Genomic DNA, 44,032 nt, shown 5'->3' with positions numbered 1-44,032 from the left:
AGTCATTAGTCATTAGTCATTAGTCATTAGTCATTAGTCATTAGTCATTAGTCATTAGTCATTAGTCATTAGTCATTGGTTCGGTACAAGTTCATGTAAAATATTAACAACTAAGTAATCTTCCTTCTTCCTTCTTCCTTCTTCCTTCTTACTGACATCCGTTACATCCGTTACACAATCCGTTGCAGAACTTCCTTCGTATTATGAAAATTTTAATTGTTGAAGATGACCCGATGATGCAACTGGGATTAGAGCAAGTTTTAGCCGATTCCCCAGAAATAGAAATAGTAGGACAAGCAGAAGATGGCTATTTAGGCGTAGCAGCCGCACTGAAACTCAAACCTGATATTATTGTAATGGATATCGGTTTGCCACGGCTCGACGGCATAGCAGCGACGCAGCAAATTAAAGCACAACTCCCAGAAGTTCGAGTAGTAATGTTAACTTCTCACACTGCAGAAACTGAAATTATTGCTGCCCTTTCTAGTGGGGCTGATGCTTATTGTATTAAAGGTGCTTCTGTAGACAGGCTGTTAGCAGCGATTGCAGCCGCCGCAGAGGGGGCTACATATCTTGACCCTCAAATTGCCCGGACTGTCATCGAACACCTGAAACCCCCCATACCTGCCTCTACAACTACTTTTGGTCAGTTGTCGCAGCGGGAATTGGAGGTGTTAAAATTAATGGTGGAAGGTAACAGCAATCCTGAGATAGCAGCGGCGCTTTACTTGAGCCCAAATACTATTAAAACTCACGTTCGCGGTATTATGAATAAGTTGGCAGTGGATGACCGCGTGCAAGCCGCAGTTGTAGCGCTGAGAACTGGATTGGTGTAAAGAAGTCAGTAGTCAGTAGTCAGTAGTCATTAGTCAGTAGTTATTTGTTGTTTGTTACCAAGGCTTTTCTGCTACCAATGCCCCATGCCCAATTCCCAATTCCCAATTCCCAATTCCCAATTCCCAATTCCCAAAAAGTTTATGTCTGAATGGATAGAAATCGGTAAAATTGTAGCAGCTCAAGGTTTGGACGGGGAAGTGCGAGTCTATCCCGATTCGGATTTCCCGGAAAGGTTTATCGAAGCGGGGAAGCGGTGGATTTTGCGCCCTAACAAAAGTGAACCGGAACCGATCGAGTTTTTGGGCGGTCGCTACATTCCGGGCAAAGGGCTGTATGCTGTAGAGGTAGAGGGTGTGGAAGACCGCGATAGTGCTGAGGCGCTGCGGGGCTGTAAGTTGTTTGTTGAAAAGACCGATCGACCTTACCTCGAATCTGATGAGTTTTACGTCCAAGATTTGATCGGTATGGAAGTTTTTAACCAGTTAACCGGGGAAATCCTAGGCAAGGTAAGTGATATTATTCCCGCAGGTAACGACCTTTTAGAAGTAGAAACGAATCTAACGGCGCCAGAAACTGTCGCCGCAGAATTGGAAAAGCCAAAACAGCCTGAAACTCCCCAAGCCAACGCTGACCCCAGAAATACCCGCAAACCACGGAAAATTCGCGTTAAAGAGCCTAAATCCACAAAAATATTGATTCCTTTTGTGGAAGAGATTGTGCCAGTTGTTGACTTAGAACAAGGCAGAATTGAAATTGTGCCTCCTCCTGGTTTGTTGGAATAATATCATGTCCGGTCGAGGGACCGGAGATGATATTAGTTATTAACAATTCCCAATCCCCAATGCCAAATTCCCAATATTAATCATTTCCTCTATTTGTGTACCGCACTATCAAGTAACTGATGGAAAGCGCGAAAATTGCAGTCGCCAAACCAATCAAGTCGGCTGCGGTTTTTTTTTCCAGGTCAAGAATGATGATTTTTCGAGATACTGCTATCAAAGAAGTGACAATAACTAGCTCAACTTGAATTACGTGCTTTTTCAGATAAGCTGTAATATTTTCCAAGATTTCCAATGCAATTAAAACATTTAAAAATAACCCAAATATCACAAACAACGTGTCTTTTAAGAAACTATCAGTGTGATTTACCAATTCTTGTGCTAAAAAAATCACCAAATCGGCAACGCTGACGATAATTACCAAAATCATCGCCAGTGATAAAACTTTCGATATTATTACTTCTACACTTTCTGTAAAATGCAGAAAATTTTCATCATTGCTTAACTTCGCAATTTGCCTAAATATTTTTTTCAGCATACCAGTGATTTAGTCATCATTCTTGATGATTCTGTCATTTTTCGGTACGCTTTGCAAGCGCAAAACTCTCTGATTGCCTGGTTTTACGGGGCCACCCGGGCACTGGGGAAAAGGCGGCTCTCTTTGCCTGTTATATCTCAATACGGTTCAGTTAAGCTCGATCACCCTGGCGCCCCCCTTAAAAAGGGGGGACAAGAAATTACTCTTGCGTCCCCCAACAATCAGGGGGATGCGAGGGGGATCTCGCCCGGAATAAATAGTTTTAACCCAAGCGTATTGTGTTATATCTTATAGTTTTTCGTGTCAGCTAGGAATCGATCGCACGCGATGAACTCCTGCTTAATAAATTTTTGCCATAAAAAAACCTCAAACTATTGTCTAGCAATATTTTGAGGCTTTTAAGGCGCGGTGCGACCACTGAACTAACTATCTATTCTCAACATAGAATGATTGTTGACTCCCAGCTTGCTCCGACGCAATATAGAAGATAGCTAAAAATTTAGCTCGGGTGGTTTAGTAGCGACGAGAATTGCCACCGCGATCGTTGTTACCCCAGTTACCACCACCAGAATTGGAACCACGTTCTTCACGGGGTTTTGCTTTGTTGACTTTGAGGTCGCGACCCATCCACTCAGCACCGTCAAGAGCCTCAATGGCTGCGGCTTCTTCGGCTTCAGTAGACATTTCTACAAAAGCGAAGCCCCGCATCCGACCTGTTTCCCGGTCAGCAGGCAACTGAACGCGCTTTACTGTACCGTACTCTCCAAAAGTTTGGTTGAGGTGCTCCTGCGTTACTTCGTAGGATAAATTGCCGACATAGATTGACATTGAACATTCTCCAGAATCAGAGTGTGTAGAGATTTAAATCCGGAGGAACGCCGATCGAACGAACTGTACTGCCGAAAATAAAGCCTTGTAAAACCATTATAGCACCTATAGGTGCAAACTGCAATTGTCTGACTCAATTAATTAAAAAGAAGGCAGAAGGCATTCGCCAGAAGACATTCTCCCGAAGGAAAAACCCCCCATCAAGAAGCAACAACTCAGAATGAATAAATTTAATTTTCCTTGTTTCCGGGCTCTGGCGGGGAAACGCAGTTTTTAGGCTGCGTAATGGCATAACGATTTTAGCTTTTAGATCTGGGATTTGGGATTTAAGATTTATGTGTAGGGTATGTCCGGGTTCAAAATTGCTCGATCGAGAGAGGTTGTTATCCTAAAAACGGATACAAGCCCCGGACTCCTGTCGCCAAGAGTGCAAAATTTTAGACTCTTGTTCAAAATCCCAGATTCATCTGTGGAGTAAATCTTCAATCGTTCGACAGAGCGCGATTGACGCTCGCACTCGCCAAACATCAACCCGGTTCCTCCCCATGTCTAAAGCCCGCGGCTTCCCGCTCGTTCGGCGGTGATGTGTAACATCCCGTAGTTCGAGGGCAGCTCAAGAAGTGACGGCGAGGGTGGATTTTTGCCAATTAAATTCCTCAACTTCTGCGACAGTTTCTGCCCCAACCAGCACCAACTGCACCGCACAAGCTTTTAACTCAGGCTGTTTGGAATCTGGACAGCTTGCAGCATGAGTCATGGCATTGGCTTCAGCCCCTTGGGCCCACAGAGAACCCCAGTGCATCGGTACAAATAGCGTACCGGGCGCGATCGCCTTTGTGACTTTGGCAGGAAACTGCGCCTTGCCGCGGCGCGATCGAACTTCCAGCAAATCACCCTCCTTAATCTGCAATTTGGCAGCATCGCGGGGGTGAATTTCCAAAAACGGGTCGGGGTGCAATTGATTAATTTTCTCTGTTCTACCCGTCCGCGTCATCGTGTGCCAGTGTCCGTAAAGTCTCCCTGTCGTCAACACAAACGGATAATTCGGATCGGGAGGTTCTGCCAGTCCCCGCGAGTGATAGGCCGAAAATCTCGCCCGCGCGTCAGGAGTGTGAAAACGCCTGTCTGTATACAGCCGTTTCGCTTCGTTCGCTGGATGCACAGGCTCGTTTTCCCGGCAAGGCCACTGCTGGGGGCCTTGTTGGCGGATGTATTCGTGGCTCAGACCGGTCATGTCGCAAGGCTGGCCCCGCGTCAACTGCGCGTACTCTTTAAAAACCTCCGCACTGTTCTCGAAAGCAAAGAGTTGGGCAAAACCCAACCGCCGTCCCACTTCAGCGAAAATGCTCCAGTCGTCGCGGGCTTCCCCGGAGGGAGTGTCGAAACCGGGACAAAAGGTAACGCGGCGTTCGGAATTCGTCATTACTCCGGTTTTTTCGCTCCACTGCGTTGCCGGCAGCAGGATGTGAGCGTAGGCCGAGGTTTCAGTGGGATAGTAAGCTTCTTGATAAATAGTAAAGGGCGATCGCAGCAAAGCGGCTTTAGTGCGTTCCAAATCCGGCATACTCACCACCGGATTAGTAGCTGCAATCCATAGCAACTCGACATCGCCAGTTTCCAAACCAGTGATCATATCCCAAGCTGTGCGGCCTGGATTCGGGGAAATACTTCCCGGTGCGATTCCCCAAAACTCCTCGACTTGGGTTCTGTGTTCAGCATTTTTCACAAATCGGTAGCCTGGGAGCAAGTGAGACAGTCCTCCGGCTTCCCGCCCTCCCATCGCGTTTGGCTGGCCGGTGAGGGAAAACGGGCCGCATCCCGGTTTGCCGATTTGACCTGTCATCAAGTGCAAATTAATCAGCGATCGCACCTTTGCCGTGCCTTCCGACGACTGATTCATTCCCATCGACCACAGAGACAAAACGCGCTGCGACTGTTCCCAGTAGTTTGCCGCCGTTTCTAACTCGCTGACAGTAATGCCGCAGCGCGAGGCTACAAAATCCGGCGTGTAGCTGCTAACAACCTCAGCAAAAGCTGAAAAATTCGCCGTGCATTCTTCAATAAACTCAGAATCTATTGCTTGCCTGCGTAACAGCAAATATGCAATTCCATTAAGCAAATCTATATCCGTACCCGGTTTAATTGCTAAGTGCAAATCCGCCGCTTCCGCAGTCGGAGTCCGCCTTGGATCTACCACAATCATCTTGACATTTGGATGCTTTTTGTGGTATTTTGCTAATCGATTGAATACGATCGGATGGCATTCTGCTGTATTGCTGCCAATAATAAAAGCGCAATCTGTTAATTCTAAATCGTCGTAACAGCAAGGCGGCCCATCCGAGCCAAAGCTTTGAACGTATCCAGAGACGGCTGAAGACATGCACAAGCGAGAATTAGCATCAAAATTATTAGTACCCAGACAACCTTTCATTAGTTTCTGGGCAATATAATAATCTTCTGTTGCGAATTGACCCGAACCGTAAACGCACAAAGCATCGGGGCCGCTGGTGCTGCGAATTGTTTGGATGCGATTAACAATTGCATCGAGAGCTTCGTCCCAGCTAGCGCGGCGGAACGGTTGGTCGAGAGTATCTCGCATCATCGGATACAGTAGCCGATCGCTCCGAATGGACTCTGCTACGGTTGCTCCCTTAATACAAACCATCCCCTGACTCGATGGGTGATTGCGATCGCCCCGCACTTTCCAACTTTGTTTTTTGTCGGGAACAACTTCTAGACCGCAACCTACACCGCAGTATGGGCAAAGAGTTTTTATAGTTTCCATCTGGTGATTTTAGATGCTAATTTTTGAAAGCTAATGCGTAATTGGTAATTCGTTATTATAGTCGGAACTGAGGGCTCCTGCAAATAACCTGTGAATAATTACTTAGTTTCCGCATATATGCTTCTCAGAAATCGACAATACCCTGATTTCAAATTACCCGCTATCTTACTAAAAATCGCCCTTGCTCTGGCTTGTAGCCAGCTTCTGGCTGCTACTAAATCTTCCTCAAACAGAGGAAATTCCAACCTAACTCTTGTCACCCCCAAGGATGGGGGCTAGGAGGAATTTTTGCATAGCTCAAACAGCGCGTCGGTACTACTTTTTGCCTAGTTGTTGATAGCAAGGTGAGATTTAGTGCGGGAGTATTATGTCGCCTACTTCTGTGTTTTAACCTCAAATACGCCACCGTTAGTGGGGCTAAAGGTTACTTGGAACTCAGCAGTTTTTTCAGCGCCTGCTGTGGCATCGGCAGGAGTTTGCAAAACCGGCAGAGGAGTTTCTTTGAGGAAATCTTTAGCTGCTTTATTTGTGGGATCGAACTGTAGGATATCGCCGTTTTGTTTTACTTTGACCCGATAAGTCAAGCTTTCGGTAAATGTCGGAGTTGTTCTCCATTTTTGGTCGATTTGTGCATACAACTTCTGTCCGATCGCATCGAGTTCGGCTTGGTCAGAAATCTCTGATGTGGCAGTGGTGGCTGCATTTGCCGCGCCCGCGCTGGTAGCCGCGGCAGCGATGGGTGCAGGGCTAGCAGCAGCGATGGGTGCAGGGCTGGCATTCGGTGCAGGGCTGGCAGCAGCGATGGGTGCAGGGCTAGCAGCAGCGATGGGTGTTGGACTGGCAGCAGAAGCGATGGGTGCAGGGCTGGCAGCAGCGATGGGTGCAGGGCTAGCAGCAGCGATGGGTGCTGGACTAGGATTCGGTGCGATCGAACTTGCTGCGATTTGCGGGCTGGGGGGAGAACTCACAATCGCCCCGGCAGTCGGCGCCGGAGGTGCAGTTTCTTCTAGTTTCGCTTGCTTTAGCTGGCTGGAAACAACCGACATATTGACGGCAGCTAAAGTAAACATTGCTACGAACCACGAGGCTGCCAGGATGCCGCGTTTGATCGACGAGGCTTCTGAGGGTTCGGCAGCGTGAGACACAAAAGGTGCAGGTGCAAGAGGCCTGTCAGCAACCGCAGGCTTTTTGCTAGCAGGTAATGGCATCGGTAGCGCGACGGCTTCTGTCTCCGAGTCCGTTTCTTCACCTTCTTCGTGGTGGGCGTAGCGAGAAAACAGGAACTCCAAAGCAAAGTTACGCAGTTCGTAGTATTTCGGGTCTTCCATAATCCGTGTCCGGTTGCGGGGACGGCTGAACGGAATGTGCATATCTTCGCCGATGGAAGCTGCTGGCCCGTTGGTCATCATCACGATGCGATCGGCCAAAAACAAAGCCTCATCAATATCGTGAGTAATCATAATGACGGTAATTTTTTCCTTCCGCCAAATTTTCAGCAATTCTTCCTGCAACTCTTCCCGGGTAATCGGGTCTAGAGCTCCGAAAGGTTCGTCCAAAATCAACAGTTTGGGGCGAGTTGCCAGAGCTCTGGCGATCGCCACCCGCTGTTTCATCCCCCCGGACAATTGGCCCGGTCTTTTGTGACAAGCTTCGGTCAGCCCCACTAATTCCAAGTGTTCCTTGACGATCGTATTGTGTTCGTCTGCGGACTTTTCCGGGTAAACATTTTCAACGCCGAGGTGAATATTTTCAGTAGCCGTCAGCCAGGGTAGCAGGGAGTAGTTTTGAAACACCACCATGCGATCGGGGCCTGGTTCAGTAATCTGCGAACCTTCCAGGGCTACTTCTCCGTTTGTCGGGCCGTTGAATCCCGCGATCATATTCAGCAAAGTAGATTTGCCGCAGCCAGAGTGACCGATCAAACAAATAAATTCGCCTTCATTAATAGTCAGGTTTACACCGTCGAGAACGACGTAAGGGCCTTTAGGAGTTTCGTAGACTTTCGATACGTCTTTAATAGTAAGAAAGTCTTGCTTTGGCGTTTGAATTTTGGTTTTTTGGGGGGTTTTTAGAGTTTGCATATTTTCAGGATTTGGATTTGGGGTCGGGGAATTAGACATGACAACTTTCGATTGATAATTTAAAATTATGGAGTTAGGAAGCGGAAAATGTGGAGTCTTGTTTCCTGATTTCTGGCTCCTCATTCCCTCTTCCTATTTGCTGGTTATGCTGGCAGTTTGATGGAACATTGACTGCCTATTTGTTCAATTAAAATTTCTTCGATGCGGACGGCGCGCTTAATTTTGACATTGTGAAGATACTGGATCGGGTCGTCGAGATTAAACACAGTGCCGTCAAATAGCTCGATCGTCCGGCGATCTCTGGCAATATCCGGCAAACCCAATTCGCGCACTGCTTGACCAAAAACATCGGGCCGCAAAACTCGATCGACCACTTCCACCCAGTTTTTCGGGAACGGGATCAGTCCCCAGCGAGCCATCTGCGCCATCACCCACACCATTTCTAGGCGGTCTGGAAAATTGGTTTTGTCAACAGAGAACTGATTGAAATTGTAGAGCATTTCTGGTTCTGCCTCCGTACCGGAGTTGTACGGATCGATGAACCCTGGACGGATGTCTTTCGGATCGGCACCGATGTATTGTTCTTGGCTAATCAATCCTAGGACTTCTTCGCGGTTGCGCCGGTCATCGCAGTATTCGCAGGCTTCCAAAAGCGCTTTGACGAGGGCGAGGTGGGTTTGAGGATATTTCTGAGCCCAATCTTCGCTAACACCGAGAACTTTTTCGATGTGTCCGGGCAGAATATCGAGGGAACGGGCCATAACAAAACCCGTGCCGCTGTTGACTGCGTGGGAGTTCCAGGGGTCGCCTGAACAGTAACCGTCAATGTTGCCCGCTTTTAAATTCGATACCATCTGCGGGGGCGGAATCACGGTCAAGCCCACGTCGATGTCCGGGTCGATGCCGCCGGCGGCCAGCCAGTAGCGGAACAGCAGATTGTGCATGGAAGCGGAGTGTACCATGCCCAAGGTGTGAACTTTATCGGGAGTCTTGGCGATCGCAGCTTTGAAATCCTCTAATGTCCGAATGCCTTGTTTGTAGAGGTCTTTGTTGAAAACAATCGAATTGCCGTTGCGAGAAAGCGTCATGGCGCTACAGATGGGTACAGGGGCTTCACCGTCGAGCCCCAACAACATCCCGATCGGCATTCCTGCAACCATTTGCGCCGCGTCCAGCCGTCCTTCGGTGACTCCTTTGGCGATCGCTTTCCAGCTAGGTTCGCGGCTGAGAGTAACTTCTTCCAAGCCGTGGGCTTTGAAGAATCCTTTTTCTTTGGCTACTACTAAGGGGGCGCAGTCGGTGAGGGGAATAAAGCCGATGTCGAGGTTGATTTTTTCCAGGCCGTTGCGGGCGATGACAGCGGGTTGTTGTTTGGCCCTGCGCTGTTTGACCCGCTTTTGCTGGTTGAGGAAGTAAACCATTTCGTTACGCAGCGCGTAGTAACTCGGATGGTTGACAACTTCCATGCGTTTGCGGGGGCGGGGAATGTTCACTTCGAGGATTTGCCCGATTTGCGCTTCCGGGCCGTTGGTGAGCATCACAATGCGATCGCTCAGTAATAAAGCCTCATCCACGTCGTGAGTTACCATCACGCTGGTGACTTTACTTTCCTCGCAAATTTTCATCAACTGGTCTTGCAAACCGCCGCGAGTTAAAGCATCGAGGGCGCCGAAGGGTTCGTCTAGCAGCAGCAATTTCGGGCGAATCGCTAGGGCGCGGGCGATCGCAACTCTTTGTTTCATCCCCCCAGAAATTTCGCCTGGGCGTTTGTCGGCGGCGTGCCCGAGTCCGACCAATTTAATGTGGTGTTCGATCACCAACTCGCGATCTTCTTGAGAGTTGCCGCTGTAAATTTCATTTACTGCTAGGGCGATATTTTCGCGCACCGTCAGCCAAGGTAGCAGCGAGTAATTTTGAAACACCACCATTCTATCGGGGCCTGGATCGCGGACTTCCCGCCCTTCTAAAGTAATCCCGCCCTGACTTGCTTTGTCGAGGCCGGCGATGATATTTAGCAGCGTAGATTTGCCGCAGCCAGAGTGCCCAATTAAGGTGATGAATTCTCCCTTTTTAATTTTAAGTTCGATATTTTTAAGAGCGATGTATTGCTCTCCATTGGGCAAGTTAAATACGCGGTCAACGTGGTCTACTTCAACAAATACTGACATGGCAATTTTAGGTTAGTTTGTAATTTTTAGATGCTGATTATTAATTTGCCAAACAGGCCAAACAGGCCAAACAGGGCATTGGGCATTGGGCCTATATAATTAGGGGCGCTTCCTAATAACTAATCACCAACCACTAATCGCCCATTCCCCATTCCCCATTTCCCATTCCCCATTCCCAAATCCTATTTTTGTTCTTCAGGAACAACTTTGGAAGCAATGAAACCAACGATTCTGTCTAAAATCAAACCGACGATTCCTACATAAAGCACTGCTAGAATCACTGCACTGAGTCGAGAACTGTTGTAAGCGTCCCAGATGAAGAAGCCGATGCCGACGCCGCCGACTAACATTTCCGCAGCTACGATCGCCAGCCAAGACAAACCGATGCCAATTCTCAAGCCAGTGAAGATGTAAGGAACAGAAGAGGGAAGCAGGATTTTCCAGAAGTATTTTTGGTTAGGGAGGCGCAAGACGCGGGCGACGTTTCTGTAGTCTTGGGGTATTTGTTGAACGCCTACTGTGGTGTTAATTAGAATCGGCCAAATTGCGGTAATTAAGATTACGAAGAGTGCTGAAACTTCGTTAGCTTTCATCCCCATGCCTTCAAAGGGATTGAACTGTTGAAATACAGCCAGGGCGATCGGCAGCCAAGCCAGGGGCGGGATAGTTCTGAATACTTGAAACAGAGGATCTAAAGCATCGAACATTAAGGAGTTTGTGCCGATGAGGATTCCTAAACTGATGCCTAGAACTGCTGCCAAAGTAAAGCCGATCGCCACCCGCTGCAAGCTAGCCAAAATTTGCCAGAACAAGCCTTTGTCTGTACCGCCGTTGTCGAAGAACGGATTGATAATCAGATTCCAGGTTTCTTGGACAGCTTTGATTGGTCCCGGCAAGCTGGACTCTGGACTGTGGCAGAGGATTTGCCAGATTATGAGCAAAACTGTAATTGCTACCAGCGGGCGGATGATTTTTCGGCGGTTTTTTTGAACGTGATCCAGAACGAAATTTACTGGATTTTTGCTTTTAGTAACAGCGAGGTTTGTTGCCATTTTTCTTTTTGCAGTATTGTGAATAATCGATTATTTGTAGATACTTTGAACAGAGTTCAGCAGGCTAGATCCGTCGAACGCACGCTCCGTTTCCCTCTGTCCAACACCATCACTTTTAGGGGTTTGTCAACTGTCAGCAGTCAACTGTTAACAGTCAACTGTCAACTGTTAACCAACTAATTATGCTTTTTTGATTGCCAGACCCTTCAGATATTCTTCTGGTTTTTCTGGGTCAAACTTCACGCCGTCAAAGAAGGTTTCGACACCGCGAGAAGTGGTAGTAGGAATTTGGGCGGCGGGAACGCCAAGTGCTGTCGCTGCTGCTTTCCAAATATCTTCGCGGTTAACTTTATCAACGGTTGCTTTGATGTCGGTAGTTGCCGGGATATAACCCCAGCGAATATTTTCAGCTAAGAACCAAGCATCGTGACTCTTGTAGGGATAAGAAGCATTATCAGCCCAGAATTTCATCGCCACTGGGCTGGCAGCTTCAATGCGGCCGGTACCGTAGTCAATTTGACCTTTAGAGCGACCGATAATATCTGCTACTGGCACTTTTAACCACTTATCTTGAGAGATAATTTGGCACATCTCATCCTGATTTTCTGCCTTATCGCACCACTGCTGGGCTTCCAGTACGGCCATTGTTATTGCTTTAGCAGCTTTGGGGTTTTTCTCAACCCAATCTCCTCTTAAAGCTAAAGCTTTTTCTGGGTGGTCTTTCCAAAGTTCTCCGGTTACTAAGGCGGTGTATCCTACCTTTTGAGTAACTAGCTGAGCATTCCAAGGTTCCCCGACGCAAAAGGCTTCCATGCTGCCAGATTTCATGTTCGCTACCATTTGCGGCGGCGGTATGGGAATCACGGAAACATCTGTATCTGGATTAATACCGCCGGCTGCTAGCCAGTAGCGCATCCACAAGTCGTGGGTACCGCCGGGAAAAGTTATAGCAACAGGAAGGTTTTGGCCAAAAGCTGCTTTCAGGGGTGCGCTGTCTGTACCTACTTTTAAATCTAGGTATTTTTTGCTGATCGAAATTGCCTGACCGTTAGTATTTAACCGCGCCAGAATGTTCATCGGCACTGGCTGATTGCCTTTGGTAATAGTGCCTAATGTCATGTGGTAAGGCATCGGGGATAAAATGTGGGCTCCGTCAATGCCGCCTTTGTCGGAACCGAGTTCTAAGTTGTCGCGAGTAACTGGCCAAGATGCTTGTTTGGTAACTTGTACGTCTTTCATGCCGTACTTGGCAAATAACCCTTTTTCTTGGGCGATGATTAAGGGTGCTGCGTCGGTGAGGGCGATGAATCCGAGTTTGGCTGCGGTAACTTCTGGGGCGTCGGCGGGGTTGATGTTGACTGCTGGGGTGGCGCTGGGTGATGCGCCGTCGGCGGCGGGGGTGGCACTTCCGTTAGATGGGGTGGAACTGGAACTGCAACCGTGGGCTAGGAGGGTGCCGGCTGCTGTTGCTCCAGCGGTGATGATGAATTTTCTTCTAGAAAGGTTGCTCATTTGTCTTGAATTGTTGTTGTACTTTGAGATGGTGGAAATGTGAGATGTGAGATCAATTCCGGTTGCACCGGAATGATTGTTGACTGTTGACTGTTGACTGTTGACTGTTAACTGTTAACTGTTAACTGTTTACTGTTGACTGTGAAATGGCACAATCTGGTTTTTCCCGATCGCATTTCCCAATGTCAGATTAGGCGTCGATGGTCACTCTGCCGATCGCCCGCGCGCTGCAAGTTAAAATGAACCCTGGTTCTAAGTCTGCCGCCGCGTCTGGTTTGCTGTCGTAGACTGTTTGGCCTTCTAGGAGTTTCTGCTGGCAAGTGCCGCAGCTTCCCGACCGGCAATTGCTGTCAAGTTCGACCCCGGCCCGTTCGGCAACATCGAGAATGAACTCATCTTCGCTGCAAGCAACTTCTTTGCCCGATCGAGCGAAAATGACAGTAGATGTCTGAGGTTTGGCTGCCGAGACTGCCGTTTCGCCCTCCTCCACCGTCAATTGCAGTTGCCGGTTTAGCAAAGCTACAGGGGATGTAGTCTCTTTGGGAACTGCCCCAAACTGCTCGACTAACAGTTGATGCAGCAGCGGTTTCAGGTCTTCGCAAGGGATGCCTTTTTGGACGCAAGCACCCAAATGAGCGTCTTTGCCAACTGTGCCTCCCATGTAAATGTCTACACCTTCGAGGGTTTTGCCGTTCTTGCGAACTTTTGTTCCCATCAAACCAATGTCTGCTACCTGGGGTTGACCGCAGGAATTGGGGCAACCCGTCCAGTGAATTCTGACCGGTTTGGGTACTGAAAGTTCGGCTTCGAGTTCCTCAATCATTGCCACGGATCGGCTTTTGGTTTCGATGAGGGCGAAGTTGCAAAACTTAGCGCCGGTGCAGGAAACCAAGGCTCGTGTCAGCGGTGCGGGCTCGATGGAAAAACGCTGCAACAGCGGTTCTTTGACCAGCGATTCAATCCGCGAGTCGGGAACGTTGGGAATAATCACGTTTTCTTCCACAGTGAGCCTGAGCTCGCCGCTGCCGTAAACCTCGGCAATTCTGGCCAAATCGAACAAATCCGATGCCTGTAGGCGTCCGACGGGAACGTGGAGCCCTACATAGTTGAGCCCTGATTGTTTTTGGGCGTAGATGCCGATGTGGTCGCGTTTGTCCCAGGTGATTTCATCTTTGGGCGCGGCAGCGGGCAAAGTGCGCCCTAATTCTTGTTCGACTTCGGCTCGGAATTTTTCGATTCCGAGTTCGTCAATCAGCCACATCAGCCGCGATTTTTGGCGGTTTGCTCTTGGGCCTTGATCGCGAAACACAGTTAAAATTGATCTGCACAAATCTACAACGTCGCTGGGACTTGCCCATGCGTTGAGAGGAATTGCAGCGTCGCAGCGTTTGGCGGAGAAGAAACCCCCGACTAAAACGTTAAAGCCGATGTTGCCGTCTTTGTAAGCGGGTACGAAGGCGATGTCGTTGATTTCTGCGTGGACTGAGTTGTCGCGGCAGCCTGCGATCGCAATATTAAACTTTCTCGGCAAATTTGAAAACGCGGGGTTGCCTTCGCCGTTGTTCGTAATCATGTCTTGGACTTGGTTCGCCAGTTCCCGCGTATCTATCAGTTCGTCGGCGTCCAAGCCCGCGACTGGGGAACCCGTGATGTTACGCACGTTGTCCATGCCAGACTGGATGCTGGTCATGCCCGCTTCTTTGAGGCGGCGGAAGATGTCGGGTACGTCTTCGATGCGAATTCCGCGCAATTGCAGGTTTTGTCTGGTGGTGATGTCGGCGCTGCCGTCGTCGCCGTAGCGTTGGACGATTTCTGCTAGCGTTCTGGTTTGATTGCTAGTAATGATGCCGTTGGGCAAGCGCAGCCGCATCATGAATTTGCCGGGAGTTACTGGCCGAAAGAAGATGCCGAGCCATTTGAGGCGGTGCTCGCGATCGATTTCGTCCATTGCTTCCCAGCCGATTGCGGCGAAGTGGTCGAGTTCGGCTGTTAATGCTAAGCCATCTTTTTCGGCTTTGAGTTTTTCAAACTTGTTCAGGCTCGCTTGGGCTTTGGGTTCTACTGTTTGGGTCATCGGTTTACCCTCGCTGCTGGCTTGTGTGGGGAGGTATTGACTTGGAGCATAAAGTGTGTGTTTCCTGCTAACCTTAGTGATTGTATGGATTTAAAACTGTATATTTAGTTACTAGATGGAATTTCTTTTAAGCATGGTTGGTCTTCTGTAAACTTGAGCTTGACTGGGCGCTGGCTCGAACGTGGCAAAACTATTTATGGTTATAGTTGCTACCGATGATTCGGTCGATCGCTGCGTTTCGATGCACCTTAGTTATGAGCTAATGTAAAGCCCATGATTGTAAATATTCGTAGCTATTTTTACAAAATATTGAGTTTTATGAATATTTCGCATACAGCCCATGCGTTTTATACATGGGAAATGGGTAAAGACGCCCACAAAACCGAAAAATCTCTCTAAATCTTTAGATTTAGGAGGGGAGAGGGGGATATGGGAATATCTAAGGCTCGCGAATTAAATAATTTACACTCTTGAAAGTGGGGACTAGGGGTTGGGCACTCTTAGCCCGTTCTTTCTGGACGGGCGGGACGCCCATCCCACAAGAGCCATCACGCATTGTAAGTTATTTAATTCTCATTGCTAAGATTAATTTTGTGACTGCGATCGCAGACTTAAAACGAGATCGTCACAACATTCAAGCGGTCGCTGTCACACAGTTTGCCTCAAAAAATCACATTGTGTGCTATGCCAGCGTCACTCTTGATTTTCCAAGAACGAGAGATTATATAAGTATCGAATTCAGGGAATGTCTCATGTTTTTAGTTCAACTTATCCCCGGCGCTATTTCCGAAATGCTTGCCTCTGTTAGCGATACGGGTTGTTTGACTTTAGCCGATCGCTACGGCTTGATGGCCGCTGTTTTGGACGACTCTCTCGACGATGAATACAGACATTCGATCAACCGCCTGCTGCGTTCTGTGATTAAGGGGAGAGTCAAGATAGTCAACGAACTGTCGGCGATATATTAACAGCATTTAAAAATTTGATTGATTTATGCAGCGCATAAGAGTGCAGAAACCACCTGCCGAGTTAGAAGGAACCCACGATGCCTGCAGCGGATGTAGGGCAGGAAGTTGATTGGGTGTTCTAAAAACGTGCGATCGCTCTTGCCGTATGATTTTTTTTGATTCTCCAATTCTCGCTTTGTGCGGCACTTACAGAAAAAGTGCTGATTCATGAGAGCCTGTTGGGTTGAACGCTGATGGTAAAAGTAGTAAAATTGTTGTGCGCGATCGGCATTTGAGGAGTTGGAGGAATGAAGTCCTCCCAACCAACGTAATTATAATTATTAGACATCTCCAGCAAAGCCTGTCTTGAACAGGCAGGATGCCTGTTCCACAATAATTATTGGAGAGGTATATTGAACCGGGCTGGCGATGAAAGACAATGTATGAAAATTATTAATCAAACAATCGAATTATTAATAGAATCCGGCATCGGCATCTACAACATCACGCCCACTTTTGTCAAAATTAATTGGTAATTGATAAAAAATCAATTAAGTCGCTCGGCAGGAAAAAATAATAATATCTTGTAGAGGCGGGTACCGCCTATATCTCGACTAGCAGGCAGTTTATTGCTGTTCTCAACCGCCCAAACCCAGTAGTCGGTTTATTTGCACCTACAGGACTTACGCAGCCCCGCTATAATACTGTGCCTGCGTAAGTCCTATATAACAATCCTAAATGAGTTGTGTAATTCTTGTAGGGGCAAACCCCCCGTGGTTGCCCCGCCTTGGGTGGGGTAGGCACTCTTAGCACTACCCCTAGATATTTTTACAAGTGATGCGAGGATTGCTATATTTAGTTACTGGCATTGGTTGGGTGTTTTAAGCAATCTATTTAATATGATGCAATTGGCCGACCAAACCTTTAGCAAAACTTTAAGAAATTCGGCCTGAAGGTATGATTTACTAAAAATTAAAAACAGTCGATCGATCAGACTGGACAATTTAACAATGATTCCCAGGGAGCATTTTATGAAATCCATTGCTAAAAACAGCATCCACTGGACTTACTCAGTGGCTATTTTCTGTACCCTTTTCGCACTACAGCAACAAAAAGCTACAGCAGCAACGCTATCTAACGGCTGGAATTATGCGATCGATTCCTTCAACGACGGCGTGACAGGGCCCCAAATCGGCGGCGGGGAATTTGAATTTTACGGCATCGCCATCAAAGAAACATCAGATACAGCTTTTATCGCCATCAATTCTAATCTAAGTTTAGCAGGATATGCCGACCCACTAGCTCAAAGAGGCAACATCAACTACGGCGATTTATTCTTCAATTTTTCCGGTCAAAACTTCAATACAGCTAACGCAAACGGCAGCTTGTTTGGTATCCGCTTTGCCGAAGGAAATGACTCCGGCGTGGCGACAACAGGCGTTTACAGTAACGTTACCGCTAAAAACGTCACCCAAATCAACTCTGGCTTTAGCAATTTAAATCAATTCAATACGGTAGTTGCATCTCAAGGCGGAACCCCGTCTATGGGAGATTTATCTGCCACTGACCCCTACTTTGAACAAACAGGAAACTCGACTATTCTCAACTCAATAGCTACTGGTACAAAAGTAGGAGAAATTAATGTTTTAACGCCAGCAACTTTGAACGCTCTCGGTCTTGATTTCGCTCAGTTTAATGCCGTAGGTTCTCAAACAATCGGATTCAGTGTTAATAAATCCTCAATGCCTTCGGGGAACTATATTGCTAACTTTTTGGCGGAGTGCGCTAACGATGCGATCGCTATTCAAGGCTCATTTGAACAAGGCTCTGCTGAACCAGTACCAGAACCTGCTACTATCTTCGGTACTTTAGTAGGATTGAGCTTTTTAGGTATTGGCGCAGCAAAACGAAAAATTAAGTGCAAGATTTCCTAAGTTAGGTTGGGTGTGCATTAAGTACCTTACGAATAGCTGTTATGCACACCTTACTAATAGGCGTAGTGCCTCACAAATTGCCAACATTAGAGTAGATTATGGAGAGATAAAATGCGCCCAAACATTCCCATCTGGCCCTGCAACTTGATTGACATAACTGTAGGGATACATCAACTTTCTCCCCTCAGTATCGCTGTAACCAGTGAGTGCATTTCCCCAAGGATCTTGCACGATATAACCCTGAGAATTGTAGCCAATTACAGTAAGAATGTGACCGGCCGCAGTAAAATCTCCGGCTAAAACTACTGGCCGCCGATTCAGCAATTCCGATCGCACCTGGCCCCACGTGCGAGTCGTACTAAAACTCGTCTTAAACCCGTAGGCCTGAATCAGCGCCGAAAGCACGCTGTGATCCGTTTGAGAACCCTGGCCGGCATAGTCGAAACACCACTGCAACAACTCATCCTCCAACTGTCCGCCCCACTGAGAACGAAGGCCGTAATAATAAAGCACCATTGCGATCGAAGTTACGTTGCAAGTAGACCAGTCAAAACGCGGATTGTCCCGCTGCGAAAAATACGGCACGTTCAATTCCACATTGTTCGGAACCGGATCGAAAATTTTATCTCCCCGCTTGAACTGAACAAAACTAGGAAAAACATAACCTGTATTGCCAAAATTCGGCAGTTCTTCAGTCAGGGAAACTTTCAGGTGAGATCCTTCCGCACCGTAGCTGTTCACGCCGTAAACTCGACCTAAAGGCAGCGGAGTTTTCTCGGTACTGCTCAGGCTAGCAGCATCTACCGGCCGTTTTTTAAACACAGTTGCTTGCAGAATTGTCATCGTCAAAGCATCCGGGTCAAAGGGAACTTCTTTGCCGTCTTTTTTAATTTTAACGTCCTGCCAATAAATAAATCCGATATTGCCGAAACCGGGAATAGATTCGGCGAGAGTTACTCGGAAATGTCCCAAAATGCAGGCATAACCAGTAATGGCATAGGTAGTGCCTAAAAGTAGGTCAGCCATTTGATCGGCAGGCAGTTTCGATGAATCTTCGGGTTTAGCTTTAATCTGAGTTGTTTGAGTTACCAAAAGTTGAGCGCTGACGTTGCTATTCGGTACGTCAGCCAGGTTAAATTTTAGGATTTGAGTACCTTTGGCCAACTGAACGTCGGGTTCATAAAAATAGCCAAAAGTGCCGATCGGCCAAATTGCTGAATCCAGAACCACCTTGAGATGCCCGTCAATAAATCCGTATTTGCTAACCGCCAAAGTCTGGCCTGCTTTGACAACAACTTTTTGCTGATTGTTGAGCCGGGAAGAATCAAGGGGAGCTACCTTAAACAAAGTGTCAGAAAGTATCTTTAAAGTCAAACCTCGTCCGACAGTTAGCGGATCGGAAGTTACGGTAATGTAAATTATTTGGCTGCCAGTAACGTTGCCTTTGCTGTCAGTTGCCCGCAACCTGAGCCACCGAGCTCCCGCTATGCTAAATCCTTTAGACAAATTAACTTGCCAAGTGCTGGCCTCTTGGTTTAGCGTGACGCTTAGGGGAAATTTATCCTCAGCTATCACCTCAATTTTTGCTGCTTTTTCTCGGTCAAAAGTACCCCGAAGGACTATCGGCTGATTTACTAAAACTTCTGACGGCCCTTGATAAGTTAAATTCACAGCGGGATTAAAAGATTTGCCACCGCGGCTGAATTGCACAAAATCGGGATAAATGAAACCTGTATTGCCAAATTGCGGCAAATTTTCGGTCAGCGAGACTTTAATGTGGCTTTGTTCGATCGAGAATCCGGCAATTCCGTAAATCATTCCCGCCGGCAAGGTAATTTTTTCTTCGGGTGGCAGGCTAGCCGCATTTACCGGGCGCTTTTTAAACACAGTTGTTTTGATGATTGTCATCGTAACTGCATTTCTATCATACTCAATTCCCCTCCCGTCTCGCAAAATTTGGACGTGCAGCCAGTACAGAAATCCCGAAGTTCCTAAGTTAGGAACTGCCCGAGCAAAAGCGACTCGGAAATGGTTTTCTACGCTTGCGTAGCCGAGAAGATTGAAAGTTTCTCCTGGGTTAAATTGTAATTTCTGAGTTGGGCCTAAAGTTCCAGAATCTGCGGGGGTGAACTTTAACCAGGTCTTTTTTATCACCCACAGTAACTGCATTCCAGGCGGCGGGGTCGGCAACTCGGCGCGATCGAATATGAGAATTTTTGCGCCTTTGGTTATAAGTACGTGTTTTTCGTAGAAAAAGCCAGAGGTTCCCACCGGAGGAATTGGATTATTTAGTTGAACATTCAGATGTCCATCTTCTAACTCGTAGTCCCTAATTTGATAAATTTTACCGGCTGGTATTTCCGCTTTTTGCAGGTTGTTAAGATTGCTTGCGGGCAGTGTTCCGACTTTGAATGCGGTATCTCTGAGAGTAATTAACGTAAAAAACTGAGCGGGTGATTGAGAAGCAGGATTAACTTTGATGTTAATTGTTTGTTGGCCGATAACTTTGCCCGTCTTATCGCTTGCCCTCACCTGCAGTGTGCGAGTTCCGGCGCTATCGAATCCTTTTTCTAAACTGATGTTCCAAATGCCTCTAGAGAGATTTCTCCCTACATTCAGGGCATTGGAGCCTTCTGTTGCTGAAATCGCTGCCACTAGATTTTTGTCAAAAGTGCCAAGTAACACAGCGGGTCTATTGACCTCAATTTCTCGCGGGCCTAAGTAACTCAAAATAATGTTGTTGGTTGTCATTATATATCCCTCTACCTACTTAGTTATTCAGCTAAAGCAAGGATAACTTCTGATTTTATCAAACACAATGACCCGAACCAGGAAAAAATCGCCCTTAGATTCAGCCTACGGGCGGTTAATGCCTTTTCCAGCATAAGTTTTTAATTATTGGCGGGAGTTGCCCCACAAATCTAACTTTAGACGTACAAAAAGCACCTTAACCGAATATATGCCTGGTTAAGCGGATTTGTGGTGCAAGTTTTAAGGGAAGGAATTTAGTGCGAGTCGGTTGTTTCCCCCTGAACCCTTGACCCCTCACTGGCTGAGTCAATCGATTGCGCGATTTTAGATTTTAGATTTTAGATTTTAGATTTTAGAATTGAAGGATTGACCCGACGGATGAATGCGGGGGCTTGTATCCTGGATGCTTTCGGTCAGGACTTAGTACGATCGCGAATTAAATAACTTACAATTTTAATTGTTATCGTGGGATGGGCGGGACGCCCATCCTTTTTGGACGGGCGGGACGCCCATCCCACTTTCAAGAGTGGAAGTTATTTAATTCTCATTCCTTACTAAAAAAAACCGGTTCCTACGACAATATTGCGTATAGCAACGAGGCATCTAGGAAGAAACCGGGTTTTTAGCCGTTTGGTGCGTGCAGGAGTGTTAGTGCGATCGACTAAAATTCGACTAAACTATGGTGACGAGAATATCTTGAGCGTGAGTGTCAACTTTCATGGTTTCCCCTTCATAAACCTGAATGATTTTGCCGGTACCGTCGATGACGAAAGTAACGCGCTTGGCATAATCGCCTTTCTCGACATCGTAAGCTTTGGTAATCGTGCCATCAACATCTGCTAATAGCTGGAAAGGTAAACCGTATTTTTCTGTGAACTTTTGGTGCGATTCTTCGTTGTCGCGGCTGACACCGAGAACTACTATATCTTTGCCCTTGTATTCTTCATGGGCTGCTTTGAAGCTTTGGGCTTGTCTGGTGCAGCCGGGGGTGTCATCTTTGGGGTAGAAATACAAGATTACGGTTTTACCTGCGAATTCGGAGAGGGAGACGGTGTTGCCGTTGGTGTCTTTGGCGGTAAACTGAGGGGCGGCGCACCCAACTGGTAATGTCATAGTTTTGTTTCCCTTGGGATTTACCAACCTATTTTAGTTGATTTTGTGCTGCTACCGTCAATGTTTTGAATGCGAGGTTCGGGATTGAGTTCATCCCAAGGAAAATTTGCGCTTGGAAATAGTTCGATTGGGCGATTTTCTGCGTTGACTTGCGGGCGATCGCGTGTTAGATTATCGGCGTGTTCTCCTGATTGGCCGACTCGATGAAAATTAATTTAGCAAATAATATATGATTGATTTCTACACTGTGATTATCAGAAAAAGTGCTGATTATTGGGTTTGTTTGTGTTTAGAAAATGGAGTGGTGGGACAAGGCAATACTCCCGAACAATCTATTGATAAACTCAAACAAGCTATTGAGTCATTTTCCGAAGTCTATGAATCCGAGTCTGATGTTTATCTCAGCCCTCTTTCTATTAATGAGTTACACGAATTTCTGACTTTAGAAGATGCGGAAGCTTCAGATACTTATGAATTCAGGAAAGTTTATGCCTAAAATAATTAGACTTACAGGACTTACGCAGGGGCCAGAAACCGGGTTTTTTTACGAAAATACTGAATTACAACCCGCAGATTTAGTAAAAAACCCGGTTTCTTTGGTAGAAGTGCGTCCAGGACTGGATTTAACTAGCATTCTTATACAACAGGCCGCGAACAGGGAGCGACAACCGGTAATCCCTCAGTTTCTCGCTGTGCAACTTCAAAGTTTAATTCTAATAGAAACTTTAAGGGGTCTTGGTTGGCTTTGATACCGTAGGCTTTGCAAACGAGTTGGTCTAATTGGGCGTGGAGTTTGGCGAGTTGGCTGGCAGGTTCATTAAAAAACTCGTTGTATAATTGGGTAATACCACACTGTTTGCGCTCCATATACTCTGTACGATAGTCATGGAGAACCTGCATAGCTGCTCGAATTTCACTTTTGGTTTTTTCTGGGCAATTTTGGGGAAAGGGAAAGGTTTCAAAACAGGTGTTGTGAGTGTAAGAAATATCTGCTTTAAGTGTTGATTTTTGTGCGTGCATCCAAATCTGATGAGTGCTAGATGTGAGTATTCCCAAAATATAAAAGTCGTCGCAGGTAACAACTCGCGTTCTAGCATTAGGTAGCCATTCAATAGGACAAGGAAGAAAAATTGCCCATTTCGATGTCTGAGTAACTGCAAAGTATTGAGAAACCGATTTTAGGGCTTGACGCATTGCGGGTCTTCGTTCTCCAAATTGCCACCAGTATTTTTGATAAACCTTTCTACGATTCAAATCTCTTTCTGGTTTCACTCTCATTTTAACCCATTGAAAAGGCTGGACATATTCACTTGCCTCTTCAATACTCATGTCATTAAAGTCGATAATCAAATTTTTTAGACCTCTGTAAGGGTTGGCTACGAGGTCATTACCTTCTAGAAAAGGACGAATTACTTCCCGATTTTTGGGATTTACTTTATTCCATACTTCAGCTTGCTCCAAGGACACAATAAAGCCCGTACCTACAGGAGTTATACCTGCAAAACATCGATTCAAATTTGTCTTCAGTCGCACTGCTTGGGTAACATCAACTTCAGCTTTTAGAGAAGAGTTAATGTTTGAGACAATTGTGTGATCGATACGGTAGGTTAATTCTTGAGCATCAGAGGTTTTGAGCCAGTTGATAATGCTAATATGTACTTTAGCTTCACCAGACCAAGGTTGTGTGGAGATGGCATCGTAAATGCAGCCGCCATTTTGGGCAATGTAATCTAGGGCAGCTTTACGACTTTTACCCTGAGAAATGGAATTGGTGGCGACTAAACCAGCGCGGCAATTTTCTCCTAAATGTTGATGGGCAAGACGGAACCAATAGGTGCAAAAATCCACAGAATCTTTTACTTCAGGAAATTTAGCAAAGATGCGATCAATATATTCATCACCCAAAACCAAGCGCATCTGCTTACCACCCAAAAAGGGAGGATTTCCAATAATTACATTAACTTGTTCCCACTCGCAAAACAGAGCATCATCACAGCGGATATTGCGATCGAGATTATCGAGCGGCAATGCTTGCTCTAGTTCCAGTGCCAGGTTCAACTGTACAACATTGAGCAACTGGTTTTCTTCATCTAAAGCTAACTTTTTGGCAAGCATCAGCGTCACTTTTGCCAATTCCACGGCAAAGGGTTTGATGTCAATGCCGTAAAACTGGCTTGTCTTCACCAGCGACATCGTACCAATGGCATTAGCAGCACGAGAGAAATTTTCATGAATCTTGGTTAGCAATTGTGCCTCTAGTCGCTTCAGTTCCCGATAAGCAACATACAGAAAATTGCCGCTACCGCAAGCTGGGTCTAGAACTTTGAAATCCAGTAATTCTTGCCGCAGTGCCAACAAATCTTTGAGCGTCTTCGCAGCTTCAATCCGTTCTCGCCACGGGCGTATAATGGTAGGCAAAACCACTTTTTGAATATCGGCCTCGCTGGTATAGTGCGCTCCCAAGGCATGACGTTCCTCTTTGCCCATACTGGACTCAAACAACGCACCAAAAATCGCAGGTTCTACCTTTGACCACCGTTCCTTTGCTGCTTCCAATAGCAGATCGATTTCGCTGCGAGTCAGGGCGATGGGTTCCACAACTGAGAAGATGCCGCCATTAAAATAGGATACATCTCGATAGCGGCTGTCTTTAGGTGCGGGGCGATCGCTCCCCATTTGCCGAAACAATCCCCCAATTAAATCGTAGGAACTGACTCGGTTCATCTGACAATCACCTAAAAACTCGGTGAATAAACCGCGCGGCAACAAATCGATATCTTCAGCAAACAATGCTACTACACATTGAAGGATAAACCTTTGAGCCGTTTCTACTTTTTCGCCGCGCTCTACTAAGCGATTAAAAACTAGAGCAACTTTATCAGCCGCTGTTCGCGTTACATCAATTTGGTTGTTATTGAATAAAGGCTGGCGATTTTCGGGGAAAAGAAAGTTTAAGGCTGTGAAGCGATCGGGTAACTCTTCCAGATTTACGCGGTCTACCGGTTCCCGCAGTTGCAAATCGAAGTCATAAATCCAAAATTCATCAAAGTTGCAAAGAACCACGTATTTAGGACGCTGCGGCACTAGCTCAAGCCAGTATTCAAAGGCTTGCTGATAGTGTTTTTCCAGTTTTTCGCCCCGTTTTTTCATCTCCAGCAACAACCTGGGCCGCCACAGCAAATCGGCAAATTTCGTAGTTTTGCCTTTCGCCTTTACTCGAAATTCTAGTTCGGCTCCCGCTTCCTTGTAGCCTAGATGACCGAAGGCTTGAAACAGGCGATCGCAAAATACTTGAGCTTCGCCCTTTTCGTCTCCCTTCAAAGTACGAACGTATTCAATAAACCTGTTGATATTATTCAGTGTATCGGTCATAATAAGTATAAAATTAGGATCGATAGGGTGAATCAGCCCGCTCGGATATCTGTAACAATTAAAAATATAGTACCTGTTCAGAGGTTTTTTGAATGACTTTTATCCCATCCGAAGCGTTTAAATCTATTAGTTATCCCGATCGCACTGTCAAAAGAGCCGATCGCGCCGTCCGCTGTTCCCCTTTTCAATTACACTTCTTCCAGACCATCCGCGATAACAGTGTTTTCCTAACTGCGATCACCTCAAATTCCGGTGTCGAAAGCGGCTACACCCGATCGCCCGTATCCGAACTCGTAGCCGAAAACTCCCTACTGTGGCTGATCCAAGTCGGCGTACTGCGGCGGGAAGTAGACGGACAAGGGATTACCGACAGTTTTCGCCTGACCCCCCTGGGCCGCCAACTCGTGGAAAAATGGGAACAGGAAGGACAGGGAGTGCCGGATGCTTCATTGTGCGATCGTATGGGAAATGCCGTTAGCCGCGGGTTGGGACTGTTTCTTTAAGCGTTTATTGCTTGTCCTAGTCCGACAGTCCGACAGGGAATGAATTCCCTGTCTCATAGGAAAAGTCGGTTAAAACCGACTGCAAGTCTCTATTTAACTCGATGTTGAGTTTTGCATTGCACGTTAATCAACCTCCTCAGTCCTCTTGCAGAGGACTTGTGCTATGAGACAGGGATTTCAATCCCTGTCGGACTCGCCGTCAAACGAGTTAGACCGCGATCGCACCATAGCAGTTTTTGAAGAACCGGGCGATCGCATCCCCGTTCCCACCTTTGCCGAATCCTTTAATCTCACCGTGGGTCAAATGTTCAGTTGGCTGACTGAGTAGCGCTACCTCGATTTAGGAATGATTTAACCGCAGAGGGCGCAGAGGGCGCAGAGGAAGAGAAGAGAGAGAACTCTACGGATTTGGTTTGATCGAATGTGCGGTCGATCGCTTATACTAAAATATCTGGTTGTCAGCTCTTCAATGACGAGAGATGACTAAAGTTGTCACTACAAACTTAATTATGATTATTTAACCGGACTTGATATCATCTTTCAAATAACCGCTAACTACTAACAACTAACTACATAAAAAGTTTGTCAAAAATGGAAGCTAAATCTTACAAAGACACGGTAAACCTGCCCAAAACCAAGTTTGATATGCGCGCCAACGCCGTCAAACGGGAACCAGAATTGCAACAATTTTGGGCAGATCAAGAAATCTACGATCGCCTTTCGGAAAATAACCCAGGCGACTTGTTCATCCTCCACGACGGCCCGCCCTACGCTAACGGACAACTCCACATCGGCCACGCCCTCAACAAAATCCTCAAAGATTTTATCAACCGCTACCAAATGCTGCGCGGCAAAAAAGTCCGGTACGTTCCCGGTTGGGATTGTCATGGATTGCCGATCGAACTTAAAGTATTGCAGAACATGAAATCGGAGGAGCGGCTAAATCTTACGCCGATCGAACTCCGCCGCAAAGCCTCCGCCTTCGCGCAGCAAACAATGGAACAGCAGCGCGAATCCTTCCAGCGCTACGGCGTTTGGGGCGACTGGCAACACCCGTATTTAACTCTGAAACCCGAATACGAAGCTGCCCAAATCGGCGTTTTCGGTCAAATGGTGCTCAAAGGCTACATCTACCGCGGCTTCAAACCGGTTCACTGGAGTCCGAGCTCGAAAACAGCCCTCGCCGAAGCGGAATTGGAATATCCCGAAGGCCACACGTCGCGCAGCATCTACGTGGGCTTTCATGTGAGAAAATTGTCAAAATCTTTGCAGTCGAAGCTCAAACGCTATATGCCGAGCCTCTGGGCAGCGATTTGGACGACTACCCCCTGGACGATTCCGGCAAACTTGGCGATCGCAGTTAATCCCGAACTGACTTATGCGGTGGTGGAACCGCCGGCAAATTCCCACATCGCACAACAATTTATCTTAGTAGCTGTCGATGCGGTCGATCGGCTGTCGGCAACTTTTAACACTGAATTAAAAATACTTGCCACCTTCAAAGGCAAAGAATTAGAAGGTTGCAGCTACAAACACCCGCTGTTCGATCGCGAAAGTCCAATTGTTGCCGGCGGCGACTACATTACCGCCGATTCTGGTACGGGATTGGTGCACACTGCACCCGGCCACGGACAAGAAGACTTTATAGTAGGGAAACGCTGCGGTTTGCCAGTTTTAACACCCGTAGATGAAAACGGAAATTTCACTGCAGAAGCCGGACAGTTCGCAGGTTTAAATGTCCTCGGAAACGGCAATGCCGCAGTGATTGATGCCCTTGCCGAAGCAAATTGTTTGATTAAAGAGGAAAGTTACGCTCACTCTTATCCTTACGATTGGCGCACGAAAAAGCCGACCATTTTTCGGGCGACGGAACAGTGGTTTGCCTCCGTTGAAGGGTTCCGCGATGAAGCCCTAAAAGCGATCGCCGAGGTCAATTGGATTCCCGCCCAAGGGGAAAATCGAATCACTGCAATGGTAAGCGATCGATCGGATTGGTGTATTTCTCGCCAGCGGACTTGGGGCGTTCCCATTCCCGTATTCTACGACGAAGAAACCAACGAACCGCTGCTGAATCAAGAAACGATCGCCCACGTGCAAGCCATCTTTGCCGAACGCGGTTCGGATGCTTGGTGGGAATTGTCGATCACCGAATTACTGCCGGAATCTTACCGCAATAACGGCCGCACTTACCGCAAAGGAACCGACACGATGGATGTGTGGTTTGACTCGGGTTCTTCCTGGGCCGCAGTTGCCAAAGGTCGATCGGAATTAAACTATCCGGCTGATATCTATTTGGAAGGTTCAGACCAACACCGCGGCTGGTTTCAATCCAGCTTGCTGACCAGTGTAGCAACTAACGGTGTTGCTCCTTACAAAACAGTTTTGACTCACGGTTTTGTGCTCGATGAAAAAGGCCGGAAAATGAGCAAATCTGAAGAAAATGTCGTCGATCCGGCAGTCGTAATTAAGGAATATGGAGCCGATGTTTTGCGGTTGTGGGTGTCTTCGGTAGACTACTCGGCAGACGTGCCGTTGGGGAAAAATATTCTTAAACAGCAATCGGATGTTTACCGCAAAATTCGCAATACAGCTAAGTTTTTGCTGGGCAATTTGCACGACTTCGACCCGGCAAAAGATGCCGTTGCTTACGAGGAATTGCCGGAACTCGATCGCTATATGCTGCACAGAATGGGCGAAGTTTTTGCGGAAGTCCAAGATGCTTTTGAAAGCTTCCAATTTTCCCGATTCTTCCAAACTGTGCAGAATTTCTGCACGGTGGATTTATCGAATTTTTACTTGGATATTGCCAAAGACAGACTTTACATCAGCGCGACAGATACCCTTCGCCGCCGCAGTTGTCAGACGGTGATTGCCATTGCTGTGGAGAATTTAGCACGGGCGATCGCACCTGTTTTGTGTCACATGGCTGAGGATATTTGGCAGTACCTTCCCTATCCGACTCCGTACAAGTCCGTGTTTGAAGCCGGCTGGGTGCAAATTGATGCTTCATGGCACAATCCAGAATTGGCTACTCGCTGGCAGTATTTGCGACAAGTGCGCGGCGAAGTTAACAAGGTTTTGGAAAAAGCCCGGATTGAAAAGGCGATCGGTTCTTCTTTGGAAGCTAAGGTTTTATTGTACGTTCCCGATGTTGAGAAAAGAGAGCAATTGCAAGCTTTCAATCCCAGCAGCGAAGAATTGGTGGATTATGTGCGATCGCAAAATTCAGTCATAGAGTTAGCCGCAGAGGAGAAAGCAAAAGCAGCACAAGATCGACAGGAAGAACAAGCAGCTAAAGTTGCCAAAGTCTTGACAGAAAATACAATTTATGTTGAGCCGAAAACGATCGCACAAAAGAGCGATCGACCTTCTCAGATAGTAGAGTATTCTGTCCCTGAACTGTCGGCCTCAGATTCGCAGCCAATCTTCGATCAAGCCGCCGAGTTTGTGGCTAATTTGCCTGAATACGCGGGAAAGTTTTTCACAGAATACCAACAAGCGCTGGTAACACTTGGGCTGTTAGCCTCTGTGTTGATAACGGGCAGAGTAACGCTGGCGATTTTGGATACGATGAATCAGATTCCGATGTTGGGAGGCCTCTTTGAAGTCATCGGCATCTTATTTACAATCTGGTTTGCTTTCCGTCACTTGCTGTTTGCCGCCAACCGTCAAGAAATTGCACAACAAATTGATTTCCTGACAGCAGATGTGGTGGGCAGGAGTACAGCGCTTGTACTTGCAGAAACAAAGGCGATCGTCCTCGCACCGGCATTAGATACAGCGCTTGTGCTTGTAGAAACAGGGGCGATCGTACAAACAGAAACAGCCCCAGCCGAAAAAGTGTTTGTAGAAACACCCGAAATCCCGCAAGCAGAATTAGTTGCGATCGAGCCCAAACCAGAAATTCCTGCTGACATAGCTGCACGGCACCATTCTACAATGACCGGCAACGGTGTAGACGAACTGCGGTATTTGTTCATTACTTCGGAAGTGGAACTGGTAGAATCGAATGCAATCCTGCAAGAATTGCCGTACAGTTATCAGTCTCCAGAGTTGGCGATTGGTGTAGTCAAAGCAGACGGGGAAAAGTGCGATCGTTGCTGGAATTACTCGACTCACGTCGGAGAGTCGATCGAACATCCGCTAATTTGCGAACGCTGCGTTTCAGCAGTAGACAACAAATTCTAACCGTATGATGTACACCGCACACCGCTGTAACTGTCATTGCGAGCTATACGCGAAGCAATCGCAGACTCGATGATTGCTTCACTATCTACTCGTTACCAGGCAGGAGCCTGGTAACGCAGATCCGGAGGCTCTGCCTCCATCTTCCCAGCCGAGGCAGAGCCTCGCTTATATGGGTTCCAAGGCAGAGCCTTGGAACCAGTTAAATCAATCAAACAATGAGTGGGATGGGCTTTGAGCAGCGTCCCGAATATACTATTTATTAAAAAAACGGCAGACGATTTCACCAGGGTTGTTTTGTCCAAACGCCAAAACTGTTCCATCTTTCTTAACTGTAGTGCGATCGCGGCAATTGTATACTTCTAGAGGCTTTTTCACTCCATCAACACTCAGAATTACTCTGTATTCCCAATAATTTTTTGCACTGCGTTTGATATCGACAATGCAAATCTCGCGTCCTCGATCATTGCGGCATACAGAGGCGTCAGCAGGAAGCGCTGCCCAGCAAAAAAATATTAATAGCAAAAAGTAGCAAACACATTTCATCATCTGCTATCTATTCCACTGCATAACCCGTATACTGCCGCATAAAGGGCGGCTGAAACCCCCAAACAATATCCTCTTTTGGAACTCCGGCTATTACTAAATCTTCAGCAATATCATCTTCAGTGGCATTCCATTGAAGCCAAATTTTCCCGCCCTTGATATCAATGTGAATGCTACAGTGATGCACCCTAGTCTGCTTGTCCCAGCCCACATAAAAGATTTGGTAATGATCTCGTTCTGTATCAAGAATTGTTTCGACTTCAATGTCTCCGTGAGCAGGTTTGCGCTTGCCGTAATCCAGTAACATTTGCTGCACAATTTGCCGATATTTGATTAATTTTTCCATTCTACAATAACCTCAACTGCTGTATCATAAACAATCATTTTTACCTGATTTTATTCGATCCTTGCTTTCGGGAAATCTAGTTGAAAGAATTCTTCATAAGTTATTAACGGCACCGCCAAGTACAAAATGCGATCTGGTGCTTTTTCTTTGAGTGCGGCTCGATAATTAATGAACTGCCCCAATGCCCTGTGAAATTCCGAGATTGCCGACGATTTTGCCAAAAAAATTTTGACTTCAACGGCAATTTTTTCGCCTTGCCTTTCTGCAGCAATCAGCCTTTCTGCTCCCAGATCTATCGACATATCTACACCGCCCACACTAATAGGGAACGGATCGTGGGTAATATGCCAGCCTTCTTTTTGCAAAGCTGTTTTGACAACTTCATGAAAAACATCTCTGGCAGACATAAGATATCGATAACTAACTTACTTATTCCTATCTTACCTTTTTTGATAACCAACTGGCAGTATTTTGCAAGCGACTTAGTAATTGGGCGCGCCCTCAAGTCGCGACATCATAAGATAGCTGAACCATACCAGAACTGTATGTCTGACATCCAGTTAACTGCAAAGCTGTAGTATTTATGGGATTAGTAAATAAAGGAATTCCCTCGCCCAAAATAATCGGGTGCACCGAGAGAATCACTTCGTCAACAAAACTTTGATTCAGGAAATCGTGAATCAGCAGAGAACCTCCCACCAACCAAATATTTTTGCCCTCAAGCAAGCGCAACTCCTTGACAAAACCCTCTAAATCTGTTACCACTTCGACATCCGAAGTTGCTTGAAAATCTAGATTTTTCGTAAAAACATAACTCTTTTTTTCCTGGTACGGGTACTCGCCAAAAGTTAGAACTTGTTCGTAAGTTTTCCGACCCAGGAGAACCGTATCGATGCTATCTAAGAATTTAGTATAGCCGTAATTTTGGTCTGTAAAGAGCCAGTCAATATCGCCATTCGATCGGGCGATATAACCGTCCAGACTAGATGCAATGAATAGTACAATTTTACGCATGGCAACACCGAGGTTTGTGGAATGATTGGGGTGATCATCGCCCCAACTTTAATTTTAAATGATTTAGTGTCCTGACGGTAGCTGGATTTCGATACCCACTTGGTCTCTCGGTAGTCTTGATTTTATTGTGACAGGATTTTTCGCTGGGTGGGGAGTTGTTCGCGCGTCACAATCAAAGAAACCGGGTTTTTTTTTGTTTCTGCGCTGTAACGAATTCTTCTCGCAAAAACCCGGTTGCTGGCCTACGCATCACAATTATAATAAAATAACGATTAAAAGAGGAAAGCCAATGGTGACGAGCCTGAATGTGTATACGGCACTGCTGCAATAGGATCTCGAAGTTGAGGGAGAAATTGAGTTCGAGACTCTAGTTGAAATCGCCTTGCGCGAATACATTCAACGCCCGAAACAGCCACAGAATCTCGAACTTAGCTTTGGAGAATCTCTAGCGTGCATTTCGTGAAAAATATCAACTGCACAAACTGGGTTTAAATCCTGATGAAAGTTGGGGAGAAGTTCGCGATCGAACTTTTGCAGGACGCGAGGTAATCTTTGAATGACGCTGCATTATTTACTCGATGCTAACACGATCTCCGAAATAACGGTGGCAATTCCTCCAACCCCAACCCCGCCAAATCCAATTCTGTCTGGCCTTCATCAGCGGCTTTGTAGATTAACTGCAATAAGTGCGCTCTCGTCATGCCCTTTGTCTCTGAGTAGTCTTCATTTTATTGTGACCGAAATTTTTGGATCGAGGCGAGAAACCGGGTTTCTATGAATTTTTTGGTTGGGTGACGAGAAATATCGAGAGAAACCCGGTTTCTGAGATTCACGCATGGGGCGAGAAACCCGGTTTCTACAAGCTTTTACTTGGGGAACGATAAATACACAAAAAAACCGGGTTTCTCAGGTTTGTTTTACCAACAGATGACAAAGGGTGATACGCTGGGGATAGAAAGTTATTTGTTTATGAACCAAATTAAACGTGTTGCCATAGTGGGAGGAACCCACGGAAACGAACTCACAGGAATTTACCTCGTGAAGAAATTCGATCGCGCGCCAGAGTTAATTGGGCGATCGACTTTTGAAACAATCGCCCTGCTAGCCAATCCCAAAGCTTGCGAAATCGGGACACGCTACATCGATATCGACCTCAACCGCTGCTTTAGAAAACAAGATTTAGAAAATCCCCATCTGTCCAGCTATGAAGCGCTACGGGCGAAAGAAATCTACCGCCTTTTGAGCGCAAAAAGCACTCATCTGCCCAACTTAATTATCGATTTGCACAGCACCACATCCAACATGGGGCTAACATTTATTCTTGCCAGCCATCATCCATTTAACCTGCAACTAGCAGCTTATTTAACCTCTGTGTATCCCCACCTCAAGGTACTCGCTTCGGCAACCAAGAATCATGATAGTCCTTTGCTGCGATCGCTTTCCGAATTAGGTGGTACGCTGGAAGTTGGTGCAGTGCCGCAAGGCGTCTTGGATGCCTCTTTATTTCAGCAAACTGAGCAAGTTGTCGGCACGATATTAGACTGCGTAGAAGCCTACAATCAAGGCACAATGCCTGCTGCAAAAAATCCCCTGACTATTTATCACACCATTGGGGCGATCGACTATCCCAGAAACGAGAACAGAGAAATTCAGGCAATGATTCATCCTCATCTGCAATCCAGAGATTATCAAGCCCTGAATCCCGGTGATCCGATGTTTTTGACCTTTGATGGTGAGTCAGTATTGTCTGAAGGTAAATCAACCGTATATCCAATTTTTATTAACGAGGCTGCTTATTATGAAAAAGGAATTGCCATGTGTTTTACTCAAAAGCAAATAGTTAGTCTTGAGTAGAAAATTAAAAATTATTCTTGAGAATTTTCAGGTGACAAAAACTCCTCTTTAGAAGCCGTAGTAAAAGAACGCAATTCCTTCCATATTTCCAAAGTGATAATACAGGTAATCAGCCACACCAAACCAGCCGTATAACCAGCAATAACATCGGTAGGCCAATGAACTCCTAGGTAAAGCCGGCTCAAACCAATAGCAGCAATTAATACAACGGTCAAACTGTAAATAGACCAGCGCTGCTTGGGAAAGCGTTCACCCAAAAAATATCCTAGCAAACCGTAAATAACCATTGAAGTCATCGCGTGTCCGCTAGGAAAACTGTAAAAGCGAACGTCAACAACGCGCTCCCAAAGTTGAGGTCGAGCGCGGGCAAAAAGTTTTTTTAACAGTAAATTTAAACCGATCGCTCCCCCAGCCGCGAGCGCAATAGTTGCACCTTCCGAGCGGTGATTGCGCGCTAGCAAAACAATACCCAAGCTCAGACAAATCACTAGCAGCAACTTTGGTTCGCCCAAAAAGGTAAAGCCCAGCATTATTTGATCGCGCAACGGAGTGTGCAATTGCCTCAGAGCTAGTAAAATAGAGGTATCGAAAGCGTAACTTTCTTTTTCCAACACCTCTTCGGCAATGGTGGCAAATCCCCACATCGCCAAAGCAGCAACAGCAAGCCCGGCCAGCCGAATTATCGAAATTAGCGATCGAATTTTAGAACCCATTCTTGAACTAATTAAAATTTTAAAATTTCCAACTCAAAATAATACAACAAATATAGGAAACGAAAACGCCTTACCCATCGTCTAGATTCTTGCTCCCCTCTATTCTGAATCATTAATTGATTTTTCACTACCCACCTCAGCTTTTACATCCAACGGGCGAATGACTATACTATCAAAAAAATACATTTCTGCAATTTTGTTGACCTTGGGGTTGACAAGTCTGTCTAGCTGTGCTAATTACAGCGGAGTAAGTGCCCCGATCGCCGAAGCCCACACGATCGCCCAGCGTCTCGTTTCGACCGCAGTCGCGCAAAAGCCGAACAACCCGCAATTCGGCCAGCCGATCGACTGTACCCTAGGCAAAGACTGTTTTGTATTGCTGTATTTCGATCGAGAACCCGGCCCCACCGCCGTCGATTTTGGCTGCGGGCGCCAAACCTACGACGGCCACGACGGCACAGACTTTGCCATTCCCGACGCCAAAGCAATGGCAAAAGGAGTTCCAGTTATTGCCTCCGCTGCAGGCAAAGTTTTGCGAGCACGAGATGGTGTGGTCGATCGGCGTTTACAAAACGATACAGAAAAAGCCAACATCGCAGGCACAGAATGCGGCAACGGCATGGTAATCGACCACGGCGCAGGCTGGGAAGCCCAATACTGCCACCTCCGCAAAGGCAGCGTTGCCGTCAAACCGGGTACGCAGGTAGAAAAAGGCACAGTTTTGGGCATGGTGGGAAACTCTGGGATGGCATCTTTCCCCCACGTACACGTAACTTTTCGCTATCAAGGTAAACCCGTAGATCCCTTTGTCGGCCCCGACGCGAAGGTAGGCTGCAACATCGCCCGCAATCCCATTTGGGACAAGCCTCTAGACTATATTTCCACAGGTTTAATTCGGGCCGGTTTTGCCAATAAGCCGCCCGATATCAACGCTGTCTGGGAAGGACAATTTTCAGAGACTCAACTCCCTGCAAACAGTCCAGCTTTGTTGTTTTGGGTGCAAAGTTACGGAGTGCTCAAGGGCGATCGCGAACAATACAAATTATTTGCCCCCAACGGCACAACCATCGCCGATCAGACCAATGAAATTAAAGCCCCCAGCCGTACTTGGTTGGGTTATGTCGGCAAAAGAAACAGTACAAATTCTCCTCTGATTCCCGGAGTTTGGCGGGCCGAATACCGGTTGACGCGGGGCGATCGAGTTTTGACAGAAGTCAAGCGAGAAGTTGAGTTGCGTTAGTGGCTAAGTTACTCATACCAAATTCCTTTGAAAACGAGCATCAAATATGTTAAAATAAAAACAATATTTTTTCATTTTTGATGGTCAAGTTTTCCTTGCCTCCTAATAAAAATGTCATACAGCCAATTTACCAACCTAGAAATGATTGAAACCAACTTTGGCATAACCATTGCTGACAAAGTTGGTATTTTTGCCGATTTACCAGAAGCCGAGTATAGCGAGCTTCTCAGCCAAACTCTGCAAGAAAACATTTCTTTGGCTTTAGCAATTAATACCGAAAAAGCTCGCTCAGAATTAATTGTCACACCTATTTTAGTAGAAGTTAGAAAGCAGTTTAAGTATCAAATTAGCTTTTTTTCCGGCAAAGAGTTTAATGTAGATTTAGAAAAAGGATTAACTGGTTTCTGTGACTTTCTGATTAGTCGTTCTCCCGAACAACTGCTAATAAAAGCCCCGGTTGTCGCCTTGGTTGAAGCGAAAAATGATAATATCCAAGCTGGACTTCCACAATGTATGGCAGAAATGATTGCAGCTCAAATCTTTAATGAAAGAAGAAACAATAATATTTCCGAAATATATGGGGTGGTCACAACAGGGACAAATTGGAAATTTTTACGGCTTAGCAATCAAATTATGGAAGTCGATCTAAATGATTATTTCATTGATAATATTAGTCAAATTATTGGGATTTTAAAATATTTAATAAATGCGGCGAACCTCTGAAAGTCAAACTATCTTGAAACGCATCTGCGTTTATCTGCGGTTTTCCGATTAAAGATTTATGCAATAAGTCTATAATTTTTACACTATCGCAAATTATACCGGACAATATAGCTGTCATCAGCTTATTGTCGCCGGCTCGATCACGTTGGGAAGAATGCTTTGGATGTTGACAATTTAGGGCAAATTGTTCCAAGCTTGAGCCACAATGTCGCTCAGCCATAGCCTCTGAGCAAAATCGAGCAGATTGTCGTCGGCGAGTACCTCAGCTTTCAATTCATCCAAAGACTGAGATCGCGATCGAGCTATTTGAATCACGCCCGCGATCGCCGACGCCACCAATTCTTCATTCAGCGGCTGCTGTCGCAAAGCAATCATTTCTTGAGGATTCGTAGGAATGGGATAATTCATAGAAGTGCATACCGAAAGGAGTAGATATTCAGCCAGTGCGGGCCAACCGAGAGCAAGAGCGATCGAAAACCTAAAAATCTGAGAACATTGTAAACTTATTTAAAACTCAATAAGTATTCGGGAGTATAGCCTACTTTGCTCCCTTGTCAACTCCCCCATCTTTATTAATTTATTCAGAATTGAGAGCCTAATCATGCAAGAAATTCTTTATCTAGAAGTCCCGACACCGGATACAGCAGCCGTCTGCACTTGGTTGCAGCACGAATTCGATCCCGAAATTGGAGAAAAAATTATTACTGCTGACGGCTTTCGCCTGCTTTCACCTGCCACAACAGCCGAGGTTCTCAAGTCTGGAACTCAAAATGTCAATCCAAAACCCGCCTTCGCTGACACCAATTCAGGAAACCAAAATTGGCGATCGACAGAACTTTCCACCTTTGTCTGGTCACTGCAACGCACCACTTATTTAAAAGTCTTTCGTCTAGAAGAGGCGCCTGCGGGAGAAAGAAAATTCCTGGAAGCTCTGAATCTTGCGGTGAGAAACAAGTTTCCCGATCGCTACCGGGAACCCCCTGTCATAGACCTCTCCAAACAGTCAATTTTTGACGCTCTTGCCCCCTATTACCCCTTGACGGTCAAATACTTCCAAAAAATGCCTCAAGGCGAATACGACCTCAAGCGCGTCTACTGGTGGGAACAGCGTTGGCGCGAAGGCACTCGCAATCCTCAAACGCCAAAACAAGTAGTGTTTTTGAAGGAAGAGGGAACAGGGAAGAAGGAAGAAGACACGATTTTGGTGTCTGATGCTGGCGATACTTTTTACGACTTAATTTATATTGGCGGGGCCTTGGGAGTGATTCACGCCGCAGTCATGGCGAGATTGGGCTACCGCGTGCTGCTAGTTGAACGAATGCCTTTCGGGCGGATGAATCGCGAGTGGAATATTTCGCGGGACGAAATTCAAAGCTTAATTGATTTGGGTTTATTTACTGCTGCGGAAATCGAAACTTTGATTGCCAGAGAATACAAAGATGGCTACAACAAGTTTTTTGATGCTAACAATCCGCCCGTTGCTAAAGCGCCAGTTCTGCACACACCCAAGGTACTCAATGTAGCGCTGGATGGAGAGAAATTGCTGAATTTAGCAGGAGTTAAGCTAACAGAAGCTGGTGGAGAAATCTGGGACGAAACTGAGTTTATCAGAGCCGATGTTGAAGCGGAAAAAGTAGTAGTTCAGGGTCGCCACTTGCCGACAAAAGCCGATCGCACTGCATTAGGACGGTTGCTGGTGGATGCAATGGGTTCGGCTTCTCCCATCGCTTGGCAATTGAACGAAGGGCGGACTTTTGACAGCGTTTGTCCGACAGTGGGAGCCGTCATCGACGGAGGATTTGAGCCGGGAGTATGGGACTCCGAGTACGGAGATGTGCTGTACACTCACGGGGACATTTCCCGCGGCCGCCAGCTCATCTGGGAGTTGTTTCCCGGTGCCGGCACAGAACTGACAGTTTATCTATTTCACTACCACCAAGTACATCCAGAGAATCCAGGTTCTTTGCTGGAAATGTACGAGGATTTTTTCGCAATTTTGCCGGAATACCGCCGCTGCGATGTCGATAAATTGGTGTGGAAAAAACCGACCTTTGGTTATATTCCGGGGCATTTTAGCAGCAACAGCGGCGATCGCTCCGTGGCGATTGATCGCCTAATCTCGATCGGCGACGCAGCATCCTTGCAATCTCCCCTCGTTTTCACCGGCTTCGGCTCCCTCGTCCGCAATCTTTTCCGCTTAACAGACCTTTTGGATACAGCTTTAAAGCATAATTTGTTGACGGCAAATCACTTAAACCAAATTCGCGCCTACCAGAGCAACGTTTCAGTAACTTGGCTATTTTCTAAAGGCATGATGGTTCCTACCGGAAGCAGTTTGCCACCCCAAAGAATTAATTCAATTCTTAATACCTTTTTCGGTATTTTGGCAGCACAAAAACTCATCGTAGCCGAAACTTTTATTAAAGACAGAACCGACTGGCTAACTTTCAATCGACTGGCGATCGAAGCAGCCGGAAAAAACCCTTCTCTCCTCTTATGGATTTTAGATTTTGTCACCTTGGGGGATATTTGGCGCTGGCTGGGAAGTTACTTGAATTTTACTCTGCTGGCTTTGGCCAGTTTGCTGTTCGGATGGCTTCCCAGCTTCGCCCGTAGGGTACAGCCTTGGTTGGAACCCCGATATCCGGCTGTTTGGCTGTGGCTGTTGGCTACCAGCTATGCTCTCACCTACGGCATGGGAAAGGGGAGACAAGAGTGTTGAGTTTTGAGTTAAAACTCAAAACTAGCAACTCTCATATCCAATCCGTTAGCATCGGAATAGTAAATTGGAGTTCACTGTTGACTGTTCACTGTTGACTGTTCACTGTTGACTGTTCACTGTTGACTGTCAACCGTCAACCGTCAACCGTCAACATCACCTGACGGTGTTACCGGAAATGATATCCGTTCGCTATCGAAAACTCGGCAATTCAATTTCAGCTAACGATCGACGTTTTTTAGAAGCCCGCAGCGGACTGGCAATCAAGCTCAGCCAGTCTGGTTGGGGGACTGCTGTAGGTTTTGCCACACTCGATCGCACTTCTTGAATGCCAAAGGTTTCCACAGAGTTCAAAATTTGAAAAGCCCTAGCCAATTCTTGGGCCTCCACTTTGGTAGCAGTTTCGGGTTCAGACTCAGCCATCGGCAGTTCAGGTTCCGCAACCGGTTCGGCCGAGTCAGTTGCCGGCTCATCAGGCTGGTAGGTTTCGCTCTTTTGCAATTGAATGCCGGATACTTCGGCTAATTTGTTGAGTTCGAGATTGGCTGGGGATTCAGGCTCGATCGCCTCAACAGCAGCGGCTACCTCTGGAAGCTCTTCTGGTTCCGACCAAGGTTGGACAGGGGAAGCGTTGAAGGCTGGCGGCACCGGCATCTGAGAGCTTTTGACCGCCGCGAGCAAAGATTCTAATTGTGCGCTGGCGGTGTCCAGATTATTGTCAGGCGGATCGATCTTCGGCGACTTTACCTGCGGCCTGTCCAAACTTCTTTCCAAGGCAGCTTTGAATTGCAGAGTGTGGCGCTGCTGGCGGTGCAAGCGGGCTCGCAATTCCCTGCAAATATTTTCTGTGGCTACTAACTGGTGTAACTGTTCGTTGTAGCGCTGCACAGTAGACGCACATTCTCGCTCAACAGTCGCTAGCCTGACTTGGCTGGTTGCCAACTGACTTCTTAAACTTTCGACTAAAATTTCTTGACTTTGGAGGGTTTGATGGGAAACTTCCACTTTGCCAAACAGCCGCGTCAATTGTTCTTGAGTCTTTTCGAGTTCTGCAGTCCGCTGTTCTAGCAAAGTTTCGCGATTCTGCAAGGTTTTTTGGGACTCTTCGAGAGCTGTTTCTAGTTGGGCGATGCGCTGTAAAAGGTCGCGGTTGCATTCGTGCAGCGCTTGCATAAGGGTGACTGGGGTCGATCCTTTGCCCTTGGCCTGTTCGGCATTCCCAAGCAGATTTTTTAGATTCTCTGACATCGGGGGCGAGCCCGCCTCAGTCGGCTGTGTCGGAGATTGCGAATTTTTTGTTTCCGGTTTTGTGGGAATTGCATCTACGCTGATGGCGTTGGGAAAATCTACTGTTTGCCAGTCTTCTTCTGGCTGTTGGGGCACCGTTGCGGGAGTGTCTGTCGCATCGGGGGTGATCGGCTCAAAACCCCCAGTAGCAGCAAAATCTGACTGAAATGGTTCGGTATCGGATGGAACAGCAGGGTGCGGTTGGTGCTGATGGGCTCGAAGATCAGCTTCTGACATGGCTTTTTATCCCAATACTCACAGGGTCTCAGATACAGTCTATCCTTAGAGATTCTACAGAAGGAAGCCCCTCAGTGATAGTTTTTGGCATTTTTCCGGTTTTTTGCGACAATAACCTCTGAATCGAGTCGCGCGATCGAGCTACAACCCGAACTCAAATTAAGGCGTAAGATGCGCCTGTGAGCACCCTACAAATGTGAGTTTTTCGCCCAGAGTCCTATTAAAATAATTTTTCCCGATGTCTAACGCACTGTTTCGGCATCCGTGCGATCGCCTAAGCTTTAACAACTGAAAAATGTTTGTCAATGATTGCTGGAACTTCTGCCGGTGCAATGCGACTGTAGCGAGTTTTGTCCGGCATCACAACTATATTTGGGCCTGCTTTACACTGTTTGAGACATCCGGTTCCCTGTACTGTCACTTGGTCTTCTAAACCGCGCGCATTCAAAGCATTTTCTAAAGCTTTACAGACTCCTCCAGCGCCCCGCTTCAGGCAGTCTGATTTTTGACATACTAATATTTTGGTTTGGGTTTTTGCCGTAGCTTTTACAGTTTGAGGTGCTGTGGGAGAGCTGACTTGGGTTTTGCCTATCGCGCGATCGTCCGATGTCAATACTGCAACAGGCCCCTTGGTGGAGTCGAGCAGTTCTGGCGATCGATCATTGTGACCCTGAGCCAGCTTGAGGCTGCGAGCTTTAAGTTTTATTTTACCGTTTTTCAAGTTGAGTTCTCTCTCACCTACAACTTGAACTTTCAACCCCGGTGTCAAAATAGGCGACAGAAATGCCCGCAATTCCTTGCAAAGTTTAACAAGATATTCTACTCCCCGATCGTTGCTAATTCGCAAATATTTAAGTTTGCAGCCATCTTCAACCATCAGGGCGAGGATTTCTCCCTCTAAACTGAATTCGGAAACTTGCTTGCCAGATTTATACATTTTTATGACTCCTTTAAATCCGTTACATCCGTGACATCTTCTACACTGCTCGTTGCCGAACTTCCTTCTACCTTTACCCAATTTGCCAGCAGCATTCCAGCCACTGCACCAGTTCGCACCGAGGGGCACTGACTTGCCTCAACACGCTCATTAACTGAGCAGCTTGTTTGACAGTGTTGACTTTTGCCCGCAAAGGTTGGTCAACCGCACACCAGCAGGGAATTTCTAGTTCTTGCAAGCGTTTGTAAACTTGCCACCTATCTAGCCAACTAACTTGCACAATGTCACAAACTTCTAATTCTGGATCTGCTGGATTCATTTTTTAACAACAGTAATAATTTGCATTAATTTTTACCCTGACTGGTAGCGGGTAGAAGTTAAAAGCCAGATTTCAGCAGAACATCAAAGATGATCGCAAGCCCTTCCTGAAAAATTCTGCCTTTTGCCTTCTGCCTTCTGCCTTCAGAAGGTTCGCCCCACTTTCAGGAAGCGTTCAGAACGAGAATCTTTTTAAGCATAACCCAACTGCTAATTATTCTCAATAGGTTTACATAAAAAAATTCCTACTCTACAAAATCTTCTACTATCGAGGCAGACGCTGCTTGACGGGTAAATCTAGGGTGCTAGACTGACTCTATTGGCAACAAAACTGCCTATTGAGAGGAGAACACACATGGCCCAGACTCAGAGTGCATTAAGACCGTTTGGCCACATAGCCGAAAACCCAGTTCTACTGGAACATTCCGTCACAGCACCGATTTGTGAAGGGATGAACGCGCTGCTGGCCAGTTTTCAGGCTCTATACCTGCAATATCAAAAACATCATTTTGTGGTGGAAGGGGCAGAATTCTACTCCTTGCACAAATTCTTTGAAGAAAGCTACGGAGAAGCTCAAGATAGCGTCCACGAGTTGGGCGAACGGTTAAACGGGTTGGGCGGCATACCAGCAGCTAGCTTTAGCAAGTTAGCCGAGTTGTGCTGTTTCGAGCCGGAAGCAGACGGCGTGTATTCCTGCCGCCAAATGCTAGAACACGATTTGACAGCGGAACAAGCAATTATAGGTTTGCTGCGCCGTCAAGCAGGACAAGCAGAAAGTTTGGGCGATCGAGCTACGCGCTACCTCTACGAAAAAATCCTGCTAAAAACAGAAGAGCGGGCTTATCACATTTCCCACTTCCTCGCCCCCGATACCTTAGTGCAGTTGAACTTGAACTAACAATTCTTCTTCGTCTTCCTTAGCACACGTGGCACAGGCGTCTCGCCTGTGAATTTTGAGAAAAAAAGCGAGCAGTTTTGTGACTGCCCGCTTTTTTTATACAAAGTGCGTTTGTCCGCAGGGAATTAAGGCGCTAAAGCATTGCCGCGCAACAAGCTACCAATGGTTTTGGCGGTAATCTTCATCTGGATGAAAGGATTTGCTGGTACCACTGTCTTATACAAGTAGCTATCAAATGTGAGCTTCTGCACATCGCGATCGGCACACATTTCCACAAAAGCTTCGCGAGTCGCATCGGAACGGTAGAACACGCGCTGCAAAATGTCAAGCACTTTGTAAGTAATGCCGTAGGCTTTATCCCATCGCTTCAGGTAAAGCTTGATTTCCTCTTCCGTCGGAATGCGCGCGCCTTTATTGGAAATCTCCACAATAGTTTCGGCGCACATCCGGCCAGACTTGGCGGCAAAATAGATTCCCTCGCCCGAAGACTTGGTAACATAACCTGCGGCGTCGCCTACGAGAGCAACTCGGCCGACAACCCGGCGGGGACGCGGATGTTCCGGGATGGGGTGAGCTTCCACTTTAATAATCTCACCGCCCATCAATTTTTTGGCAGCGCGGGCGCGGATGCCTGCTTGCAGCTTTTTGATACTGGCTTGATTGACTTTCATCGTGCCGGTGCCGACGGCTACGTGGTCGTATTTGGGGAACACCCAAGCGTAGAAGTCGGTAGATACGTCATCGCCGACGTACATTTCGGCTAAGTCGTGGTAGTAAGCCATTTTATCTTCCGGCAGGCGGATGCGCTCTTGGAAGGCGATCGCATAATTGTAATCACCAGCGTCGATCGCCTTTGCTACGCGGGAGTTAGCGCCGTCAGCCCCAATCACCAAATCCACTTTCAGAGTTTTCTGAATTCCCATTGCGCTGCCGTCGGAGTGGTCGGCATAGTGGAGAGTGTAGGGGTCTGTATTGTTGCCGGGAATTTCTAATTTGTGAACGGTGCCGTTAATCAGTTTTGCACCCAAGGAAGCTGCGCGATCGCGCAGGAAGCCGTCGAGAACTTCGCGGCGGCACATACCGATGTATTCATGTGCGTTTTCAATATTGATGTCCACCTCGACGTTGGAGGGGGAGATCATTTTCATTTTTCTGACTTGGCGGTCAATAATACTTTGTGGCAAGTCAAATTCGCTGACCATGCACAGGGGAATCGCCCCACCGCAGGGTTTGGCGTTGTCTAATTTACGCTCGAATAGGTATGTTTCGATGCCTGCTTTTACCAATGTTTCGGCGGCGGAAGAACCCGCAGGGCCTGAACCTACTACTGCAACCCTTAGTGTCAAAGCTTTTCTCTCCAGTTTTTTTCTATAGGCATTACTCAGGTGTGATGGTATCACGGAGTTTGGATGCGGTGGGGTGAAGCTGGGGAGATTTCAATGAAATGAAACAGAGCTTAACAGTTCGATACGAAAATCGGGTTTCGGGCGAGGGGTGCGATCGAATATCTTAAATCTTTCAGTGTAGATGAAAGTAGATGGACGGTGATGTGCGATCGAACATTTTGCCCTATTTTCTAAGAACAGGCTTTCGGGCCTGTTCCACAACAGATAAATTTTCTGCTTGTGGGGAGTAGGGGTTGGGCATCTTGCCCGCCCTGATAGGAACAGGCTTTCGGGCCTGTTCCACAACAGATAAATTTTCTGCTTGTGGGGAGTAGGGGTTGGGCATCTTGCCCGCC

At 46.8% G+C, this 44,032-nt stretch carries 34 protein-coding genes and 1 pseudogene; 13 read left to right on the top strand and 22 right to left on the bottom strand.

Features of this window, described 5'->3' with window-relative positions; translation table 11 throughout:
* Window positions 1–203: 203 nt before the first annotated feature.
* Entirely contained in the window at window positions 204–836 is a 633-nt protein-coding gene (locus tag QUB24_RS24825; protein WP_015179099.1) for a response regulator, read from the top strand.
* 141 nt (window positions 837–977) lie between these two features.
* A complete protein-coding gene (rimM, locus tag QUB24_RS24820; RefSeq protein ID WP_333156216.1) occupies window positions 978–1,619 on the top strand; it encodes a ribosome maturation factor RimM in 642 nt (213 codons plus the stop codon).
* A 76-nt stretch (window positions 1,620–1,695) separates the two neighbouring features.
* Here rimM and QUB24_RS24815 read toward each other — a convergent pair whose 3' ends face one another.
* The 9 genes and pseudogenes from QUB24_RS24815 to QUB24_RS24775 all read right to left on the bottom strand — a co-directional run.
* Window positions 1,696–2,154 (bottom strand): phosphate-starvation-inducible PsiE family protein, encoded by a 459-nt coding sequence (locus QUB24_RS24815; RefSeq protein ID WP_333156211.1) that lies wholly within the window; start codon window positions 2,152–2,154, stop codon window positions 1,696–1,698.
* A 513-nt stretch (window positions 2,155–2,667) separates the two neighbouring features.
* Window positions 2,668–2,982: an RNA-binding protein gene (locus QUB24_RS24810; protein ID WP_333143949.1), complete on the bottom strand. Its 315-nt coding sequence runs from the start codon at window positions 2,980–2,982 to the stop codon at window positions 2,668–2,670.
* 613 nt (window positions 2,983–3,595) lie between these two features.
* A complete protein-coding gene (locus QUB24_RS24805) occupies window positions 3,596–5,767 on the bottom strand; it encodes a nitrate reductase (protein WP_333156210.1) in 2,172 nt (723 codons plus the stop codon).
* A 374-nt stretch (window positions 5,768–6,141) separates the two neighbouring features.
* Window positions 6,142–7,887, bottom strand: a complete 1,746-nt coding sequence (locus QUB24_RS24800) for a nitrate ABC transporter ATP-binding protein (RefSeq protein WP_333156209.1) — start codon at window positions 7,885–7,887, stop codon at window positions 6,142–6,144.
* A 104-nt stretch (window positions 7,888–7,991) separates the two neighbouring features.
* The gene (locus tag QUB24_RS24795; RefSeq protein WP_333156208.1) at window positions 7,992–10,016 is read right to left on the bottom strand and encodes a nitrate ABC transporter ATP-binding protein; all 2,025 of its coding nucleotides are present in this window, start codon (window positions 10,014–10,016) and stop codon (window positions 7,992–7,994) included.
* Window positions 10,017–10,198: 182 nt separating this feature from the next.
* Window positions 10,199–11,068 carry a nitrate ABC transporter permease gene (gene ntrB / locus QUB24_RS24790; RefSeq protein WP_333156206.1) on the bottom strand — a complete coding sequence of 290 codons (870 nt, stop codon included), beginning with the start codon at window positions 11,066–11,068 and terminating at the stop codon, window positions 10,199–10,201.
* A 180-nt stretch (window positions 11,069–11,248) separates the two neighbouring features.
* Window positions 11,249–12,580, bottom strand: coding sequence for a CmpA/NrtA family ABC transporter substrate-binding protein (locus tag QUB24_RS24785; protein WP_333156205.1), 1,332 nt, complete (start codon window positions 12,578–12,580; stop codon window positions 11,249–11,251).
* Between the two features lie 190 nt (window positions 12,581–12,770).
* Window positions 12,771–13,070 carry a 2Fe-2S iron-sulfur cluster-binding protein gene (locus tag QUB24_RS24780; protein WP_333156214.1) on the bottom strand — a complete coding sequence of 100 codons (300 nt, stop codon included), beginning with the start codon at window positions 13,068–13,070 and terminating at the stop codon, window positions 12,771–12,773.
* A gap of 48 nt (window positions 13,071–13,118) precedes the next feature.
* Window positions 13,119–14,654: pseudogene (locus QUB24_RS24775) on the bottom strand (ferredoxin--nitrite reductase); the annotation flags it as partial.
* 752 nt (window positions 14,655–15,406) lie between these two features.
* Between QUB24_RS24775 and QUB24_RS24770 the strand changes: the two are divergent.
* Together QUB24_RS24770 and QUB24_RS24765 are read left to right on the top strand one after the other, a co-directional pair.
* A complete protein-coding gene (locus QUB24_RS24770; protein ID WP_333156213.1) occupies window positions 15,407–15,622 on the top strand; it encodes a hypothetical protein in 216 nt (71 codons plus the stop codon).
* Between the two features lie 1,010 nt (window positions 15,623–16,632).
* Window positions 16,633–17,535: a PEP-CTERM sorting domain-containing protein gene (locus QUB24_RS24765; protein ID WP_333156204.1), complete on the top strand. Its 903-nt coding sequence runs from the start codon at window positions 16,633–16,635 to the stop codon at window positions 17,533–17,535.
* A 96-nt stretch (window positions 17,536–17,631) separates the two neighbouring features.
* On the opposite strand, the gene QUB24_RS24760 is transcribed toward QUB24_RS24765, so the two are convergent.
* Window positions 17,632–20,286: a C39 family peptidase gene (locus QUB24_RS24760; protein WP_333156203.1), complete on the bottom strand. Its 2,655-nt coding sequence runs from the start codon at window positions 20,284–20,286 to the stop codon at window positions 17,632–17,634.
* A 672-nt stretch (window positions 20,287–20,958) separates the two neighbouring features.
* Window positions 20,959–21,399, bottom strand: a complete 441-nt coding sequence (locus QUB24_RS24755; protein ID WP_333156201.1) for a peroxiredoxin — start codon at window positions 21,397–21,399, stop codon at window positions 20,959–20,961.
* Between the two features lie 229 nt (window positions 21,400–21,628).
* Between QUB24_RS24755 and QUB24_RS24750 the strand changes: the two genes are divergently transcribed.
* Entirely contained in the window at window positions 21,629–21,895 is a 267-nt protein-coding gene (locus tag QUB24_RS24750) for a type II toxin-antitoxin system HicB family antitoxin (RefSeq protein ID WP_333156199.1), read from the top strand.
* Between the two features lie 140 nt (window positions 21,896–22,035).
* Here the strand turns inward: QUB24_RS24750 and QUB24_RS24745 are convergent, their stop codons facing one another.
* Window positions 22,036–24,771 carry a DNA methyltransferase gene (locus QUB24_RS24745; RefSeq protein ID WP_333156198.1) on the bottom strand — a complete coding sequence of 912 codons (2,736 nt, stop codon included), beginning with the start codon at window positions 24,769–24,771 and terminating at the stop codon, window positions 22,036–22,038.
* 92 nt (window positions 24,772–24,863) lie between these two features.
* Between QUB24_RS24745 and QUB24_RS24740 the strand changes: the two genes are divergently transcribed.
* The 3 genes from QUB24_RS24740 to ileS all read left to right on the top strand — a co-directional run bounded on the left by QUB24_RS24740 (window position 24,864) and on the right by ileS (window position 29,462).
* Window positions 24,864–25,274, top strand: a complete 411-nt coding sequence (locus QUB24_RS24740) for an Npun_F0494 family protein (protein ID WP_333156196.1) — start codon at window positions 24,864–24,866, stop codon at window positions 25,272–25,274.
* Window positions 25,275–25,437: 163 nt separating this feature from the next.
* Window positions 25,438–25,602, top strand: coding sequence for a hypothetical protein (locus QUB24_RS24735; protein ID WP_333156195.1), 165 nt, complete (start codon window positions 25,438–25,440; stop codon window positions 25,600–25,602).
* Window positions 25,603–25,865: 263 nt separating this feature from the next.
* Entirely contained in the window at window positions 25,866–29,462 is a 3,597-nt protein-coding gene (gene ileS / locus QUB24_RS24730) for an isoleucine--tRNA ligase (RefSeq protein WP_333156194.1), read from the top strand.
* Between the two features lie 252 nt (window positions 29,463–29,714).
* Here the strand turns inward: ileS and QUB24_RS24725 are convergent, their stop codons facing one another.
* The 4 genes from QUB24_RS24725 to QUB24_RS24710 form a co-directional block, all read right to left on the bottom strand.
* A complete protein-coding gene (locus tag QUB24_RS24725) occupies window positions 29,715–30,008 on the bottom strand; it encodes a hypothetical protein (RefSeq protein WP_333156192.1) in 294 nt (97 codons plus the stop codon).
* A gap of 7 nt (window positions 30,009–30,015) precedes the next feature.
* Window positions 30,016–30,351 carry a XisI protein gene (locus tag QUB24_RS24720; RefSeq protein WP_333156190.1) on the bottom strand — a complete coding sequence of 112 codons (336 nt, stop codon included), beginning with the start codon at window positions 30,349–30,351 and terminating at the stop codon, window positions 30,016–30,018.
* A gap of 50 nt (window positions 30,352–30,401) precedes the next feature.
* Window positions 30,402–30,758 (bottom strand): XisH family protein, encoded by a 357-nt coding sequence (locus tag QUB24_RS24715; RefSeq protein ID WP_445300437.1) that lies wholly within the window; start codon window positions 30,756–30,758, stop codon window positions 30,402–30,404.
* Between the two features lie 94 nt (window positions 30,759–30,852).
* A complete protein-coding gene (locus QUB24_RS24710; RefSeq protein WP_333156189.1) occupies window positions 30,853–31,365 on the bottom strand; it encodes a dihydrofolate reductase family protein in 513 nt (170 codons plus the stop codon).
* A 969-nt stretch (window positions 31,366–32,334) separates the two neighbouring features.
* On the opposite strand from QUB24_RS24710, the gene QUB24_RS24705 reads away from it, so the two are divergent.
* Window positions 32,335–33,219, top strand: a complete 885-nt coding sequence (locus QUB24_RS24705) for an aspartoacylase (RefSeq protein WP_333156187.1) — start codon at window positions 32,335–32,337, stop codon at window positions 33,217–33,219.
* An 11-nt stretch (window positions 33,220–33,230) separates the two neighbouring features.
* Here the strand turns inward: QUB24_RS24705 and QUB24_RS24700 are convergent, their stop codons facing one another.
* On the bottom strand, window positions 33,231–33,932 hold the full coding sequence (locus QUB24_RS24700; RefSeq protein ID WP_333156184.1) for a phosphatase PAP2 family protein: 702 nt from the start codon (window positions 33,930–33,932) through the stop codon (window positions 33,231–33,233).
* Between the two features lie 160 nt (window positions 33,933–34,092).
* Between QUB24_RS24700 and QUB24_RS24695 the strand changes: the two genes are divergently transcribed.
* Window positions 34,093–35,172, top strand: coding sequence for a M23 family metallopeptidase (locus tag QUB24_RS24695; protein WP_333156183.1), 1,080 nt, complete (start codon window positions 34,093–34,095; stop codon window positions 35,170–35,172).
* Window positions 35,173–35,313: 141 nt separating this feature from the next.
* Window positions 35,314–35,895, top strand: coding sequence for a hypothetical protein (locus QUB24_RS24690; RefSeq protein ID WP_333156182.1), 582 nt, complete (start codon window positions 35,314–35,316; stop codon window positions 35,893–35,895).
* A 174-nt stretch (window positions 35,896–36,069) separates the two neighbouring features.
* On the opposite strand, the gene QUB24_RS24685 is transcribed toward QUB24_RS24690, so the two are convergent.
* Window positions 36,070–36,303, bottom strand: coding sequence for a hypothetical protein (locus tag QUB24_RS24685; protein ID WP_190662685.1), 234 nt, complete (start codon window positions 36,301–36,303; stop codon window positions 36,070–36,072).
* Window positions 36,304–36,496: 193 nt separating this feature from the next.
* On the opposite strand from QUB24_RS24685, the gene QUB24_RS24680 reads away from it, so the two are divergent.
* Window positions 36,497–38,617, top strand: coding sequence for a flavin-dependent dehydrogenase (locus QUB24_RS24680; RefSeq protein WP_333156180.1), 2,121 nt, complete (start codon window positions 36,497–36,499; stop codon window positions 38,615–38,617).
* Between the two features lie 189 nt (window positions 38,618–38,806).
* Here the strand turns inward: QUB24_RS24680 and QUB24_RS24675 are convergent, their stop codons facing one another.
* The 3 genes from QUB24_RS24675 to QUB24_RS24665 form a co-directional block, all read right to left on the bottom strand.
* Entirely contained in the window at window positions 38,807–40,138 is a 1,332-nt protein-coding gene (locus QUB24_RS24675) for a hypothetical protein (protein WP_333156178.1), read from the bottom strand.
* A 274-nt stretch (window positions 40,139–40,412) separates the two neighbouring features.
* Window positions 40,413–41,075, bottom strand: a complete 663-nt coding sequence (locus tag QUB24_RS24670; RefSeq protein ID WP_333156177.1) for a (2Fe-2S) ferredoxin domain-containing protein — start codon at window positions 41,073–41,075, stop codon at window positions 40,413–40,415.
* Between the two features lie 73 nt (window positions 41,076–41,148).
* Window positions 41,149–41,394 carry an Asr1405/Asl0597 family protein gene (locus tag QUB24_RS24665; RefSeq protein ID WP_333156175.1) on the bottom strand — a complete coding sequence of 82 codons (246 nt, stop codon included), beginning with the start codon at window positions 41,392–41,394 and terminating at the stop codon, window positions 41,149–41,151.
* A 354-nt stretch (window positions 41,395–41,748) separates the two neighbouring features.
* Between QUB24_RS24665 and QUB24_RS24660 the strand changes: the two genes are divergently transcribed.
* Entirely contained in the window at window positions 41,749–42,291 is a 543-nt protein-coding gene (locus tag QUB24_RS24660; protein ID WP_333156173.1) for a Dps family protein, read from the top strand.
* 125 nt (window positions 42,292–42,416) lie between these two features.
* Here the strand turns inward: QUB24_RS24660 and chlP are convergent, their stop codons facing one another.
* Window positions 42,417–43,637, bottom strand: a complete 1,221-nt coding sequence (gene chlP / locus QUB24_RS24655) for a geranylgeranyl reductase (protein ID WP_333156171.1) — start codon at window positions 43,635–43,637, stop codon at window positions 42,417–42,419.
* Between the last annotated feature and the right edge of the window lie 395 nt (window positions 43,638–44,032).

This window comes from Microcoleus sp. B9-D4 (assembly GCF_036705105.1).
GTDB lineage: Bacteria > Cyanobacteriota > Cyanobacteriia > Cyanobacteriales > Microcoleaceae > Microcoleus.
The sequence above is the reverse complement of the archived record's forward strand: the minus strand, read 5'-3'. Positions and strand labels throughout refer to the sequence as shown.

What these genes read in the sequence shown, in the direction of transcription:
- QUB24_RS24810 (WP_333143949.1), bottom strand. Translation starts at nt 2,982, where the DNA reads ATGTCAATCTATGTCGGCAATTTATCCTACGAAGTAACGCAGGAGCAC.
- QUB24_RS24670 (WP_333156177.1), bottom strand. Translation starts at nt 41,075, where the DNA reads ATGTATAAATCTGGCAAGCAAGTTTCCGAATTCAGTTTAGAGGGAGAA.
- ntrB (WP_333156206.1), bottom strand. Translation starts at nt 11,068, where the DNA reads ATGGCAACAAACCTCGCTGTTACTAAAAGCAAAAATCCAGTAAATTTC.
- QUB24_RS24700 (WP_333156184.1), bottom strand. Translation starts at nt 33,932, where the DNA reads ATGGGTTCTAAAATTCGATCGCTAATTTCGATAATTCGGCTGGCCGGG.
- QUB24_RS24715 (WP_445300437.1), bottom strand. Translation starts at nt 30,758, where the DNA reads ATGTCTGCCAGAGATGTTTTTCATGAAGTTGTCAAAACAGCTTTGCAA.
- QUB24_RS24800 (WP_333156209.1), bottom strand. Translation starts at nt 7,887, where the DNA reads ATGTCTAATTCCCCGACCCCAAATCCAAATCCTGAAAATATGCAAACT.
- QUB24_RS24695 (WP_333156183.1), top strand. Translation starts at nt 34,093, where the DNA reads ATGACTATACTATCAAAAAAATACATTTCTGCAATTTTGTTGACCTTG.
- QUB24_RS24725 (WP_333156192.1), bottom strand. Translation starts at nt 30,008, where the DNA reads ATGATGAAATGTGTTTGCTACTTTTTGCTATTAATATTTTTTTGCTGG.
- QUB24_RS24760 (WP_333156203.1), bottom strand. Translation starts at nt 20,286, where the DNA reads ATGACAACCAACAACATTATTTTGAGTTACTTAGGCCCGCGAGAAATT.
- QUB24_RS24770 (WP_333156213.1), top strand. Translation starts at nt 15,407, where the DNA reads ATGTTTTTAGTTCAACTTATCCCCGGCGCTATTTCCGAAATGCTTGCC.
- QUB24_RS24710 (WP_333156189.1), bottom strand. Translation starts at nt 31,365, where the DNA reads ATGCGTAAAATTGTACTATTCATTGCATCTAGTCTGGACGGTTATATC.
- QUB24_RS24690 (WP_333156182.1), top strand. Translation starts at nt 35,314, where the DNA reads ATGATTGAAACCAACTTTGGCATAACCATTGCTGACAAAGTTGGTATT.
- QUB24_RS24660 (WP_333156173.1), top strand. Translation starts at nt 41,749, where the DNA reads ATGGCCCAGACTCAGAGTGCATTAAGACCGTTTGGCCACATAGCCGAA.
- QUB24_RS24815 (WP_333156211.1), bottom strand. Translation starts at nt 2,154, where the DNA reads ATGCTGAAAAAAATATTTAGGCAAATTGCGAAGTTAAGCAATGATGAA.
- QUB24_RS24785 (WP_333156205.1), bottom strand. Translation starts at nt 12,580, where the DNA reads ATGAGCAACCTTTCTAGAAGAAAATTCATCATCACCGCTGGAGCAACA.
- QUB24_RS24665 (WP_333156175.1), bottom strand. Translation starts at nt 41,394, where the DNA reads ATGAATCCAGCAGATCCAGAATTAGAAGTTTGTGACATTGTGCAAGTT.
- QUB24_RS24705 (WP_333156187.1), top strand. Translation starts at nt 32,335, where the DNA reads ATGAACCAAATTAAACGTGTTGCCATAGTGGGAGGAACCCACGGAAAC.
- QUB24_RS24735 (WP_333156195.1), top strand. Translation starts at nt 25,438, where the DNA reads ATGAGACAGGGATTTCAATCCCTGTCGGACTCGCCGTCAAACGAGTTA.
- ileS (WP_333156194.1), top strand. Translation starts at nt 25,866, where the DNA reads ATGGAAGCTAAATCTTACAAAGACACGGTAAACCTGCCCAAAACCAAG.
- QUB24_RS24740 (WP_333156196.1), top strand. Translation starts at nt 24,864, where the DNA reads ATGACTTTTATCCCATCCGAAGCGTTTAAATCTATTAGTTATCCCGAT.
- QUB24_RS24680 (WP_333156180.1), top strand. Translation starts at nt 36,497, where the DNA reads ATGCAAGAAATTCTTTATCTAGAAGTCCCGACACCGGATACAGCAGCC.
- QUB24_RS24685 (WP_190662685.1), bottom strand. Translation starts at nt 36,303, where the DNA reads ATGAATTATCCCATTCCTACGAATCCTCAAGAAATGATTGCTTTGCGA.
- QUB24_RS24750 (WP_333156199.1), top strand. Translation starts at nt 21,629, where the DNA reads ATGATTGATTTCTACACTGTGATTATCAGAAAAAGTGCTGATTATTGG.
- QUB24_RS24720 (WP_333156190.1), bottom strand. Translation starts at nt 30,351, where the DNA reads ATGGAAAAATTAATCAAATATCGGCAAATTGTGCAGCAAATGTTACTG.
- QUB24_RS24755 (WP_333156201.1), bottom strand. Translation starts at nt 21,399, where the DNA reads ATGACATTACCAGTTGGGTGCGCCGCCCCTCAGTTTACCGCCAAAGAC.
- QUB24_RS24795 (WP_333156208.1), bottom strand. Translation starts at nt 10,016, where the DNA reads ATGTCAGTATTTGTTGAAGTAGACCACGTTGACCGCGTATTTAACTTG.
- QUB24_RS24765 (WP_333156204.1), top strand. Translation starts at nt 16,633, where the DNA reads ATGAAATCCATTGCTAAAAACAGCATCCACTGGACTTACTCAGTGGCT.
- QUB24_RS24805 (WP_333156210.1), bottom strand. Translation starts at nt 5,767, where the DNA reads ATGGAAACTATAAAAACTCTTTGCCCATACTGCGGTGTAGGTTGCGGT.
- rimM (WP_333156216.1), top strand. Translation starts at nt 978, where the DNA reads ATGTCTGAATGGATAGAAATCGGTAAAATTGTAGCAGCTCAAGGTTTG.
- QUB24_RS24745 (WP_333156198.1), bottom strand. Translation starts at nt 24,771, where the DNA reads ATGACCGATACACTGAATAATATCAACAGGTTTATTGAATACGTTCGT.
- QUB24_RS24675 (WP_333156178.1), bottom strand. Translation starts at nt 40,138, where the DNA reads ATGTCAGAAGCTGATCTTCGAGCCCATCAGCACCAACCGCACCCTGCT.
- QUB24_RS24825 (WP_015179099.1), top strand. Translation starts at nt 204, where the DNA reads ATGAAAATTTTAATTGTTGAAGATGACCCGATGATGCAACTGGGATTA.